59 protein-coding genes and 1 riboswitch (1 of these 60 running past the window's edge) are annotated in these 57,671 nt (G+C 40.3%); of the genes, 30 read left to right on the top strand and 29 right to left on the bottom strand.

Annotated features, from left to right (window positions below):
- Both aat and trxB read right to left on the bottom strand, forming a co-directional pair.
- Positions 1 to 432, bottom strand: partial view of a leucyl/phenylalanyl-tRNA--protein transferase gene (aat, locus tag ABWV72_RS04620; RefSeq protein WP_353368998.1) — the 5' portion only. The gene continues 267 nt to the left of window position 1, outside the view; 432 of the gene's 699 nt are visible here — the first part of the coding sequence; the start codon lies at positions 430 to 432; the stop codon falls past the left edge of the window.
- Positions 433 to 471: 39 nt separating this feature from the next.
- Positions 472 to 1,428, bottom strand: coding sequence for a thioredoxin-disulfide reductase (trxB, locus tag ABWV72_RS04615; RefSeq protein WP_342804488.1), 957 nt, complete (start codon positions 1,426 to 1,428; stop codon positions 472 to 474).
- A gap of 344 nt (positions 1,429 to 1,772) precedes the next feature.
- On the opposite strand from trxB, the gene yfbV reads away from it, so the two are divergent.
- Positions 1,773 to 2,219 carry a terminus macrodomain insulation protein YfbV gene (gene yfbV, locus ABWV72_RS04610; protein WP_216047489.1) on the top strand — a complete coding sequence of 149 codons (447 nt, stop codon included), beginning with the start codon at positions 1,773 to 1,775 and terminating at the stop codon, positions 2,217 to 2,219.
- Positions 2,220 to 2,249: 30 nt separating this feature from the next.
- On the opposite strand, the gene ABWV72_RS04605 is transcribed toward yfbV, so the two are convergent.
- Positions 2,250 to 2,738, bottom strand: coding sequence for a SprT family zinc-dependent metalloprotease (locus tag ABWV72_RS04605; RefSeq protein ID WP_216047488.1), 489 nt, complete (start codon positions 2,736 to 2,738; stop codon positions 2,250 to 2,252).
- A gap of 92 nt (positions 2,739 to 2,830) precedes the next feature.
- Positions 2,831 to 4,693, bottom strand: a complete 1,863-nt coding sequence (gene sppA / locus ABWV72_RS04600; RefSeq protein WP_353368995.1) for a signal peptide peptidase SppA — start codon at positions 4,691 to 4,693, stop codon at positions 2,831 to 2,833.
- Between the two features lie 257 nt (positions 4,694 to 4,950).
- Here sppA and ABWV72_RS04595 point away from each other — a divergent pair, with 257 nt between their 5' ends.
- Positions 4,951 to 5,502, top strand: coding sequence for an NAD(P)H nitroreductase (locus tag ABWV72_RS04595; RefSeq protein WP_353368993.1), 552 nt, complete (start codon positions 4,951 to 4,953; stop codon positions 5,500 to 5,502).
- 144 nt (positions 5,503 to 5,646) lie between these two features.
- On the opposite strand, the gene ABWV72_RS04590 is transcribed toward ABWV72_RS04595, so the two are convergent.
- The 3 genes from ABWV72_RS04590 to ABWV72_RS04580 form a co-directional block, all read right to left on the bottom strand.
- A complete protein-coding gene (locus tag ABWV72_RS04590) occupies positions 5,647 to 6,819 on the bottom strand; it encodes a saccharopine dehydrogenase family protein (RefSeq protein WP_353368991.1) in 1,173 nt (390 codons plus the stop codon).
- Between the two features lie 256 nt (positions 6,820 to 7,075).
- Positions 7,076 to 8,512 (bottom strand): pyruvate kinase, encoded by a 1,437-nt coding sequence (gene pyk / locus ABWV72_RS04585; protein ID WP_216047484.1) that lies wholly within the window; start codon positions 8,510 to 8,512, stop codon positions 7,076 to 7,078.
- A gap of 200 nt (positions 8,513 to 8,712) precedes the next feature.
- Positions 8,713 to 9,564, bottom strand: a complete 852-nt coding sequence (locus ABWV72_RS04580) for a MurR/RpiR family transcriptional regulator (protein ID WP_216047483.1) — start codon at positions 9,562 to 9,564, stop codon at positions 8,713 to 8,715.
- A gap of 287 nt (positions 9,565 to 9,851) precedes the next feature.
- On the opposite strand from ABWV72_RS04580, the gene zwf reads away from it, so the two are divergent.
- From zwf to ABWV72_RS04555, 5 genes are read left to right on the top strand one after another with little or no spacing between them, the layout of a single operon-like run.
- The gene (gene zwf, locus ABWV72_RS04575; RefSeq protein WP_216047482.1) at positions 9,852 to 11,345 is read left to right on the top strand and encodes a glucose-6-phosphate dehydrogenase; all 1,494 of its coding nucleotides are present in this window, start codon (positions 9,852 to 9,854) and stop codon (positions 11,343 to 11,345) included.
- Position 11,346: 1 nt separating this feature from the next.
- Positions 11,347 to 12,039, top strand: a complete 693-nt coding sequence (gene pgl / locus ABWV72_RS04570; RefSeq protein ID WP_216047481.1) for a 6-phosphogluconolactonase — start codon at positions 11,347 to 11,349, stop codon at positions 12,037 to 12,039.
- Positions 12,040 to 12,047: 8 nt separating this feature from the next.
- Entirely contained in the window at positions 12,048 to 13,883 is a 1,836-nt protein-coding gene (gene edd, locus ABWV72_RS04565) for a phosphogluconate dehydratase (RefSeq protein WP_342804483.1), read from the top strand.
- Positions 13,873 to 14,826 (top strand): glucokinase, encoded by a 954-nt coding sequence (locus ABWV72_RS04560; protein ID WP_216047479.1) that lies wholly within the window; start codon positions 13,873 to 13,875, stop codon positions 14,824 to 14,826. The genes edd and ABWV72_RS04560 overlap by 11 nt, the downstream gene beginning before the upstream one ends.
- A gap of 5 nt (positions 14,827 to 14,831) precedes the next feature.
- A complete protein-coding gene (locus ABWV72_RS04555; protein WP_342804482.1) occupies positions 14,832 to 15,485 on the top strand; it encodes a bifunctional 4-hydroxy-2-oxoglutarate aldolase/2-dehydro-3-deoxy-phosphogluconate aldolase in 654 nt (217 codons plus the stop codon).
- Between the two features lie 120 nt (positions 15,486 to 15,605).
- On the opposite strand, the gene ABWV72_RS04550 is transcribed toward ABWV72_RS04555, so the two are convergent.
- The 8 genes from ABWV72_RS04550 to ABWV72_RS04515 form a co-directional block, all read right to left on the bottom strand.
- Complete coding sequence (locus ABWV72_RS04550; RefSeq protein ID WP_216047477.1) at positions 15,606 to 16,973, bottom strand: MATE family efflux transporter; 1,368 nt, start codon at positions 16,971 to 16,973, stop codon at positions 15,606 to 15,608.
- Positions 16,970 to 18,196 (bottom strand): molybdopterin molybdotransferase MoeA, encoded by a 1,227-nt coding sequence (moeA, locus tag ABWV72_RS04545; protein WP_353368987.1) that lies wholly within the window; start codon positions 18,194 to 18,196, stop codon positions 16,970 to 16,972. The genes ABWV72_RS04550 and moeA overlap by 4 nt, the downstream gene beginning before the upstream one ends.
- Before the next feature lie 155 nt (positions 18,197 to 18,351).
- Positions 18,352 to 19,209 (bottom strand): TraB/GumN family protein, encoded by an 858-nt coding sequence (locus tag ABWV72_RS04540; RefSeq protein ID WP_353368985.1) that lies wholly within the window; start codon positions 19,207 to 19,209, stop codon positions 18,352 to 18,354.
- Positions 19,210 to 19,504: 295 nt separating this feature from the next.
- On the bottom strand, positions 19,505 to 19,714 hold the full coding sequence (locus ABWV72_RS04535; RefSeq protein WP_216047474.1) for an EF-hand domain-containing protein: 210 nt from the start codon (positions 19,712 to 19,714) through the stop codon (positions 19,505 to 19,507).
- Between the two features lie 334 nt (positions 19,715 to 20,048).
- Positions 20,049 to 21,809, bottom strand: a complete 1,761-nt coding sequence (locus ABWV72_RS04530; RefSeq protein WP_353368983.1) for a sugar phosphorylase — start codon at positions 21,807 to 21,809, stop codon at positions 20,049 to 20,051.
- A gap of 18 nt (positions 21,810 to 21,827) precedes the next feature.
- Positions 21,828 to 23,051 (bottom strand): glycosyltransferase family protein, encoded by a 1,224-nt coding sequence (locus ABWV72_RS04525; protein ID WP_342804478.1) that lies wholly within the window; start codon positions 23,049 to 23,051, stop codon positions 21,828 to 21,830.
- On the bottom strand, positions 23,044 to 23,886 hold the full coding sequence (locus ABWV72_RS04520) for an HAD-IIB family hydrolase (protein ID WP_216047471.1): 843 nt from the start codon (positions 23,884 to 23,886) through the stop codon (positions 23,044 to 23,046). The genes ABWV72_RS04525 and ABWV72_RS04520 overlap by 8 nt, the downstream gene beginning before the upstream one ends.
- Positions 23,883 to 24,797: a kinase gene (locus ABWV72_RS04515; protein ID WP_342804477.1), complete on the bottom strand. Its 915-nt coding sequence runs from the start codon at positions 24,795 to 24,797 to the stop codon at positions 23,883 to 23,885. Before ABWV72_RS04515 ends, ABWV72_RS04520 begins: the two co-directional genes overlap by 4 nt.
- Before the next feature lie 250 nt (positions 24,798 to 25,047).
- A riboswitch (molybdenum cofactor riboswitch) is annotated at positions 25,048 to 25,219 on the top strand.
- Between ABWV72_RS04515 and moaA the strand changes: the two genes are divergently transcribed.
- From moaA to ABWV72_RS04460, 11 genes are all read left to right on the top strand, one after another.
- The gene (gene moaA, locus ABWV72_RS04510) at positions 25,210 to 26,178 is read left to right on the top strand and encodes a GTP 3',8-cyclase MoaA (RefSeq protein WP_353368980.1); all 969 of its coding nucleotides are present in this window, start codon (positions 25,210 to 25,212) and stop codon (positions 26,176 to 26,178) included. Its footprint overlaps the riboswitch before it by 10 nt.
- A 2-nt stretch (positions 26,179 to 26,180) precedes the next feature.
- Positions 26,181 to 26,777 carry a molybdenum cofactor guanylyltransferase gene (gene mobA, locus ABWV72_RS04505; RefSeq protein ID WP_353368978.1) on the top strand — a complete coding sequence of 199 codons (597 nt, stop codon included), beginning with the start codon at positions 26,181 to 26,183 and terminating at the stop codon, positions 26,775 to 26,777.
- A 31-nt stretch (positions 26,778 to 26,808) separates the two neighbouring features.
- Positions 26,809 to 27,348: a molybdenum cofactor biosynthesis protein B gene (moaB, locus tag ABWV72_RS04500; protein ID WP_216047467.1), complete on the top strand. Its 540-nt coding sequence runs from the start codon at positions 26,809 to 26,811 to the stop codon at positions 27,346 to 27,348.
- Position 27,349: 1 nt separating this feature from the next.
- Positions 27,350 to 27,865: a cyclic pyranopterin monophosphate synthase MoaC gene (gene moaC / locus ABWV72_RS04495; RefSeq protein WP_353368976.1), complete on the top strand. Its 516-nt coding sequence runs from the start codon at positions 27,350 to 27,352 to the stop codon at positions 27,863 to 27,865.
- 7 nt (positions 27,866 to 27,872) lie between these two features.
- Positions 27,873 to 28,118, top strand: a complete 246-nt coding sequence (gene moaD / locus ABWV72_RS04490) for a molybdopterin converting factor subunit 1 (RefSeq protein ID WP_216047529.1) — start codon at positions 27,873 to 27,875, stop codon at positions 28,116 to 28,118.
- A 2-nt stretch (positions 28,119 to 28,120) separates the two neighbouring features.
- Complete coding sequence (gene moaE, locus ABWV72_RS04485) at positions 28,121 to 28,594, top strand: molybdopterin synthase catalytic subunit MoaE (RefSeq protein WP_353368973.1); 474 nt, start codon at positions 28,121 to 28,123, stop codon at positions 28,592 to 28,594.
- Between the two features lie 269 nt (positions 28,595 to 28,863).
- The gene (locus ABWV72_RS04480) at positions 28,864 to 31,119 is read left to right on the top strand and encodes a TonB-dependent receptor (RefSeq protein WP_216047464.1); all 2,256 of its coding nucleotides are present in this window, start codon (positions 28,864 to 28,866) and stop codon (positions 31,117 to 31,119) included.
- A gap of 10 nt (positions 31,120 to 31,129) precedes the next feature.
- A complete protein-coding gene (locus tag ABWV72_RS04475; RefSeq protein ID WP_353368971.1) occupies positions 31,130 to 32,203 on the top strand; it encodes a dienelactone hydrolase family protein in 1,074 nt (357 codons plus the stop codon).
- Positions 32,204 to 32,224: 21 nt separating this feature from the next.
- Positions 32,225 to 32,701, top strand: coding sequence for a Rid family detoxifying hydrolase (locus tag ABWV72_RS04470; RefSeq protein ID WP_216047462.1), 477 nt, complete (start codon positions 32,225 to 32,227; stop codon positions 32,699 to 32,701).
- Positions 32,702 to 32,796: 95 nt separating this feature from the next.
- Complete coding sequence (locus ABWV72_RS04465) at positions 32,797 to 33,147, top strand: RidA family protein (RefSeq protein ID WP_216047461.1); 351 nt, start codon at positions 32,797 to 32,799, stop codon at positions 33,145 to 33,147.
- Positions 33,148 to 33,222: 75 nt separating this feature from the next.
- Positions 33,223 to 33,621 carry a YkgJ family cysteine cluster protein gene (locus ABWV72_RS04460; protein ID WP_342804473.1) on the top strand — a complete coding sequence of 133 codons (399 nt, stop codon included), beginning with the start codon at positions 33,223 to 33,225 and terminating at the stop codon, positions 33,619 to 33,621.
- A gap of 123 nt (positions 33,622 to 33,744) precedes the next feature.
- Here the strand turns inward: ABWV72_RS04460 and cmoB are convergent, their stop codons facing one another.
- Positions 33,745 to 34,716 (bottom strand): tRNA 5-methoxyuridine(34)/uridine 5-oxyacetic acid(34) synthase CmoB, encoded by a 972-nt coding sequence (cmoB, locus tag ABWV72_RS04455; protein WP_216047459.1) that lies wholly within the window; start codon positions 34,714 to 34,716, stop codon positions 33,745 to 33,747.
- Positions 34,717 to 34,718: 2 nt separating this feature from the next.
- Entirely contained in the window at positions 34,719 to 35,447 is a 729-nt protein-coding gene (gene cmoA, locus ABWV72_RS04450; RefSeq protein WP_353368967.1) for a carboxy-S-adenosyl-L-methionine synthase CmoA, read from the bottom strand.
- Between the two features lie 197 nt (positions 35,448 to 35,644).
- Between cmoA and ABWV72_RS04445 the strand changes: the two genes are divergently transcribed.
- From ABWV72_RS04445 to ABWV72_RS04435, 3 genes are all read left to right on the top strand, one after another.
- The gene (locus tag ABWV72_RS04445; RefSeq protein ID WP_216047457.1) at positions 35,645 to 36,283 is read left to right on the top strand and encodes a response regulator transcription factor; all 639 of its coding nucleotides are present in this window, start codon (positions 35,645 to 35,647) and stop codon (positions 36,281 to 36,283) included.
- 45 nt (positions 36,284 to 36,328) lie between these two features.
- A complete protein-coding gene (gene add, locus ABWV72_RS04440) occupies positions 36,329 to 37,324 on the top strand; it encodes an adenosine deaminase (RefSeq protein ID WP_342804471.1) in 996 nt (331 codons plus the stop codon).
- Positions 37,325 to 37,466: 142 nt separating this feature from the next.
- Positions 37,467 to 38,213, top strand: coding sequence for a hypothetical protein (locus ABWV72_RS04435; protein ID WP_216047455.1), 747 nt, complete (start codon positions 37,467 to 37,469; stop codon positions 38,211 to 38,213).
- 216 nt (positions 38,214 to 38,429) lie between these two features.
- Here ABWV72_RS04435 and fadE read toward each other — a convergent pair whose 3' ends face one another.
- The 4 genes from fadE to purM form a co-directional block, all read right to left on the bottom strand.
- The gene (fadE, locus tag ABWV72_RS04430; protein ID WP_353368964.1) at positions 38,430 to 40,892 is read right to left on the bottom strand and encodes an acyl-CoA dehydrogenase FadE; all 2,463 of its coding nucleotides are present in this window, start codon (positions 40,890 to 40,892) and stop codon (positions 38,430 to 38,432) included.
- A gap of 219 nt (positions 40,893 to 41,111) precedes the next feature.
- On the bottom strand, positions 41,112 to 41,852 hold the full coding sequence (locus ABWV72_RS04425; RefSeq protein WP_353368962.1) for a DUF3108 domain-containing protein: 741 nt from the start codon (positions 41,850 to 41,852) through the stop codon (positions 41,112 to 41,114).
- A complete protein-coding gene (gene purN, locus ABWV72_RS04420) occupies positions 41,812 to 42,462 on the bottom strand; it encodes a phosphoribosylglycinamide formyltransferase (protein WP_342804469.1) in 651 nt (216 codons plus the stop codon). Before purN ends, ABWV72_RS04425 begins: the two co-directional genes overlap by 41 nt.
- A complete protein-coding gene (purM, locus tag ABWV72_RS04415; protein ID WP_342804468.1) occupies positions 42,463 to 43,503 on the bottom strand; it encodes a phosphoribosylformylglycinamidine cyclo-ligase in 1,041 nt (346 codons plus the stop codon).
- A gap of 245 nt (positions 43,504 to 43,748) precedes the next feature.
- On the opposite strand from purM, the gene ABWV72_RS04410 reads away from it, so the two are divergent.
- Both ABWV72_RS04410 and hda read left to right on the top strand, forming a co-directional pair.
- Positions 43,749 to 44,858 carry a DUF2066 domain-containing protein gene (locus ABWV72_RS04410; protein ID WP_342804467.1) on the top strand — a complete coding sequence of 370 codons (1,110 nt, stop codon included), beginning with the start codon at positions 43,749 to 43,751 and terminating at the stop codon, positions 44,856 to 44,858.
- A gap of 1 nt (position 44,859) precedes the next feature.
- The gene (gene hda, locus ABWV72_RS04405) at positions 44,860 to 45,582 is read left to right on the top strand and encodes a DnaA regulatory inactivator Hda (protein ID WP_216047450.1); all 723 of its coding nucleotides are present in this window, start codon (positions 44,860 to 44,862) and stop codon (positions 45,580 to 45,582) included.
- 92 nt (positions 45,583 to 45,674) lie between these two features.
- Here the strand turns inward: hda and ABWV72_RS04400 are convergent, their stop codons facing one another.
- From ABWV72_RS04400 to arsC, 3 genes are read right to left on the bottom strand one after another with little or no spacing between them, the layout of a single operon-like run.
- On the bottom strand, positions 45,675 to 46,097 hold the full coding sequence (locus ABWV72_RS04400) for a DUF2069 domain-containing protein (protein WP_216047449.1): 423 nt from the start codon (positions 46,095 to 46,097) through the stop codon (positions 45,675 to 45,677).
- Positions 46,094 to 46,684 carry an NAD(P)H:quinone oxidoreductase gene (gene wrbA / locus ABWV72_RS04395; RefSeq protein ID WP_216047448.1) on the bottom strand — a complete coding sequence of 197 codons (591 nt, stop codon included), beginning with the start codon at positions 46,682 to 46,684 and terminating at the stop codon, positions 46,094 to 46,096. The genes ABWV72_RS04400 and wrbA overlap by 4 nt, the downstream gene beginning before the upstream one ends.
- Complete coding sequence (arsC, locus tag ABWV72_RS04390) at positions 46,684 to 47,037, bottom strand: arsenate reductase (glutaredoxin) (RefSeq protein ID WP_353368958.1); 354 nt, start codon at positions 47,035 to 47,037, stop codon at positions 46,684 to 46,686. Before arsC ends, wrbA begins: the two co-directional genes overlap by 1 nt.
- Positions 47,038 to 47,172: 135 nt before the next feature.
- Between arsC and ABWV72_RS04385 the strand changes: the two genes are divergently transcribed.
- The gene (locus tag ABWV72_RS04385; RefSeq protein WP_216047446.1) at positions 47,173 to 47,667 is read left to right on the top strand and encodes a TlpA family protein disulfide reductase; all 495 of its coding nucleotides are present in this window, start codon (positions 47,173 to 47,175) and stop codon (positions 47,665 to 47,667) included.
- Here ABWV72_RS04385 and bepA read toward each other — a convergent pair.
- Positions 47,664 to 49,124: a beta-barrel assembly-enhancing protease gene (gene bepA / locus ABWV72_RS04380; protein WP_216047527.1), complete on the bottom strand. Its 1,461-nt coding sequence runs from the start codon at positions 49,122 to 49,124 to the stop codon at positions 47,664 to 47,666. The two genes, ABWV72_RS04385 and bepA, sit on opposite strands and share 4 nt — an antisense overlap.
- Before the next feature lie 319 nt (positions 49,125 to 49,443).
- Between bepA and ABWV72_RS04375 the strand changes: the two genes are divergently transcribed.
- On the top strand, positions 49,444 to 50,517 hold the full coding sequence (locus ABWV72_RS04375) for an AI-2E family transporter (RefSeq protein ID WP_216047445.1): 1,074 nt from the start codon (positions 49,444 to 49,446) through the stop codon (positions 50,515 to 50,517).
- A gap of 66 nt (positions 50,518 to 50,583) precedes the next feature.
- Here the strand turns inward: ABWV72_RS04375 and bcp are convergent, their stop codons facing one another.
- Positions 50,584 to 51,051 carry a thioredoxin-dependent thiol peroxidase gene (bcp, locus tag ABWV72_RS04370; protein ID WP_216047444.1) on the bottom strand — a complete coding sequence of 156 codons (468 nt, stop codon included), beginning with the start codon at positions 51,049 to 51,051 and terminating at the stop codon, positions 50,584 to 50,586.
- A gap of 71 nt (positions 51,052 to 51,122) precedes the next feature.
- On the bottom strand, positions 51,123 to 51,650 hold the full coding sequence (locus tag ABWV72_RS04365; RefSeq protein ID WP_216047443.1) for a glycine cleavage system transcriptional repressor: 528 nt from the start codon (positions 51,648 to 51,650) through the stop codon (positions 51,123 to 51,125).
- Positions 51,651 to 51,880: 230 nt separating this feature from the next.
- On the opposite strand from ABWV72_RS04365, the gene dapA reads away from it, so the two are divergent.
- The 4 genes from dapA to ABWV72_RS04345 all read left to right on the top strand — a co-directional run bounded on the left by dapA (position 51,881) and on the right by ABWV72_RS04345 (position 55,743).
- Positions 51,881 to 52,768, top strand: a complete 888-nt coding sequence (gene dapA, locus ABWV72_RS04360) for a 4-hydroxy-tetrahydrodipicolinate synthase (RefSeq protein WP_353368955.1) — start codon at positions 51,881 to 51,883, stop codon at positions 52,766 to 52,768.
- Between the two features lie 22 nt (positions 52,769 to 52,790).
- Positions 52,791 to 53,897, top strand: coding sequence for an NlpB/DapX family lipoprotein (gene bamC / locus ABWV72_RS04355; RefSeq protein WP_303500934.1), 1,107 nt, complete (start codon positions 52,791 to 52,793; stop codon positions 53,895 to 53,897).
- A gap of 36 nt (positions 53,898 to 53,933) precedes the next feature.
- Entirely contained in the window at positions 53,934 to 55,037 is a 1,104-nt protein-coding gene (locus ABWV72_RS04350) for a phosphoribosylaminoimidazolesuccinocarboxamide synthase (protein ID WP_303500933.1), read from the top strand.
- A 91-nt stretch (positions 55,038 to 55,128) separates the two neighbouring features.
- Positions 55,129 to 55,743, top strand: coding sequence for a flavin reductase family protein (locus tag ABWV72_RS04345; protein ID WP_216047439.1), 615 nt, complete (start codon positions 55,129 to 55,131; stop codon positions 55,741 to 55,743).
- 17 nt (positions 55,744 to 55,760) lie between these two features.
- On the opposite strand, the gene ABWV72_RS04340 is transcribed toward ABWV72_RS04345, so the two are convergent.
- Together ABWV72_RS04340 and ABWV72_RS04335 are read right to left on the bottom strand one after the other, a co-directional pair.
- Positions 55,761 to 56,159 (bottom strand): hypothetical protein, encoded by a 399-nt coding sequence (locus ABWV72_RS04340; RefSeq protein WP_216047438.1) that lies wholly within the window; start codon positions 56,157 to 56,159, stop codon positions 55,761 to 55,763.
- Positions 56,160 to 56,429: 270 nt separating this feature from the next.
- The gene (locus ABWV72_RS04335) at positions 56,430 to 56,810 is read right to left on the bottom strand and encodes a hypothetical protein (protein ID WP_216047437.1); all 381 of its coding nucleotides are present in this window, start codon (positions 56,808 to 56,810) and stop codon (positions 56,430 to 56,432) included.
- Between the two features lie 439 nt (positions 56,811 to 57,249).
- On the opposite strand from ABWV72_RS04335, the gene ABWV72_RS04330 reads away from it, so the two are divergent.
- On the top strand, positions 57,250 to 57,603 hold the full coding sequence (locus tag ABWV72_RS04330; protein WP_353368951.1) for a hypothetical protein: 354 nt from the start codon (positions 57,250 to 57,252) through the stop codon (positions 57,601 to 57,603).
- Positions 57,604 to 57,671: the final 68 nt, after the last annotated feature.

Here is a 57,671-nt window from a genome sequence, read left to right as displayed (position 1 = left end):
ACCAATGAGTTGTTTATCATTCCACACCTCAATAGAGTGGGCGTAACCGGCCTTATGCAGCGCTTTGTATGCGTTTATCATATGCGCTGTTATCCACGTACCACTGTCTTTACGAGGCGCATTGGAGCAAGCATCGATAACATCATTGAAGCGTTCATTAACTGTTACCTTTGGATTGGTCTTGCGGATATGTTTGAGTAAGCTTTTGCTGCTTTTGTATTTTTCAGTGAAAACAACCCCTCTAGGATCTGGGCTCCACCAAAGAATAGGTTCTCCTTCAGAGAACCACGGGAAAATTCCGTGCTGATATGCGCTGACTAAACGTGCAACACTCAGATCCCCTCCAAATGCCAGTAATCCATTAGGATCAGCTAGTGCCCCGTGAGGGGAAGGAAAGGTTACGGAAGCGTCAAGCTTATGCAGCGAAATCATTTACTATATATTCTCATACACAAGCTTGACGTGTTTTCCTTAATTTTCTAATGCATCCAAGAATTTTTCTGCATCTAACGCGGCCATACATCCTGTACCGGCAGATGTAATTGCTTGACGGTAAACATGGTCGCATACGTCTCCAGCGGCAAATACACCTTCAACGCTAGTCTGCGTTGCATTACCTTCAAGACCGCTCTTAATCTTAATGTAGCCATCTTTCATATCCAATTCACCTTCGAATATGTCGGTGTTAGGTTTGTGTCCAATGGCAACGAACAAGCCCATAATATCAATTTCTTCAGTCGCACCAGAATTGACATCTTTGATACGCACGCCGGTTACGCCCATTTCATCACCTAGCACTTCATCAAGGGTTTTGTCGAGATGCATTACTACGTTGCCGTTTTTCGCTTTTTCAAACAAACGATCAGACAATATCTTTTCACTTCTAAATGAATCACGTCTGTGAATAACATGAACTTCTGACGCAATATTAGATAAATATAAAGCTTCTTCAACGGCAGTATTACCACCGCCGATAACCGCTACTTTCTGGTTACGATAAAAGAAACCATCACAAGTAGCACAGGCTGAAACCCCTTTACCCATAAATGCCGTTTCAGATTCCATACCCAAATATTTGGCTGATGCGCCAGTTGCAATAATCAGAGCGTCACAAGTATAAGTGCCGTTATCACCTTGAAGTGTGTAAGGGCGTTTAGACAGGTCAGTTTTATTAATGTGATCGAAAATGATTTCAGTATCAAATTTTTCAGCATGTTTTTGCATTCTAACCATGAGATCAGGACCGGTTAATCCCTCAGGATCGCCGGGCCAGTTTTCAACTTCTGTTGTAGTGGTAAGTTGTCCGCCTTGCTGAATCCCTGTAAGTAGTACCGGATTTAAGTTTGCTCGTGCAGCATAAACCGCAGCAGAATAACCTGCTGGTCCAGATCCCAAAATCAAAAGACGTACGTGTCTAACATCAGACATATTTAGTTCTCCAAAAGTAGTCAGGATTGAACCAATCCATCTGACCAAAAAATTAAATAAAAAGTGTTTCTAAACATATGGATTTTTTAACTAGATTCAACGGTCAAAAAATTATTTAGATCAAATATTTTAAGTTTTAAGCAAACCTTAATAAAAAGTTCTGATTAATATTCACTTAATGGGCAAATAAATAATCATCGTTTTTATATTATTTATCTATTTTACGTGGTTTTGCCCGTTGTTTTATCCTGAATTCTACTATTTCGTTAATTTATTTTGGTAAAATTAGCGATTAAAGATTATTCTTATAGTTACCAGTAGTTAATCAATCTGCAAGGATTCAAATGTCCCAGAGCATGACCGGAATTTTCAAAGATGGTCAAGAGTATATGAAAACTTGGCCGATGGAAAAGCAGCTGAATGCACTTTTTCCAGAGTATCGTGTGATTAGCGCTACTAAATTGTCGATTACAATTATGCCCCCCATCGCTGTATTGAGTGCGTTTTCTATTATTAATTTTTATGGTGATATTTTCATACCTCAGGGAATCGCCATTGGTGCATTTTTTCTTAGTCTTCCTCTGCAAGGATTAATGTGGCTTGGTCATCGTTCTAACCAAACTCTTCCTCCTGCCTTACGGGCGTGGTATCAAGAAATTCATCATAAGATGCAATTACAAGGGGTGACCGTTAGCCAACAACGGGCTAAACCTCGTTATAAAGAACTGGCGAAATTATTAAAAACTGCCTTTAAAGAACTTGATAAAGTGTTTACAAAGCAGTGGTTTTAGTAGCTTTTGGATTATTAATTTAATTGAAAATCAGGTTATTTCTAGCAACTCTTGTTGGCACTTCCGGCAACAATAAATCTGTTGTTTGTTAACCACCTTGTTATGCCTTCTCAACGTCAGCTTAACTGTCCCGCACTGACACTTATAGTCAAACATTTTACCTTGGGTCTTGGTTGTGTCCATTTTATGTCTTACCGTTGCGGGTAAGTTGAACACATTATTCATAATTGATTGCCATTCAATACCATGGGGTTTCACACGTTTGAATAACTGGAATGTAATGATGTGAGCAACTTCGTGAGGAATCACAGTAACAAGAAACTCGTCAAAATTATCCATCAATAAAGTGCTATTGAGCTTTATCAGGTTTTTTTGTAAGTGAGCCGTTCCTGCTATATTTCCCCGTTGATTAAACATCAGAGTAGGGGCTACAAACTTTCGATGAAAATAAACTTCAGCCATTTGAATACAGTCTAATACTCGCTGCTGAATTATTTTTTGTTGTGCAAAACTGATCATTTAATTGAAATTGTTTTTAGGTGCTTATTTGAGTGTAGAGGTGATGATTAATGGCCTAACTAGACCATTAATCATCGAGAGGATAATAGAGGTTAGTTTATTTCACAAGCTAAACAATGAGCATAAACACCATTAGGATCATTCAATTTTGTGACGGCATCTACCTCTTCAACTAGTTGTTTAACAAAGCCAGCTAGCGCAGAATCTTTTTTGGCGAAGCTGCCATGTCCAATTGTTTGAGAAGCTTGCCCTAAGAATTCTTTCCAGAATTTTTCACTAGGGCTTAAATCTCGTTCGACATATTTGGTTTCGTAGTTTTCCAGTTTCGCTAAATCTGCCGCAGCGGAAACGGCATCATCTAAAAACCCTAGGTTATCAACTAAACCCAATTCTTTCGCCGTTGCCCCAATCCAAACTCTACCTTGGGCAATTTTATCGACAGCTTCCACCGTCATGTTTCTTTCCTTGGCAACTAAGTTAAGAAATTCTTGATAACCATGATTTATGCTCATTTGAATAACTCGGCCAACTCTTGGGTCAAGCGCTCTTGTCACGTTCAATCCAGAGAAGTCCGTTGTACCCACACCATCAGAGTGAATGCCCAGATAATCAAGGGTGTTTTCAAAGGTCATAAACATGCCATAGATCCCAATAGAGCCAGTAACGGTGCTAGGCGCTGCCCAAATCTCATCCGCAGCGGCTGAAATCCAATAGCCACCTGAGGCACCGTAAGTGCTCATTAAAGCTACCACGGGTTTATTTGCTGCTTTTAGGTTTTCAATTTCTTGGCGTATGATTTCAGAGGCAAATGCGCTGCCCCCAGGAGAGTCTACATACAATACTACAGCTTTGACCGAGTCATCTAATCGGGCTTTGCGAAGCAACTCAGCAGTACTGTCACCGCCGATGTCACCGGCTTTTTGTGTGCCGTTTAAAATCGAACCTTTGGCGACCACGATTGCAACATGGTGAACATCAACCTTTGGAAGGTGATAAATGGGTTTAATCACTTTTAGATAATTGTTTAGGCTTATTTGACTAAAACTCTTATGGTTTTTGTCTTCGCCCACAATATCAATTATTTCTTGTCTTATAGCTTCGCGAGTAGGCAATCCATCTACCCAACCGTTTTCCAGTGCGTAGGCTGCAAAATCACCATCAACTTGTTCAAATTTGAGTAAAAATTGATCTAGATTTTCATCAAAAGCACTAGTTGATAGGTTACGTGCTGCAGCAACATCTGCTTTGTATTGATTCCAAAGCACTGTTAACCAAGCTTTATTTGCCTCTTTTGCAGATTCAGACATGTCATCGCGAATGTAAGGTTCAACAGCTGATTTATATGTGCCTACCTTAAACACATGAGTTGTCACTTTTAATTTTTCTAAGGCCGCTTTGTAATAGGTTGGGTAACGTCCATAACCCTCAAACATCATCGCGCCCATAGGGTTCATGTAAACTTTGTCGGCTTTACTGGCTAGGTAGTACTGACTTTGAGTATAGAAATCTGCAATGGCATAAACAGGCTTTCCACTTTCTTTAAAGTCATCAATGGCCATTGCCACTTGCTTCATTTTATCCATGCCTACATTGCCCATACCTTGAAGTTGCAGAATCAAGGTTTTAACGCGATTATCATGTTTGGCATTTTCTAACGCGAACAGCACATCCTTTAATAACACTTCTGGATTTTCTGGCTCTTGACCAAAAGCCTCTTCCAAAAATTTGTTCATTGGATCAACATAGCGTTTCTCAATCACAATATCGCCTTCAATATTGAGAACTAATGCTGTACTTTTAGGAACCAACACTTTGCCATCATCTTTCATTAGCATCGCAATGAAACCGATAGCCAAAATAATAAAGATAATATTAAAAAATGCTTTTCGACAGAAATTTAAAACTGTCCAGATTCCAACAAAAAAAGATTTAGTCCAACTACTACCATTTGCCATATAGAAATTCACCTGAAATTGTACAATTTGCTTATCCTAACGAATTTTAATAATTAAGCGACAATACAAATGTAATTTTTTATGAATGAAATGACTTTTGTGGTCATTGTGCTCAATTAAACGGCAAAAGATTCGAAACCTCGGGCGCTTAAGCTTTAACGATAATTTAATTCACAAGGAAATTCAGTTTGCAGTTGCAGTAAAACAGTGAAGTTTGCATACTAATATATCAATTCTGATTTAGTCACTGGGTTAATATGCAAGCTATTGAATTATTGTTAAACAGACGCTCTCAACCAAGATTGAAAGGGCCAGCCCCTCAAGGTCAGCAGCTTGAAATAATTATGCAGGCAGCATTGCGCGCGCCTGATCATGCCGGTTTAACACCGTGGAAGTTTGTTGTTTGTCAGGGAAGGGGCCTAATTAAGTTAGGTGAGATTTTCGAAGAAGCGGCAATTAATGAAGATCTAGATGAAAACCAGATTAAACGGGCACCACAAATGCCGCTTCGAGCTCCTATGGTTATTGTCGCTATCGCCAAATACTCAGAGCATGAGAAGGTGCCATGGATTGAACAAGTTGCTTCCGCTTCGTGTACCGTCCATGCAATGCAAATGGCTGCGGTAGCACAAGGTTTTGGCGGTGTATGGAGAACAGGAACATTCGCTCAAAATGAAGATGTTAAATGTGCATTTTTCTTAGAAGAAAAAGATGAAATTGTCGGTTTTCTCTATTTAGGTACGCCTACAACAGAAGCGATGCCAGCCCCGCAGCGCAGCAGCAGTGATTATTTTGAGTTTTGGAATTAGTTACTCAGACCATAATTTTGCCTAAGCGCTAAACGACTGAAAGAAAAAACGCCCCATTTTGAGGTGGCCCTCAGTAATTGGATTGTCCAACTATTGAGGCCTCGTTAGATTTGGGGCGTTTTAGATGGCTAGATAAAAAGCTATTTATTCGACATTAAATGTCATGCCTGCTTTGTCAATTAATCGGCTGATCAATTTATCTCCCATTGCTGGCGCCGTAGTCCAAATACCACCTTTCACCGTTAGCTCATCCTTAGCAAGGCAAACGGCAGACTCCGAAATCATTTTAGAGGTCGTGCCATAGCCCGGGTCCATGTTGCCTTTTACTGAAACAGTTAACTGATTTTGGTTTTCTTGAGCTGAGAAAATAACATCAAAAAAGCCTGCTTCACGTTCCTCTTTACTTGGCCCTTCACCAGGTTTTGGTCCTTCGTCACTGGCCATGCTTTTGTCTGCAGCAACGTGATCTGCAATTGCTTTGCCTTTTTCACCAGGGCCGGTAAACATCATTTCGTCGTATACAAAATCCTCGCCATACTGATGGGATAATAAATAATTTGAACGATGTATATTCCGAGTATTGATTGCCGCCATAATAAAAGGAGCAGACCAACTATTAAACTCTTCTTCATATATAGGTTTATTACCCAAAGGCTGTTCAGGGCCGTTAAACGTCGGCGTTAGTGCAAATGGATTTAATAATACCTGCATTACCGATTTATCTTTTCTCGCGGCCGCCATGGTAGCTTGTAGACTGGCTTTAGTGCCACCAGAAAACGTACCTTTCATACCTCTTACGCGACCTTTAACTCGGCTAAAGGTATGGGAGAATTTTTCTTTTGCTTTTTGCTGAAGAAAATACACACCCAAGTCAAAGGGGATTGAATCGAAACCGCATGAAAATACGATTCTAGCGCCACTTTTTTCCGCGCTATCTTGGTGTGCGGCTATCATGTCATGCATCCATGTAGGCTCACCACACAGATCCACATAGTCGGTACCAGTTTGTGCACACAATGCGACTAAATCATTGCCATATAGCTGATATGGCCCGACAGTCGTTAACACTACTTTGGTGCTTTGTACAAGAGATTTCAGGCTGTCTACGTCGTTTGAATCAGCGATTATGCAATCTACATCGGAACTTAGGTTTAAGTTCGATTTTATTTCGTTTAGTTTGCTTAAGTTTCTGCCCGCGATAGCCCAGTTTAGATCTTGTTTGCTTGGGTAAGTTTTTGCTAAATATTCTGCAACGAGTTGACCGGTAAAACCTGTTGCGCCATATACAATCACATCATAAGTTGGTTTCGACATCATAATAGCTACTAATCATTTTCTAATTATAGGAAGCATGATAGTAAACAAAATAGATACAAATTAAGAGTTGATATGATTTATTAGCGACTATTGATATGGAGAATAGTTGATTTAAATAAGGGCTGATTGAAAAAGCCTTGCGGCTAGAAAAAGCAGAACAAAAGATTGGGGAAGGGCAGATTTAGGAATTAAAAAAGCACCATTGCTAAGGCTAGCAATGGTGCTCATTAAATTAAAACTGAAATTGAAACTTTATTTAGGGAACAGTAACAATCTTAAATGCGTTAGTAGAGCCTATGGTTTCCATTTCATCACCATAAGTCATAACAAAACAATCACCACTTTCAACGATACCTTTGCTTTTTAAAACATCAATAACGTCTTGTTTCAATTTACCCGGCTCACTGCCTCGAGAATCGAAATAAACCTGTTTGACGCCTCTGAACAGGGCCATAGTATTTAACGTTGATTCGTGTCTTGATAAGGCATAGATAGGCAACGAAGTAGTAATGCGAGACATGATTTTAGATGTGTTACCACTTTCGGTTAACGCTATCAAAGCTTTGATGCTAGCCAAGTGGTTGGCCGCATACACTGCTGAAAGCGCAACAGTCTCACTCACTGATGTGAATTTTTCATCGACGCGGTGTTTAGATATTTTAACGCTTGGGTGAGTTTCTGCACCTTCACATACTCGCGCCATAGCGGCAACGGTTTCAATGGGGAATTCACCGGCTGCGGTTTCGGCAGAAAGCATCACTGCATCTGTGCCATCTAATACCGCATTTGCCACGTCCATTACTTCGGCTCGAGTTGGCATAGGGCTGCTGATCATCGACTCCATCATTTGCGTAGCAGTGATCACTACCTTGTTCATTTGTCTGGAGCGGGAAATCAATTTTTTCTGTACACCAACTAACTCTGCATCACCAATTTCAACACCTAAATCACCACGGGCAACCATTACCGCATCTGATGCTTGGATAATGTCATCTATTGCTTCATCACTGGCGACTGTCTCAGCTCTTTCGACTTTGGCGCAAATAAGCGCTCTACAACCTGCTTCTACCGCAAGTTTACGAGCATAATCTAAATCAGCACCACATCTAGGAAAAGACACGGCAAGATAATCAACGTCCATTTGTGCGGCCGTTTTAATGTCTTGTTTGTCTTTTTCAGTTAACGCTTCTGCAGATAACCCGCCGCCGAGACGGTTGATGCCTTTATTGTTAGACAGCTTTCCACCTACGGTTACTTTGGTGAATACTTTTCTACCTACTACTTTTTCAACTAGCAGTTGAATTCTGCCATCGTCTAATAACAACAAATCATCAGGGTGCACATCATCTGGTAGGGCTTTGTAGTCAATTCCTACAGATTTTTGGTCGCCATCTTCTTTGCCCATTTCCGCGTCAAGAATGAACTCATCCCCGATGTTTAATTTAATTGGACCATCTTTGAATCGAGACACTCGAATTTTTGGACCTTGAAGATCACCAAGGATAGCAATGTATTTCCCCAATTTTTTGGCCACATCTCTTACAATTTTGGCTCTATTAATATGGTCTTCTGCAGTTCCGTGAGAGAAATTCATACGCACGACATTTGCGCCTGCCTTGATAATACCTTCTATCATTTCAGGGGTGTCTGTTGCGGGTCCAAGAGTAGCGAGAATTTTAGTACGTCTTAACATAGAGTTTAGTGTCCGACTTGGTTTGTTAAAAAATAACCTGAATTGGCGAATAAAAAGCCGATTTGTGCTTTTTCGGCAAATAATCTGACAGCAAACTCAGGTTTTTGTAATTTTATTACAAAATAGTAGTGCAAAGTTGCGTAAATGTGAATTAATTTAAGTAAATACTTTGATGAATATTAAATGACAGTCACTGTAAGCTACTCGTCTCGCTTTTCAAATCTAGACCCTCTGAGTGTATCTTTTACACGTTTTAGGTTTTCTCTAAACTTACCACCGCGTCTTAAAGTAAAGCCGGTAGCGAGAATATCAATTAGAATTAATTGCGCGATTCTGGATGCCATTGGCATGTACATGTCAGTATCTTCAGGCACCTCGAGTGATAAAACTAAATTACACTCTTTGGCTAACGGGCTATTTTTAGATGTTATCCCAACTACAGTTGCATCGTTTGCTCTGGCAATATGTGCGATCTCCACTAGGCTTTTTGTTCTGCCAGTGTGTGAGATCAATACGACTACGTCATCTTCAGTGCTGTTCATGCAACTCATACGTTGCATCAAAATATCTTCAAAATAGACAACGGGAACGTTGAATCTAAAAAATTTATTAAGGGCATCGTGGGCAACAGAAGCACTTGCCCCTAAACCAAAAAACGATATTTTTTGAGCTTGGGTAAGCAAATCAACGGCACGATTGATTGTATTGATATCAACTGATTGCCTTGCAACTTCTAATGACGCCATGGTTGATTCGAATATTTTTTTAGTATATTCCTCTGGCCCGTCATTTTCCTCTACATGTCGATTGACATAGGGCGTTCCGTTGGCAAGACTTTGGGCAAGATGCAGTTTGAAATCTGGAAATCCCTTAGTGTCTAGGCGACGACAAAACCGATTAACGGTTGGTTCGCTGACATCTGACATTTTAGCAAGTGTAGCTATACTTGAATGTATTGCTGTTTGAGGATTATCTAAAATTATATCCGCTACTTTTCTTTCAGATTTACTAAAAACGGATTTATTTTGTGTTATTTTTTCAAGAATATTCATCGGTGCATAAATCTTATTGTTTTGTTGCGACTTAGTTTAAACGACATTTAACACTACTTTTGTCGGTTTGTTACAGTAATTGTTGTAAGTTTTTACCAAATTAGCCAGCATTTTTTATAAGTTTTGTTAAAATAACCATATTATTTGTAATTAAACAAGAGACGTAATATGTTGTAATATTACAACATATAATGTTAAATTTTAGCTCAATTGTCATAATAAAACGTAATTCATTTGTTGTAATTACATTTTATTAGAGTTCATTCTTCTATATATAGGTCATTAAAATGGTGTTGGAAAATTCTATTGAACCGTGCGACTTTGTCCTTTTTGGTACTAAAGGGGATCTGGCCCGCCGTAAATTATTGCCGGCTTTATATCAGTTAGAAAAAGCAAATTTAGTCCACGCCGATTCACGTATCATCGGTGCGGCTCGTCAAGATATCAGCAACGAAGAATATGTTGAGGATGTTAAAGATAGTATCGTTGAATTTAGTGGCGAAGCCCTATGTGAAGATACTTGGAATCGTTTTTCAGAAAAATTAGATTATGTTTGTGTCGACATGAAAGACATAAACAGTTACCCATCGTTTAAACAGCATGTAGATAGATCGCGGACCATGGTTTGCTACTTAGCAACGCCACCTTCTATCTTTGGTGACATTTGTAAAGGCTTGCACAATGCAGGTGTTATCGATTCGAGTGTACGTGTTGTACTTGAAAAACCACTTGGTCATGATTTGAAGTCGTCAAAAGTCATCAACGATCAAGTTGCTGAGTTCTTCGACGAAAAACAAATTTATCGAATTGATCACTATTTAGGTAAAGAAACTGTTTTAAACCTTGTTTCATTACGCTTTGCCAATTCAATTTTTGCAACCAATTGGGATCATAACTGTATCGACCATGTGCAAATTTCTGTGGCTGAATCAGTTGGGATTGAAGGCCGTTGGGGATATTTTGATGAAGCTGGTCAAATGCGCGATATGGTGCAAAACCACTTGTTGCAAATCCTAACGTTGATTGCCATGGAACCGCCCGCAGTTTTAGATGCAGACAGTATTCGTGACGAAAAGTTAAAAGTGTTGAAAGCGCTTAGACCTATTACCGCTGCCAATGTACAAACAGATACTGTACGTGGTCAGTATGTAGGTGGTTTTGTAAAAGGCAAAGAAGTACCTGGCTATTTGGATGAAGAAGGCGCTAATACCAAGTCTGAAACAGAAACCTTTGTATCACTCAAAGTTCATCTAGATAACTGGCGTTGGGCAGGGGTTCCGTTTTACCTGCGTACTGGTAAACGTTTGCCAAGCAAAACCAGTGAAGTCGTTATTTACTTTAAACGCCAACCTCACAATTTATTTGGGGAAAGTTTTGCGCAATTACCACCTAATAAATTAACCATTCGTCTGCAACCTGATGAAGGTGTTGAAATTACCGTAATGAACAAAGTACCTGGGCTAACTAGTAGTGGTTCCATGGACTTGCAAAAATCGCGCTTGAACCTAAGTTTTTCTGAAGAGTTCAAAGATGACCGTATTGCCGATGCTTACGAAAAATTACTGTTAGAAGTGATGATCGGTAATCAGGCATTGTTCGTGCGTCGTGATGAAGTTGAACAAGCTTGGACTTGGGTTGACGGAATATTCCGCGCTTGGGGTGCCAACAATGATTTACCTGAACCTTATCAGGCTGGTACTTGGGGTCCAGTAGCATCAATAGCGCTGCTAGCTCGAGATAATCGTGCATGGTATGAATCGCGAATTGGGAAGAAAAAGTAATATGGCGCTAATTGAAACTAAATATTCTTCAGTTGAGCTTTTGAATCAAGATTTTTCAAGTCAAATCGCAGATATCTTGAAACAAGGAATAGCAAAAAACGGTCGAGCTAGTTTAGCCGTTTCAGGTGGACGTACTCCGGCTGCGATGTTTAATCAGCTTTCTAAGCAAGACTTAGAATGGGAAAAGGTAGACGTAACCTTAGTTGATGAACGCTGGGTGGACGAAAGCGATCCGGCGAGCAATGCTGCAATGGTGAAGCGTGAACTATTGATCAATAAAGCCGCAGTGGCGAATTTTTTTGGATTAAAAACATCAGAGGCCGATGCCTGTGATGCCGTGTCTTCTTTGAATACGAATTTAAGCAAGATAAAAACGCCTTTTGATGCGTTAATTCTTGGCATGGGTGAAGATGGTCACACCGCTTCACTTTTTCCCTGTTCTGAACAATTGGAACAAGGCTTAAATACCAATTTAGATAGCGATTATATTGCGGTTACTCCTACCACTGCGCCAAATCAAAGAATGTCACTAACATTAAAAAGTATACTCAACAGTGAAAATATCTTTTTACATTTAGTGGGTGAATCTAAAAAACGTATTATCGACATTGCTCAGCAAAGTGATGACGCCTTGGAAATGCCTATTCGAGCCGTCTTTAATAATACCGATGTAAAACTTATTTGGGCTGCTTAGGAGAACATATGAATTCTGTGATTCAAGAAGTAACCGAGCGGATTATCGAACGAAGTCGACAATCCAGACAAAATTATCTAGACAAAATTGAAAGCGCACGCTTGCAAGGGCCACATCGTGGTGTTTTATCTTGTGGCAACTTAGCCCATGGTTTTGCTGCCTGTAATACAGAAGATAAAGCTGATTTAACTAGCTTAACTAAATCAAATATTGCCATTGTATCGTCATACAATGACATGCTTTCTGCACACCAACCTTATGAAGCTTATCCGCAAATACTAAAAGATGCTATTCGTGATATCGGTAGTGTTGCCCAGTTTGCCGGTGGTGTTCCGGCTATGTGTGATGGGGTTACTCAAGGTAATCCTGGCATGGATCTGAGCTTGATGAGTCGTGATGTCATTGCTCTTTCTACCGCAGTCGGGCTGTCGCATAATATGTTCGATGGCGCATTGATGCTGGGCATTTGTGACAAAATCGTCCCAGGATTATTAATGGGCGCTTTGAGTTTCGGACATTTACCAACAGTTTTTGTACCTGCGGGTCCAATGCCTTCTGGTTTACCTAATAAAGAAAAAGCGCGCGTACGCCAAATGTTCGCTCAAGGTAAAGTAGGGCGCAAAGAGTTACTTGAATCAGAATCGAAAAGTTATCACTCAGCGGGTACGTGTACCTTTTATGGTACCGCTAACAGTAACCAATTAGTGGTTGAGGTGATGGGACTGCATTTGCCAGGCTCTTCTTTTGTTAATCCAGGTACGGATTTACGGGATGAATTAACTAAAGCCGCTGCCCGTCAAGTGACTCGATTGACCGATTTAGGTGATAATTATACGCCTATTGGTCATATTGTGGATGCCAAAGCATTAGTCAATGGCTTAGTCGCATTACTTGCAACAGGTGGCTCAACTAACCACACCATGCATTTAGTTGCAGTCGCACGCTCTGCGGGATATGAGATAAATTGGGATGACTTTTCTGACATTTCCAATGCAGTACCTTTGTTAACACGGATTTATCCGAACGGTTCTGCTGATATTAACCACTTTACTGCCGCTGGCGGTATGGCAGTTTTGTTTAAAGAATTGCTAAGCGCCGGTTTATTGCATAACGATGTGAAAACCATTTGTGGCGAAGGGTTAGAACAATATACCAAAGAACCTACATTGAAAGATGGTGAGTTGACTTGGCAAGATGGTCCGGCTGAGTCATTTGATCCTGAAGTGATCTCATCTGTTGCCAAACCATTTAAACCCGATGGCGGTTTATCTGTTTTGCATGGCAATTTGGGCCGTGCGGTGATGAAAACTTCGGCATTACGTGAACCTCATTGCAAAATTAAAGCTCCGGCAGTGGTATTTGAAGACCAGTTCGAATTGGCCGATGCCTTCAAGGCCGGTGATTTAGATAAAGATTGTATTGTTGTCGTTCGTTTCCAAGGTCCGGCAGCGATTGGTATGCCTGAACTGCATAGTTTAACGCCGCCTCTTGGTGTGTTGCAGGACAAAGGCTTTAAAGTTGCTTTAGTCACCGATGGTCGTATGTCTGGTGCATCTGGAAAAGTACCAGCTGCTATCCATGTGACCCCTGAAGCCTATCACGGTGGTTTGTTAGCCAAAGTCGAAAGTGGCGATTTAATCGAGCTCAACACTGAGACCGGTGAGATGTGTTTATTGGTTAGCACTGAAGAATTGGCGAAACGAAAAACTAAAGTGGCACAAACTGACAAACACCAAATTGGTATGGGCCGTGAAATGTTTGCTTCTATGCGCAACTCTCTAACGGGTGCAGAGCAGGGCGCATGTTCTCTATTTGCTGGATCAGGTAATCAACATGACCTCTAAATTCGTAGCCGATGTCGGTGGGACAAATATTCGTATTTGCCAAGTTGAAGGACATAACTTAATCAATATCAAAAAATATTTATGTGTTGATTTTCCTACGATTGAAGATGCGATTAAACATTACTTTAGCGAATTTCCAGAGGTTAAGTTTAGTTTTGGGTGTATCGCAATAGCGTGCCCGGTAATCGGTGATTGGGTAAAAATGACCAATCACACATGGGAGTTTTCCATTGACCAGCTAACCAAAGGTTTATCTTTGGATTGGCTGGGGGTTATTAATGACTTCACTTCTGTGGCGCATTCATTGCCAGTGTTAAAGGATGATCAAAAAGTTCAAATTGGCGCTGGTGCGCCAAAATTGAATGCCAATATTGCTGTTTTTGGACCAGGTACGGGTTTAGGTGTAGAACACCTCACTTTTACGGATAAAGGTTGGAAAGCACTAGATGGCGAAGGCGGACATGTTGATTTTGCCGCAAATGACGAGAATGAATTCGCTATTTGGCGCTACCTTAAAAAGAAATTAGGGCATGTGTCTGCTGAAGAGGTTTTATCAGGCCGTGGCATCGTACATATCTATGAAGGGTTGGCAGAGAAACATCAGCAAGCAGCTATTTTTGCTGATCCAGCCCAAATTACTGAAAAAGCGCTATCTGAAGAATGTGAAATCTGCGTAGAAACATTGCAGCAGTTTTGCAAAATTATGGGTAGTTTTGCAGGTAACTTAGCGCTTAATTTAGCAACCTATGGCGGCGTATATATCGGTGGTGGTATTGCTTCACGTTTTGTTGACTTTATTAAAAGTAGTAAGTTTCGTGCTCGTTTTGAAGACAAGGGACGATTTAGACATTATGTCTCTAACATCCCAACCTACATCATTACAGAACCTGATCATGGTTTACTGGGCGCAGCTGCCTATTTACAACAGAATCATAAGGAGTAAGCAATATGTCATTTAATTGGAAAATGAGTTCGCAAGAAGTTTTTAGTCAGGGGCCAGTCGTACCTGTATTAGTTATCAAAAATATTGAACATGCAGTACCTGTTGCAAAAGCTTTAATAAAAGGCGGCATTAAAGTACTTGAAGTGACATTACGCACTGAAATCGCTCTTGATGTGATCAAAAAAATCGCCACTGAAGTTCCTGAAGCTATTATTGGTGCTGGTACAGTGACTAACGAAGCGCAGTTAAAGCAAGTTGAAGAAGCAGGCGCTATTTTTGCAATTAGCCCAGGGATGACTACCAGCTTATTGGAAGCAGGCAAACGTTGTTCAATATCTCTAATCCCAGGTATAGCTTCAATATCTGAGCTGATGACTGGATTGGATATCGGTTACACACACTTTAAGTTTTTCCCTGCAGAAGCTTCAGGTGGTATAAAAGCGCTGAAATCTATTGGCGGTCCTTTCCCTGATATCACGTTTTGTCCAACAGGTGGAATCGGTCCGAATAATTATTTAGATTACTTGGCTTTGCCAAACGTTCAGTGTGCAGGCGGTTCTTGGTTGGTGCCAGACGATGCGGTTGAAGCGGGTGATTGGGATCGTATCACTGAGCTTGCTAAAGCGGCGGTTGAAGGTGCTAAAACACTTTCTAAGTAGTTTTTTTAGCCGCTGAAATAAAAAAGCTTGTATTTATTACAAGCTTTTTTTGTTGGTGAGACAGATGTGTTTAAACCTTTTTTTGAAAGCTCTATTGTCACCGGTTTAGTCTAAAAAACCTTAAGCATTGTCAAATATTTCAGGGTGTAATCTCAATCGTTTTTGAATAACACTCAATCTGAACCCCAACATAATAGCGGCACTTGTTAACCCGCAAATAAAACCGATCCAGAATCCAGATGCACCTAAAGCAGGTACAATAAAATCGGTTAGCGCTAGAATTATTCCGGTTGGCAAACCCACGCCCCAATATGCAAAAAAGCAAATAATGAACATCGCAGTTGTATCTTTGTATCCCCGTAATGCACCTGCGGATATTGCTTGAACAGAATCGGAAAGCTGAAACATTGCAGCTAGGGTCATTAGGCTCATGGCCAGCTCAATCACTTGCCGATTTTCAGTGTAAAGCATGGAAATTTGTTGTTTAGCGACTATGGTTATGATTGCTGTAAAACACGCAATAAAAAGGCCTAAAAGGATTGCCGTTTTGGTTGCCAATGCTGCGCCAACCTGATCTTGTTTACCCCAAAAATGACCTACACGTATAGTTGTTGCCATCCCTAAACTCAGTGGAAACATAAACATGGTCGCTGAAAAGTTGAGGGCGATCTGGTGCGATGCAACGGTTAATGGTCCAAGTGGTGACAATAGCAGTGCAACCACACCAAATAAGGTCACTTCAAAAAGTAAGGTCAACGCAATCGGAAGTCCCAACTTTAAAGTAATGTAAATTTGTCTAATATCGGGTTTTGACCAGTTCTGAAATAAATTGCTGTTAATACGCTTAGACAAATGGATATAGAGTGCGGTACCAATAAACATCGCAAAAAATACTAAGCTTGTTGCCAAACCACATCCAACACCACCCATAGCCGGCAAACCAAATTTACCGTATATCAATATATAGTTTGCTGGAATATTGATGATTAACCCTAATCCCATGATTAACATAGTCGGTTTAGTAAATGACAAACCTTCGCAATAATTACGCAAAATTTGATATCCAGCAAACGCTGGGGCTGATACAACAATGTACTTCATGTAATCAGTAGTGATATCGCGTAATTTGTCTTCGATGTCCATCAACGAAAACCAGTATTCAATAAAAAATACTGAGAGAGCGATACAGATCGATACTGGAATAATCAAATAAAACGCTTGGTGAACCTTTTGCGCTGCTTTTTCCGATTCGCCAGCTCCGTGCAGTTTCGAGACGATTGGCGGAATGGCCATCGCTAGACCTTGTACAAAGCACAAGATGGGAATGGTAATGCTGAACCCAATTGCCACTGCTGCCATATCGGTTGCTGAATAGCGGCCTGCCATGATGGTATCGGACACACCCATTAAGGTTTGGGTAATTTGAGCAATAAGCAGCGGCCAAGCAAGGTTTACTAGCTGCTTTAATTCGGTTTTTAAATTAGTCAAAATAATTCAATCTTAATTTTTGCGCCTGTCGGCAAGTTAGTCTGTTCTTTTTCCAGGAGAATATAACAATTTGCGGATGCTATGGATGACATGATGCCAGAGCCTTGACTACCATTAGGTTTTACCCAATATTCTCCGTGTTCGTCTTGGTATGCTATGCCTCTTTGAAAATCAGCACGCCCAGCTCGCTTAAAAATAGGAGCAGCGCAGGTAGCGTTAATCGTAAACTGGTTAACGCTTTTGCGTCCCATAAGTTTATGTAATAGGGGCGTTACTAGTTTTTCAAAGGTGACATAAGAGGAAACGGGATTTCCAGGTAAACCACAAAATATGGCATCATTAACCATACCAAACGCAAAAGGTTTTCCTGGTTTAATCGCGACTTTCCAAAAATCGATGCGTCCTACTTTTTCTAATACTTGCTTAACATAATCAGCATCGCCTACGGAAACCCCGCCACAGGATAAAATTAGATCCGCCTTACGACTGGCATCTAATAAAACGTCTGCAATTTTATCGGGATCATCTTCTATGATGCCATAATGAATGATATCTACATTCATTTGCTGCAATAAACCCTGTAATGCGAATCTATTACTTTCGTATATTTGACCATTTTTCAACTTATCGCCAGGCACCACTAATTCATCCCCCGTTGCGATAATTGCCACTCTAGGTTTGCGCAATACAGTTACTGAAGGTTCTCCAATCGAGGCTAATAATGCCATATGTGCAGGCGTGAGTTTTTCTCCCGCTGCGATAACTTGCTGTCCTAATTGGATGTCTTCACCGGCAAGGCGAACACTGTTACCTGCCTTTGTAGCTTGATTCAAAACGATGTTATTTTCGTGTATCGCTACGTTTTCTTGCATCATGACGGTATTAGTACCGGCGGGCAGGATTGCGCCTGTGGTTATTCTGATGCAGTGTCCCGCTTTTACCTCATCATCAAAGGGCTGCCCAGCTAAAGCTTGTCCTTGAATGGTTAATGTGGTGCCTTGGGGTAAATCGTGGTCAACCTGAAACGCAAACCCATCCATTGCTGAGTTATTTTTTGGCGGCACTTGCAGTTTTGCAAAAACAGCCTCTGCGGTGATTCGGTTCAATGCACCTATGATTGAAATAGTTTCCTGCTCTACTAAGGTATCGCATTGCTGCAACATTTTATCTAGTGCATTTTCAATTGGCATTAAGTTCGGCATGGTGGAGTCACTATTTTTCATTCAAATTAACACTAAAGCTGGAAGTAAAGGAGGGCGCTAATATAACGTGATTTTAATGGGTTACCAAATCAAAATAATCAAAACTTTGACTATGATTGTATATAGAAAAGAGGTAGTTAGCGCATTGTGATTATACTAACTACCTAGAAACGAAATTAGTATTTTTCGATGCTGTAGCCTTTTTCTTGCATTAATTTAAGTACGCTTTGCTCACCCGCTAAATGTAATGCCCCAACTAAAATTAATTCGTTTTGTTGGTTGTCAAAAAGTTGTTCAATCTTAGGTAGCCAGTTTTTATTACGCTGAACTAATAATTGATCATATATTTCTGGATAATCACGCTGCATTTCATCAATACCTATTTCTGCTAATTTGTCTAAATCACCGGCACGCCAGGCATTAATCAGTTTTGGCATCATTTCTTTTATTTTTGCTACATCTTTAAGGCTATAGGCAATCATGGCGTCTTCTTCCCCTTTACCCATGTCTGCCAGCATAGCCATTTGTTCTTCAGGTTCTTCAAACCATTTTGCTTGTTTTTGATCGCCCATACCCTTGGTAGAGTAATATACATCTACGCCAGCACTGCTTACCCCCATCATTTGCAGTTCAATCATCGACAAAGTGACGGATAAAAAGCTTGGTTTTAGCATAGAAAATTGTTGCAAAGAGAGATTACGTTGTTGTAAATGAGTTTCAAGATCTTGGTAGGTTTGCTCTGACAAAAAGTCTTTAATGGTCTTACCATCTTGCAATAAAATATACTGTAATGATTGCTGTTGGAATTCGGGACTATTCATTCTGACGATATCGGATTCAAATACTAGCGTATCTGAAGCTTGATAAGCTTTTTCAAACTCTTCAGGCAAAGGATAATCTGTTGCACTTAATACATGGATTGTGCCACCGATAATTACAAAGTCATCTCCTTTACTTATTTTCCATACGGGTGCGGCTTGCGCATAAAAAGATTGCAAAACCATAAATAATGAAATGAATAAAATTTTGTACATGCTGTAAATTCCTTGACGTATTGCTTACTAATTATCCAAATAAAAGAGGGAGTACTTTAGGTTAATCGTGACAGAACAATTGATGTTGTTTACTTGACCATTTCGTTCAATTAAACGTCGATAATACTTTTATATGATGTCTGAACCTATTGATAACATATTTTAATTATTAAAAATATGCCTAATTAGGTTATGGGTGGGGAAATAATATAGGCAATTGCGTTAGCGGGAAAAACAAAAAACAACACCCACTCAATGTAGGTGTTGTTTGAATGTTGAACGACTATTCGAAACCTTAGTGTTCGGCTAACTCACTAGGGGTTAGGTAACCATCTTTGTTCATATCTAATTCTGCAAAAACGGCTGACAACGCTGGATCGCTTGCCGCTTCTTCTACACTTATACGACCATCTGCATCTGTATCTAAAATTGATATTTTGTCTTCTTGTGCATAAACAGAACTACTGGCTAAAACGAACGCGCTGATAAGGATAGCTTTTTTCATCTTCATATCTCCACTTGATTTAGATTTTCGTGTTTCGGATTAATACAGGCACTACTCAAATTGCCTCTTAACAAAACAACAATAACGTTTGTTGTATAAGTGGGGTATTACACTTACCGTGCCAGAATGGAGATGTCTTTTAATATCATATGGTTATGATTAATTTTTGTGGGGAGGGTTGAAATGCTGTGAGAAAAGCATGTAAATAACATGTTAATGTGTGTATGTTCGGTCACACTAATCGAAGGGGTAAAATATTTATCAAATAAATCATGGAGATAGGGTGGTGCAAAAAAGTGACAGCAAACTATCCCCATGACTTATAACATAGACTTTACATACTGCGAGTGTTACTTATCCAAACCGTTTGATACGGTGATAAAATAAAATCAGAATGATCTAAAATGATTTCATTTCCAGTGATGAGATCCCACCAACAGTCTGTTCCAATTAAGTTAATATCCGACATAACAACAGTTTGCTGTGTATCTGTGATATTGCTTATACAGAATATGCTTTGTCTTCTATCGATACTTTGTCGCCAAAAGCCAAATAATTTAGTCCCTAACTGCAAGGTAAATTGTGTGGCGTTGGGATGAAATGCCTTTTGATTAATTCGAATTGACAGTAAATGATTCATCCGTTGAAGTGCTATGGCATGCTGGCTGTCTTTATTACTCAGTTGATCTTCAAGTTCCGACATATCCCAGCGCCTACGGTTAATGGAGCGATTCTGGCTGGTATTAGTGACCCTTTCATAATCATTCCCGGTGGCCAGTAAACTATGCACATACAACCCAGGTATGCCTTCAAGTGCAAACATAATTTCGTGAGCACAAATGAATCTTTCCATACCTAAATTATCAGGTCCTTTAGTGGTTCCTTTTAACGCATCGAATAAAGCGATATTAATTTCGTAGGGTTTTTGCTTGCCACCGGGTAGGGTACGCCAAGACACCATCCCGCCAAAACTCTGCATAGTGTTAACCAAGGTATTGATTTCTTTTTCATCGAGTAAACCCTCTGCTGGGCGCAGACCTATGCCGTCATGGGAGGCAATAAAGTTAAAATAGGTCGTCCCGTTTTGTGCAGGGGGCATGCTCATTTGCCAGTTCTTTAAATAAGTACAGTCTCCGGTAACCAATGTGTTGACCAACAGCGGTGGCAATGAAAAGTTGTACACCGCATGGGCTTCGTTAGCATTACCAAAATATGTGAGGTTTTCACGATTAGGAATGTTAGTTTCGGTAATAATAATACTGTCGTTTTGCGCATATTCGATTAATGTTCGAAGTAAGCGAATAACTTCATGGGTTTTTTCCAAATTGATGCAGGTAGTGCCTGATTTCTTCCAAAGAAAAGCAACCGCATCTAACCTGAAAATTCTGACACCATGATCCAAGTATTGACGGATTATTGAAACAAAGGCCTCCAAAACCTTAGGATTTTGAAAGTCAAAGTCCACCTGATCATGACTAAAAGTGCACCACACTTTTTTAATTCCGTTCTCGGTTTTGGTTTCCCGTAACAATTCCGATGTGCGCGGTCTTACCACGTTAGAGATATCGTAATCGTCATCAACAGTGAAGAAAAAATCACTGCCAGTGCCTTCACATTTAATAAAATTATCAAACCATACGCTGCGCGAAGAGCAGTGATTAATGACCAAGTCGGACATTAAGCGATAATTGCTGGAAATTGACTTAACGTCTAACCAATTACCCAGAGATTCATTCACACTCGAGTAGTCAATCACCGCGAAGCCATCATCTGAACTATAAGGAAAAAATGGCAATATATGCACCGCATTAATTGTATCTTTCACATATTTGTTCAAAAACTGGTGTAACGTTACCAATGGATTCTGCGTTTCTGACTCTATGCTATCCCCATAGGTAATTAATATAATGTCCTGTTCGTTCCAATGATTTTGATGAGGCACTGGAACCTGTCTATCGCTTACCTCATCTAATCTCATTGTAGTGATAAGAGACTTTGCGATTTCCTCACTACTTTGAGGAATATCAACCCCTTGATAAATGACATCTAAGTGATGTTGTACTTTTTCACACAGCCAGGTATAAGCTTCAGACATTTATGTATCCCCTTACTGTTAATATCGAAACTCTTCGTAGTCCATTTCAACTGCATCTTTGATGCGCTCAAGTATATCTGGAACAGCACTAATAACTCGGTTCCAACTCGGTATGAAGGGGGTTTCCATTGGGTTTTCAAGGAAACTTTGACCTGCTTTCATAATGTTTTCAGCAAACATTTCTACCGCTTTTTCTTCTCTATGGATGTCTAGTTCTAAACCATTCATTACCGCATCGTTGTGGTATGTTTCAACAAAATCTAAAGCAATACGAAAATAGGTCGCTTTGAGTGTACGGAAGGACTCATTGGTGAATGTAAACCCTTGCGTTGCCAACTTACGAAATAGTGCTTTGGTAATGTCTATGGACATTTTAGACAAGCCACCTTGATCGTTATGTAAGGATAGATCTTGGTGTTTGTGGTCATAAGTTTCAGCAATGTCTACCTGACACAAACGATTATGGGAGTAGTTTCGGTGCATTTCGGACAACACGCCTATTTCTAATCCCCAATCGCTAGGAATACGAATATCATTTAACACATCACGTCTGAATGAAAATTCGCCCGCCAATGGATATCTAAAACTGTCCATGAATTCTAAGTATTCGTTATTACCTACGGTGCGTTTTAACGCTCGTAACAACGGAGTCACTAATAAGCGGGAAACACGACCGTTAATTTTCCCATCTGCTACACGGGCATAATAACCTTTACAAAATTCATAATTGAACTGTGGATGAGCAACCGGATAAATCAATTTGGCAAGTAAGCTTCGATCATAGGTTAAAATGTCACAATCGTGCAGCGCGATGGATTCTGCCCGTCCTGTGGCAAGAATATAGCCCATGCAATACCAAACATTGCGGCCTTTACCCATTTCTTTTGGCGCTAAGCCCATGTCGGCTAATTCTTTATCAATGGCTTTTAAACGCGGGCCATCATTCCACAAAATACGATGGTGTTGCGGAAGTTTGTCAAAAAACTTAATAGCGTGCTGATATTGTTCTTTTGAAGCTCTGTCCAAACCAATTACAATTTCATTTAAATAAGGAACTTTGCAAATATGATTGATGATTTCAGGCATTGCTTCGCCCTCAAGTTCAGAAAACAAACTTGGCAATAGCAGCCCTAAAGGACGTTTTTTAGAAAAGGCCAACAATTCAGATTCCATTTCATCAATGGGACGTTTTGAAAGTTGGTGTAATGTTGTGGTTATTCCGTTTTGGTAAAAATCAGCCATTTTCTGGCTCCTTTAACGTTAAATTTAATATTTTTTGAAGACATTCAGTCCAACCCTCAGGTCCTTCGAGTTGGCTATCAAACACATTTTCTGTACGTTGTAATTGCGGGTAGTCGTTAACGGGAGACTTGATGCGCACTGCAATGTCTGCAGCATCAAGCATAGCAGCATCATTTTGACCGTCTCCTAATGCAATTGAAACCCAGTTTATCTCTGGATATTGGCGTTGTAATTCACCGACAAACCAATTTAACGCTGCACCTTTATCTGTTTCTCCTGAAATATGAATAAAGCGTCCGCCTATCAGGGTTTTAGCCCCCAATTGTGTGACGCACTTGATAAATTCTTTCTTTTGTTGTTCGCTTCCAAGCCATAATACTGGTTCACCGTATAACCTATTTGCAGCCCGTTTTGCTTGTTCCGGTTCTAATCCAGTAGCATCACATATCTCGGAAAGTGTCATTTTTGAAAAGTGGGTAAATTGACCGGCAAAATCACTTTCAATTTTCTTTAGTAAACTTAACCAATAACTTTTCTTGGAGGTGAAATTGCGAACCCAATTTTTACCAACCCATTGGGTATGTGCGGGTTTTTTCTTGAAGAAACCATGTGGGATATGGATTGCCGCGCCATTTTCCACAATGAACGGACCTTGTAAGTCTAATTGCTCGGTCAATTCCTGCATTTCATCATAGGTTTTACTGGTATTCGGAATAACTGGAATATTATTTTTTTTCAAAAAAGCGAGCATCTTTTTTGCGGCTTCGTGGCTGTAAGAATGATGATCCAGTAATGTGCCATCCATATCGGTAAAAATGACAAACTGGTCGCTCATTTTATCCCCTTTACGTTGATAATTTTTCGATGTTTATCTAATTCAAATACGACATCACAGGTTTCACTAAGAGTAGCCAAACTCTGATCCGTTAGTCTTTGATAGTGCTGAATAAATCGTTTAATTTCGTTTGCTGACATAATCCCACTGTTAGCTTCAGAATTCGAAGCAGTTGCCAATTTTTGGATAAGTTTTTGTTCTTGCTGCAAGCGCCAATCAAATACACATTCAAAAGAAGGTGCTTTTAACATTACCCAAAAATCCATTAATTGATATAAGTTTTGATATTCAGTTTGCAGTTGTTGATTAACAAAAGTGCGCCAAACGCTATTGCTGTCTTCTTCAGACTCTAAGGTGTTTACCGGAACTGACAGCTGCTCGTTGGTTTGCGCAGTGACTCCCCAGCACCAACCTTCCATCAATATAATATCCACAGGCTCTTCGATGATAGGCCAATCTTCCGTTGGGAAAGGGTCGTCTGTTGCTTTATTAAACCGTGGAATGGCAAACCCAGTTTTGCGTTCCTTTAAACTGAGCAATACTTGTTTTAATAACGCTGTATCGTGGGTCCCTGGTACGCCACGGGTCGCTAATAAAGGATGTATATTTTGCGCTAACTGTTGTCGATAATCTTTTGAAAAATAAAAGTCATCGAGTGAAAGGTTTATCACGCGCAGTTGTTTTATTTCTACTAAATAGGTGAGTACCAGTTCTGTTAGGGTGGATTTACCAGAACCTTGGCAACCATTAATACCAACAAAAATCGGCCCTTCTGCACCGTCATGGTGCATTTTTAGTTTTTCAGCTAAAGGGATGAACCATGTTAGCGCAACGTCGCCAAAGTTCGCATCGAGTTGGTGTTTTTCGATAAAGGCTTCAAGTAGCCTTTTAGATTCTGGGGTTACCTTCAAAATTAGCCTTTATAGAGTAAATAATTAATTGGAATTTTCATTATCATCAAATAGAACTTACAACAAACGTGCCAATATGGTGCTAATTTTATTTATACAATTGTGCAAAATAAGATTCATTGATTTCAAATAAGCTCGATTATCTTCATCAACAATAAACAATTTGCGTTGCACCTCAATAGTGAGGTTAAATGCCATTATCAACAATGCTATACTAACGCTCAGTAAGATCTTAATATAGTAAGTGATAGTAAAAATGAAACTCCGAGCCTCTATTACTAAGTATTGAAATACAATATAGGTAGTTTTGGCCGCAACTATAATGGGTTGCCAGGGTAAATTGGGAAACTAGTTTGCCTCCCGCTACATGTTCAACAATTTGGTTGTTCGTGACTTTGGAAAGGTGTTTAACGTGTTAAAAGATAAATATGGACGTCGCTTCCATTACTTGCGGCTGTCCGTCACAGATGTTTGTAACTTCAGTTGCGACTATTGCCTTCCTGATGGTTACCAATGCGACTCCGATCGTAATTTTTTAAGTTTGTCTGAAATTCGCCAAATATGTGCTGGTTTTGCAGAGCTAGGAACTAAGAAAATTAGGATAACCGGAGGTGAGCCCTCATTACGCAAAGATCTCCCTGAGATTATACAAATTGCCGCCTCAACACCTGGTATTGAACAGGTTGCAATTACCACCAATGGTTATCGTTTAGAACAGCAAATCGACTCTTGGGTAGATGCGGGTCTGAATTCGCTGAATGTCAGCATAGATAGCCTTGATCCTCGCATGTTCGAAAGTATCACCGGACACGATAAACTCGAAACGATTTTGGCAGGTATCAGTCGTGGTATTGAACGTGGCTTAAAAGTCAAAGTAAATGGCGTGCTAATGCGCCAATATAACGGTAACGAACTCAGTGTATTTTTAAACTGGTTAAAACATACACCTATTACCTTTAGACTTATTGAATTGATGGAGACGGGTGAAAACAAAGATTTTTTCAAATTTAATCATTTGTCTGGTGAGCCAATTCAGCAGTATCTAACTGAAAACGGTTGGAGCCCAGTGATCCAAAATAACACCGCCGGGCCCGCTCAAGAATTTTGGCACCCTGATTATCAGGGTAAAATTGGCCTTATCATGCCTTACAGTAAAGACTTTTGCGCGACCTGTAATCGACTTAGAATAAGTGCAACTGGTAAGTTACACCTATGTCTTTTTGCTGATAAAGGTTTGGATATTCGAGAATATTTACAACAACAAGATACACAGCAATTACAGCGACAATTGCAAAAATTGTTAGGTGATAAAGATGCAACGCATTGGTTAGATCAAGGTTTCACGGGTGCCACTAAACACTTGGCAATGTTAGGCGGTTAAAGATGTTGGCTGAACCAGACTGCTTAAGCAAAACCTTGGGACTGATTTTAGCCGGAGGGCGGTCTAGTCGAATGGGGGTTGATAAGTCCACATTGAATCTGGCTGGCGTGTCTTTTTTACAACTTGCCATCAATCGTTTTGAATCCATCGGGATCAAAAATCAGGTGATTAGTTCTAACACCTTAAAAGGTGCGCTTACCGACAGATTGATTGATAAGGGGCCTTTAGCTGCACTGGATGCGGTATTAAGTCTTCCTGAACATCGATTAGCCAATGTCGACAGCTTATTAGTTGTTCCCATTGATATGCCGGTATTCCCAGCAGATAGTCTAAAGCAACTTGCTTTACAGGGGCGAGAACAGCATTCAGCTTGTTATTTCCAATCTCATCCTATGCCGTTTTTTATCATCTTAGATGATAATTTTAAGCAAACACTCAATGGGCAAATTCAATCCAATGATCGATCTATATTTTCGTTGCTGAAAAAACTCGCCGCAACTGAAATTGAATTGTCTGAAGACCAAATTTCACAACATGCTTTTTATAATGTAAATACGCCCGAACAAATGCAAAAAGTGAAACAAATGTTTCCATGCTAGATGGGGTTTAGAACAGTTTTATGGAGGACAAATGCCTGCTACCAGTAAGTTTATAGCACTGAATATCGCAGTGTTAACTGTGTCGGATACCCGAGATGAGGAAACTGACACATCGGGACGTTACCTAGTTGAGGCGGCAAGCAATGCTGGGCATCAAGTGGTGGAGAAGCGAATTTGTAAAGATGATAAATATCAACTGCGTAGTATCGTTTCTAATTGGATCTTAGCGGAAAATGTTCAGGTAGTGATCACCACTGGCGGCACAGGCTTTACACCAAGGGATATGACTCCAGAAGCATTAGAAGTACTATTTGATAAGCAAATCGAAGGGTTCGGCGAGCTATTTCGACATATTTCTTATCAACAAATTGGTACTTCTACTGTGCAATCCAGAGCGCTGGCAGGAATGGCAAACGGCACAGCTATATTTTGTTTACCTGGTTCAACTGGTGCATGTAAAACCGGCTGGCAAGATATATTACTGGAACAATTAGATAGTCGTCATAAACCTTGTAATTTTGTGGTTCACCTAAAAAACCTCAATATTGAGCAATGCGAAAGTAGGGGATAAGGTGAGTAATCAGTCAACAGAAAGTGGAAAAAGCCTAAGCCATATCGATCACAAAGGTCGGGCAAATATGGTGGATGTAACCGACAAAGCCGTCACACAAAGAACAGCCAGTGCGTCTGGATTTGTGCAAATGCAGGCTGATACATTAACTATGATCGCAAATGGACAACACGCAAAAGGTGATGTTTTTGCGGTGGCTCGCATTGCAGGTATACAAGCCGCGAAAAAATGCGCTGATCTAATTCCGCTGTGCCACCCATTAATGCTATCTAAAGTACAAGTGGATTTTAATGTTGATACAACAACAAATCGCGTAAATATTTTGGCTACCTGCAAACTGGCGGGGCAAACTGGCGTTGAAATGGAAGCGCTGACGGCTGTTTCTGTCGCTGCATTGACGCTTTTTGATATGTGCAAAGCGGTTGATCCGCATATGTTAATTGGCGATATTAAAGTTGAGCAAAAAAGTGGTGGAAAGACAGGCAATTGGCACCGCAGCGAATCTCAATCGTGTTAAAGAGGGTTTGATGAAAATACTGTTTTTTGGTCAACTGAGAGAACAACTGGGTGTTGCAGAATTATTGTTAAGCGAAACCCCCGATACTGTGCATGCTTTGCGTGATGTTTTGGCTTCTAAGGGCGAACTTTGGCAACAGTATCTATCAAGCGGTAATATTTTGGTTGCGGTTAACCAGACCATAAGTGACTTTGATACTGTTTTACAAGCAGATGACGAAGTGGCGTTTTTCCCTCCGGTCACTGGAGGCTAATAATGTTTAAAGCAAGCCAGTTAATTAACATTCTCGTACAGCTGCAAGATTTTGAGCATGCTGAAGAATATCAACGACTAAAAAATCATGGTACTCAATATGGTGCCATTGTTACCTTCACTGGTTTAGTTCGGGATATGAATTTAGGTGCAAATGTCAAGGGATTATTCCTCGAACATTATCCTGGAATGACGGAGAAAGTACTCGAAGATTTGGTTCTACAAGCGACCCAAAAGTGGTCATTAGGCGCAATCACTATCATTCATCGAATTGGGCAGTTAGATGTCAATCAACAGATTGTGTTTGTCGGAGTGAGTGCTAAACATAGAAAAGAGGCGTTTGAGGCTTGCCAGTTTTTAATGGATTTTTTAAAAACCCAAGCGCCCTTTTGGAAAAAGGAACTTAGGGACGATGCTGAGTATTGGATTGAAAAAAGACAATCTGATGATCTTGCTGTAAAAAAATGGAGCAAGTGATAGGCTTCGACTTTCACTATCCCATAAACTCTTCCTAGACCTAAATAACCGCTAATTTGGCCTTAATTGTAGCCTCATTGGCTATTTATATTGCCGTTTATAGGCGCGTTTTATCCGCAACAAATCATGTGTAAATTAACAAATTTTCTAATTTCATTAACAACTTAGCTTGCCAAGTTAAGAAAATACTATCAACATGGTACAACTGAACAAAATAGTTAATCTAATTAAATGATTTGTTTTATAAAAAAGAGTAAAAGGAACCTCTAATGAAAAGTCTAGTTACTGATTTACCCAGCAAATTTTCCATTTGTCAAAAAGGCCTGATTACCAGTATCGCATTAGCTTTGTCTTCCAACAGTATCGCTCAACAAACACCGCAAGCGGATACTGACAATGAAGAAGAATATGAAGTCGTTGTTGTTACCGCCCAAAAAAGAACCCAACAATTATCTGAAGTCCCCATCGCAATTTCGTCTTTCAGTGCGTCCAGTATTGAGCAAACTGGGATTACCCAATTAACTGAACTTGCTGATTTCATTCCTAATTTATCCATTACTCGCACCACTGACTTTACCTCGGCCATTACGATTCGTGGGGTAGGGGCGAACAGCCGAAATATCGGTTTTGACACGCGAGTAGGGGTTTATTTGGACGGCGTATATCTTGGTCAGTCTCCAGCTCTAAACCAAGAGTTACTTGATTTAGAACGAGTAGAAGTATTACGCGGACCACAAGGTACCCTGTTTGGTAAAAACACGGTAGCTGGTGCAATTAATTTAATATCCAAAAAGCCGTCTGACGAGCTCGAAGGAAAATTGAGTGCTTCTATAGGTAACATGGGCGCTCGGGAAATTCAGGGCCAGATTAACGTACCCATTTCGGATACCAGTGCGGCTAAATTTTCGGTTACTAAGTTGGATCGTGATGGGTATATCAAAAACCTTACGACAGGCAACGATTTAAACGAGCGTGATGCCTTAGCTTATCGCGGTCAGTTTCGCTCACAACTATCTGACAAGTTAGAGCTTAACTTTAGCGTAGATGGACTGAACACCGAACGCCTATCATTTTTAGGGGAAGCGATTTCCGATACCCTAAGCACTATGCTGGATTTGGCTGCTCCTGAGAAAGATGAAGTCGCCACCACTATAGATACCTTTGAGAAGCGCGATATAGTCGGCGGATCATTAGACTTGTCTTATTCTATGGACAATGGCTACGACATAAAATCAATTACAGCATATCGTGATACCGATATTTTTTATCGTAATGATTCGGATTATGCAGCGGCTGATTTATTGGTGATTGAATATTCTGATCAATATGAGCAGTGGTCTCAAGAATTTCAATTCATCTCTCCACAAAATGATTCCGGCCTTGATTACGTCGCTGGATTGTATTTATACCGTCAAGACGCAGATACTCGACGAGATGCAATCAATGGTGTCCATTCATTCTTGTTTGGGAACGTACCAGGTTCAGTAGTAACCAATACTGGCTTTGTGACAACCGACAGTTATGCCGCTTATTTTAACGGTGGTTATGACCTGAGCGAAGACAGCTCGCTAGCTTTGGGATTGCGCTATACGGATGAGACAAAAGATCTTGATTGGTTGCTAGACGGTTCTGCTTCAGGGATTTTTGGTATTGGTAGTACTGACGGTCAACTGGTCGACTCACGTAGCGACAACTATGTATCTTATGCACTGAGCTTTAACCATGCTTTTAATAAAAACCTAAACGGTTATGCTAAATATTCAACTGGCTTTAAAAGCGGTGGTTATAATCTCGACTTCATCACCAATGCCGACCTCGCAGCGGGTATTCAATTTGATAAAGAAACCGTTGGTAGTGCAGAGTTGGGTTTAAAAGGTAACTTTTACCGTAACAGCTTAATTTTAAACTTCGCAGCATTTAGTTCTGAATTTAAAAACTATCAAGTTAATCAATTTATAGACTTGGGTAATGGTGCTTCCTCAATTTCAATCCGTAATGCTGCCAAGGCGAATACCCAAGGTATAGAGCTTGAAATGACTTATAGACCTATTAGCAACCTAGAAATTCAAGCAAGTATGGGATTACTGGACACTGAATTTGATAGCTTTCCCGGTGGCCTAACTGGTGGCGGTAATGCCGAAGGAAAAGATCTAATCAATGCACCAGACAGTAATTTTTCGATTGGTGCTCAGTATATAACTGAAATTAGTTCACTTAACGCTGATTTAACGTTGCGCTTTGATGTTACTCACAGTAGTGGATTTTTTACCACAGTTGATAATGTCAAAACTGCAACGTTGGCCGATGGCACTGTTGTCGATTTTGGCCATGTGAACAGCATCACTCTAGTTAACGCGCGCATAGGTCTACTCGGCACTAACAATGGTTGGGAAGCGTACCTTTGGGGCCGTAACTTAGCTGACGTTCGTGATCCGACTGATAATCGTAAAGACTTTTTCGGTACGGTTACTTCAAATTATCAAGAGCCTCGCACTTACGGTGTAGAAGTGGTTTATAGCTTCTAAGGAGAAAACAATGCGAGTATTTTTGTTGTGTTTAGCATTTGTCACATTTGCTAGTTTATCTCAGGAAAAGAGGCAGCCACCAGCGTTGCCTGATTTTCCAGATTATCCGCCAGTAAGTGAAGTAACGGCGCAGACCAATGGCGATGTTTACTTTTCTTCAGTTACCCCTGGAGATTACAAATGGCTTGTCTTAGCGGAACAAAATCTCGCTGAAACTACCGTAAAAGCGCAATTGTTCTTGCCCGAAGGGGCAAGTGCCAGCAATCCAGTTCCTGCAATGGTAATTATTCACGGCAGTGGGGGAATTCTGCCTAGCCGTGAAATTGCCTATGGTCAATGGATGGCTGATCACGGTATTGCTGGTTTAGTGGTTAATTCCTATGGAGCTCGGGGCGTAACTGACGAAACGCCCTATGGGCTGCGAGTGGCCATTGTCAGCGATGCAGATGAAACTGCAGACGCTTACGGTGCGCTAAAATTTCTAAACCAACATCCGGCAATTAATCCCGAAAAAATTGGCTTAATGGGCTTTTCCTATGGCGGAATGGCGACCCGTGCCGCTTTGGACAGTCGAATTCATCAAAATATGGCCGCGAAGGTTTTGCCTTTCGCCTTACATCTAGATTATTACGGCCCATGTCATTTTGATTTACAAACCGCTAAAACTACGGGGGCGCCATTATTTAGCTTACGTGGGGCAGAAGACAAATCAAATGACTTGGAGGCCTGTGCACGTCTTGAGAATCGTTTAAGAGACGCAGGTTCCGCAATTGGCAGTACTATCTTTCCAAGTGCTGGACATGGCTGGGAAATGGCTACACCAAGACAATTCATCGCCACCTTAAATCCAGCACCCTGTAATCAAGTTTTGTTGGAAAACGGTGATTGGCAAATAGAAGGTAAAACAATTACTGTGCCTGATGAACTAAGTCGCCAAGAAAAGTATCTTTTCCGACTCGGCTTATTAGGACAAATGAAACAGTCTTGTATGTCTGAGGGATATATCATGGGACAAGATAAACAAACCCATGGATTATCTAATTTGCTACTTTCCCAATATACCTCAGCCTATTTATTAAATTAATCTCAGCACAATGGAGTTGCTATGAAATCGTTTTCGACTGTAATCTTTGTTTTATGTAGTTTGCTATTGTTGTTTCCAATTAGCAGTCACGCCAATCCACAATCTAGCAACAGCATAAAACGTCTTAGTTCTGAGCAATTTAAACAGTTAAATTTGCCCTTTTCCCAAGCAGTAGAAGCGAATGGGATCTTATATTTATCAGGCGAGTTAGGTGTGATCCCCGGCCAACTTAAACTAGTGGAAGGGGGCGTGGTAGCCGAAACACATCAAGCTCTGCAAAATATTAAGGCAACCTTAGAGAGATTTGGTTCAGGCATGGACAAAGTGATCAAATGCACCTTGTTCTTAGCTGATATTAACGAATGGGGGGATGTCAACAAAGTCTATATTGAGTATTTCAAAGAGTCTCTACCTGCTCGCAGTGCCGTTGCTGGTAGCGGTCTAGGTTTAGGCGGTAGGGTTGAAATTGAATGTATGGCTTTGGCCGCAGACGCATAAAAATCGGAACCGGCGGCTGGTTATTTGACATTTAAGTTTAGCCAGTCGTTGTGTTATTCTCGCCCGCATTCAAACCTGCCAAACAAACATACACTATGATAGAAAGAATCGAAAGCACCCCGCGGATGAGCCGCATTGTTAAACATAACGGCACCATTTACTTATGTGGGCAAGTCTGCAAAGACGCTGAAAAAGATATTACTGAACAAACAACTACTATGTTGGAAAAAGTCGACGAGCTTTTACATAAAGCAGGAAGCGATAAAAATCACATATTGTCAGCAACCATTTATGTCAAAGATATGAGTTACTTTTCTGCGATGAATGCCGTATGGGATGCATGGGTTCCAGAAGGCCACGCACCGGCTCGTGCCTGTGTTGCAGCAAAAATGGCAAGAGAAGCGCTGTTAGTCGAAATATCAGTGGTTGCAGCAGAAAAAAGTTAAGCACAAGTTTTACGCCGCGCGTAATCTATATTTTTGTTAGACTAGCGCGCTATATCGATTATAAATTAGTAAATAATGAAAGATTGTAATCAATGCGGAAAGTGCTGTATTAAATACGGCGGTGGCGATCTTAGCGCGAGTAAAGAAGAAATTGATTTGTGGGAAATATTTAACCCCGAGATATTTGAATACGTTAAGAATAATCAAATATGGTTCGATCCTGAGTCGGGAAACAGATTGAAAACCTGCCCATTCTTGGAAATCGAGCCTCAACAAAACCCGCTTTCCAGCAAAAAGTATAGCTGTAGCATTTACCAAAATAGACCAGAAGATTGTCGCCATTATCCCAGTCTTATTTCAGAAATGATAAGGGATGAATGTGAAATGATTGAAGTTAAAGATTTAACAAATCAAAAGCAGGCGCAAAAGAAACTTGATGTTCTGATGCAAGATAGTCGCCCTGCAAACGGTTAATAAGCTGGCAATCACAAATAGGTGATTGCGCTTAATGAATTCACTCGCTATGTTTGCGCAGAACATGTGTTGCAGTGGCGTTAAGCCTAGCGTTTGTATCTGCAGTTATCCCTAATTACATGCTTAAACCGTTGCCGTGAGCACTGCTCGAATGGGTGCAGGGTAGCCCTCAATCGTTTTTGTATGATCGTTGGGGTCGAGAAAATCAGCTAATGATTGACTGTCCATCCACTCTGTTTTGCGTTGTTCATCTAAACTTGTAGGTCCTACATCAACCACTTTTACATGTTTAAAGCCAACTCGTTGCAACCACACAGTTAGCGCCTTTGTACTGGGCAAAAACCACACATTACGCATTTGCGCATAACGTTCACCGGCCATTAATACGCTGTGCTCATCCCCCTCAACTACCAGCGTTTCTAGGACCAATTGTCCACCAGGTCGCAGTTGCTGTTTCAGTTGTTGTAAAAAATCAATGGGGCTACGTCTATGATATAAAACACCCATAGAGAAAACCGTATCGAAGGCTTTTAAATCAGGGAGTTGTTCTACGCCAATGGGTAACAAATGAATGTTAGGGTTAGGATTAAAATGTTTAATGACCTGAAATTGCATTAAAAACAATTGCGTTGGGTCTATGCCTACAACAAAGTTTGCATCTTCCCCAAGCATCCGCCACATATGGTATCCACTGCCGCAACCAATATCTAATACTGTCCTGCCTGCGAGGGGGGCAATATGGGGCAGCACACGGTCCCACTTCCAGTCTGAACGCCATTCTGTATCAATAAAAATATCATGAATATAAAATGGACCTTTGCGCCAAGGTTTAAACTGTTTTAACAAACCGGTTATTTGGCGTTTGGTGTATTCATCAATATCGTCTGCAGTACCCATTCTAACCGCTTCTTTCAAATCGGTCTGTGACACATTAGTTTGCGGAAGTTTGCTTAGCAATTTTTGCCATTTGGCATAATCACCATGTAACTGCTGCTTTTCCCAAGCCGAAATTTGCGCGGGCAATACTTCTAGCCAATCACTTAATTGAGTCTGTGCAATAAGCGCATAAAATTGTTTAAACCAGTCATGAGCCATACTTATTTAACCACCAACATTGAAGTGAAATTGAAGCAACAAAACCACATCACAAAATTCTTAAAGCCCGCATTGGCCAACCTATTTTGATGGGTAGGTATGGAATCAATTAGCATGACGTTTTCAATTGCAGAGCGTTTTTGACTTATTTCCAATTCGCTGTATCCGTTATTTCGTTTAAATTCGTGATGTAAATCAATCACTAGTTCATTGGCTAAGCTGTTTTCATGACTAATTTTTTCAGACAGCACAAGAACCCCGCCAGGTTTCATCCCAGAGTAGATTTTTTGGATAAGAAAATCTCGTTGATTCGGAGGGATAAACTGCATAGTGAAATTCAGCACAACTACCGAGGCGTTGCTAATCTCAAAATCAAGAATATCATCACAGTATACATTTACAGATATGTCAGATTTAAATGCGTTAAGGTGCAGTAGGCATTTATCTACCATTGCCTGAGAGTTATCAACGGCTATGATTTTACAGTCCGATTGTTTAACACTGCGACGCATGGCTAAACTCGCAGCACCTAACGAACAGCCTAAGTCGTATAGATTACTGTCTTGCTGAGCAAAGCGATTGGCAATTAAACCTATATTATCGATAATGGTGCTGTAACCCGGTACCGAACGTTGGATCATATCTGGAAATACTTGCGCAACTGCTTCATCAAAACAGAAATCGTTTACTTTTGATTTTGGTTGCGAGTATATCGCGTCTTTTTGGCTCATCGTTTTTAACTCACAAACACGATTAAAGAAAATTTTCGGCAATTCTACCTGTGGCGATCGGTGTAAGCAAATCGAGCTAAAACTTTGAATATTTGAATACAACTGTAAAAACTTAGTTTAAACTTATCAAAATATAGACTAAAGTCTAAGCGTAATTTTGACGATATATTAATAATTAAAAATACAAGGGAAGTTTCATGCCAAAATTTCTAATAGCGGATGACCATCCGTTATTCAGAGAAGCATTAAAAGGTGCTTTGACTCCTTTATATGAGGAAGTGCAATTCGTTGAATCAGATGGGCTTGAAACAACGTTAGAGTCAATCCAAGCTTGTTCGGATATTGATATCATACTGCTTGATTTAAGCATGCCAGGCTGTGAAAAATTTTATGGGGTTATTCGTGTTTGTGGAGATTTCCCTGACATCCCTGTGATTGTTATTTCTGCTAGCGATCATCCCAAGATAATCTCTCAGGCCCTTGGTTACGGCGCAAAGGGCTTTGTTTCAAAATCAGCTGCTGTTGCATCCATTGCAGAGGCAATAGATACCGTTCTTGAAGGTGGTACTTGGGTACCTGAAGATTTGAAAAGTAGTATCGATAGCATATCTGGTGAGCAGCAAGAGATCGCATTGATGGTTGCCGAGTTAACCCCAAAGCAGTTTCAGGTGCTGAATTATTTGCAAGAAGGCTTGCTTAACAAACAAATCGCTTATGATATGGATGTGACTGAAGCAACTGTTAAAGCGCACACTAGTGCCATATTTAAGAAGTTGAAAGTTAACACCAGAACGCAAGCTGTATTGTTAGTTGAAAAGTTGCAGTCTAATATTTAGATATTCCGAAAACTCAAATTTAACTAATTTTTCAAGGTCTTTTTGATGATAGATTATGCTTTGCCATTAGTTGATTTGCATCGGCATTTAGATGGTAATATTCAACCCCATACAATATGGGAACTTGCCCAAAAACATCATATTCAATTACCTGCTAACACGTTGCAAGAAGTGGAACAGTTAACCCAGATTAATGATAAAACCAGTGATCTGTTGGCTTTTCTGGCAAAACTTGATGTGGGTGTGTCAGTTTTGGCTGACTATGATGCTTGTTATAAAGTGGCATATGAGAATATGCGAGATGCTAAGAATAGTCGCTTAGATTACGTTGAATTGCGCTTTTCTCCTTACTACATGGCTAAATCTCACGATTTGAATATGGTTGAGCTGATTGCCGCTGTTATTGATGGGGTCAGAGCCGGCGAAAAAGACTTTGCTGTGAAAGCCAATTTAATTGGCATATTGAGTCGCACCTTTGGTGCACAAACTTGTATGCAAGAACTTGATGCTTTATTGGCTTACCAAGACGACCTAGTTGCACTAGATTTAGCTGGCGATGAATTGGGTTATCCTGCTGAATTATTTATGGATCATTTTGTAAAGGCCAGAGATGCAGACTGGCACATTACCGTCCACGCCGGAGAAGCAGATGGTCCACAAAGTATTTGGAATGCGATATACAAGCTAGGCGCTTCTCGGATTGGTCATGGTGTTACTGCTGTGCAAGATGAAAAGCTGTTGGCGTATATGGCAGATAATAAAATTGCGATTGAGTCTTGCCCAACATCGAACTATCAAACCGCTACTGTAAAAAATTTAAAAAAACATCCGATGGCGACATTTTTAAAGCACAATGTTTTAGTCACTTTAAACACTGATGATCCTGCCGTTTCAAATATTGATATTGCCCATGAATACCAGATTGCGCATGAAGTTTTAGGGATATCAGAGCAGCAATTAAAAACCATCCAACTGAATGGGGTTAAAGCTGCTTTTTTAAGTGACGATGAGAAAAAAGCATTGTTAAATAAAGGCGTATAAGGGGCAGAGCATTCCGCTTAGCGTTAGCTTAAACCCAAGGTTGCGAATAACACAATTCAACAGTAGTAAAATCCCTAAGGTTTGGCATCTGCTAAAACAATCCTAGTTTTATGGCAACTAATGATAGGTTGCCCATGAAAATTTGCATGTAAAATATGACAGGTCCAAGCCTTCTATGAAATCAATTCTATTGTTAAACATCCTCGTTTTTATTGGGTTAATCAGCGGGTGCGCGTCGCAACCAAAGGTTTATATTTACGGCAAATACCTCGATAAACAACAAACTAATGAACTCAATGAAGCGTTAACGGCACGCAATTTTTTAGTTGAGTTTAATGATTTCGATTTTCCCACCTCGATTACCCAAAATACCATCTTGTATTCATTATTATTAGAGGATGCTGAAACATTAACGGTTGCACAAAACATATTTGAACAATTAGATATAGCTGTCGATAATGTGCAAGGTTTGACGAAAGGGAACCATTGGTACACGAAAAACTCGCTAGCTTTATTTGTATTTCCAGCTGAAACAAATCTTCATAGCGGTGTATTTAAGCAAGATCTTGCACAAACTTATCAGCTTGAAGTAAACGAAGATTGCCAATTGAAGGCTGATTTAGAATTGAAGCCCAATGGCAAATACCGTTTTATTATCGATAATCCCGCTACACAGCTTAACAAATATTTACAGGGCGATTGGCTTTATCGGCAATATCCATATTTAGAACTTCGTCCTGATAAGGAACCTTATAGTTCAGGGTATTTTCAGATTTCTAAAATCTCAGAGCAGGATCAGATCAGTAAAATTGATTTTATCCGTTTAACGGCTATTGAGTCTAAAGTTGTTCCTGCTGGTTGCACGCTAGAATTCGGCCTCCGCTATTAACCATTAGCAATGGGGGAGTTTTAATCTGGTTAATTTGTTAGCGCGAGGATGAACGCAGGTTTGTAGGTTTTAAGCTGACAAAAAAAATCCCACTTAGTAAGTAGGATTTTTAGTTCTAGGCATATTTTCTAGTTCTAGACGGTCTATCCCTATTCAGTTCTAGACAGTCTATTCCTTTTCAGTTCTAGACAGTTTTTCTAGTTGCTAAAAAGTGCTTTAGCTTGCCTTGCTGCGGGGCTTTCTTTTAGGTTTGAGTAGGGTTTTATCAGCCATTAGCTCTTCAGGTGCAAAATCGTCAACGTTGATAGTATCTAATCTGCCTTGTTCAGCCCGTGCCATTAATTCAGACTCTTCTTCGGTTAGCACGCCCAATTCCAATCCTTTTTTGCCTACTTCATTTAGCTGCGTAAATGGATAGCGCTCATCTGCAGCTTTACACACTTTGTCATACAGTGGTTCAGCGGCTAAAATGTCATCTAAAATTTGCTCCAATTTACCCATAGGATTGCCTTCGTCACGACCGAGGTATTGGCCTTCAGCTAGACGATTACGGGCCTCACCTGGGGTTTGTAAAAGGGTGGCAATTTTATGATCCAATTCATCACCAGGTTTGGTGAAACTCTTACCAAACGGCATAATAATCGCCCGCAAGAAATAACCTAAAACTTTATTGGGGAAATTATGCAATAACTCATCAATAGCCGTTTCCAATGAATAAAGGCTGTCTTGCATTGCGCGGTGTAACAGCACTAAGTCTTCTTTTTGACGACCTTGGTCATCAAACTTTTTAAGGGTAGCTGATGCTAAGTAAAGATAGCTTAGAATATCCCCTAAGCGCGCTGAAAGCCTTTCTTTGCGTTTTAACTCACCGCCAAGAACAGCCATTGCAACATCTGATAATAATGCCATATTGGCACTGTAGCGCTTCATTGCTTTGTAGTATTTACTGGTTTCATCATCAAAAGGCGCATCGGCTGTGATTGCTCCTGTTAACGAATACCACCAACTTCTGAAGAAGTTACTCATTGCAAAACCAATATGACCAAACACTGCATGATCAAATTCTGCTAAGGCTTCACTTTCATCTTCTTTACCTGCGGCATACATTTCTTTTAACACAAATGGATGACAGCGTATTGCGCCTTGCCCATAAATCATCATGTTACGGGTCAAAATGTTTGCACCTTCAACGGTAATTGAAATAGGTGTTCCTTGATAAGCTCTACCCAAATAATTATTTGGACCAAGCATTATGCCTTTGCCGCCGTGAACATCCATGGAATCGTTTACTACTGAACGGATATTTTCGGTTAAGTGATACTTACAAATCGCTGAAATGACAGAGGGTTTTTCGCCTAAATCGACACCTTTTGTGGATAGAGTTGTTACAGCATCCATCATATATGCGTTTGAGCCGATACGACCAAGCATTTCTTCGATGCCCTCCATTTTACCCACAGGAATTTTGAATTGGCGACGAATTCGCGCGTAAGCGCCCGTTGCTAGGGCAATTGATTTTGTAGCACCGGCAGCTGTTGAGGGCAGGGTGATACAACGTCCCACCGATAAACACTCAACCAACATACGCCAGCCTTGGCCAGCCATTTCTGCACCACCAATTATATAGTCTAGTGGAACGAAGATGTCGGTGCCTTTCAAAGGCCCATTTTGGAATGGGATATTTAAAGGAAAGTGTCGATTACCAATTTCTAACCCCTTTGTATCGCGCGGGATTAAGGCACAGGTAATTCCTAAATCTGACTCACCACCCAACAGACCTTCTGGATCTGTCATCTTGAAAGCTAAGCCAATTACGGTGGCGACGGGAGCTAAGGTAATATAGCGTTTATCAAAGGTAAGCTTCATACCAATGATTTCTTCGCCTTGCCAAGTGCCTTTGCACACTACACCAGTATCTGGAATAGCGCCTGCATCTGAGCCTGCTTCTCTACCGGTTAACGCAAAACAAGGTATTTCTTCCCCAGTAGCGAGACGCGGTAAGTAGTGATCTTGTTGTTCAGTGGTACCATAGTGTTGTAACAGTTCGCCAGGACCTAAAGAGTTGGGTACACCAACGGTAGTAGCCAAAACCGCATTACAACCTGATAACTTTTGTAATACTCTGGATTGCGCATAGGCGGAAAATTCCAAACCACCGTATTTCTTTTTGATGATCATGGCGAAGAATTTGTTGTCTTTAAGAAACTGCCAAGTTTCAGGCGATAAATCGGCCCGAGTATGGTGCACTTCCCAGTCATCAACCATACGACAGGCTTCTTCAACAGGCCCATCTAAAAATGCTTGCTCTTCCGCACTTAAAACTGCTTTTGGAATGGCATGCAATTTTCTCCAATCAGGATTACCACTGAAGATTTCACCGTCCCACCAAACAGTACCGGCATCAATTGCTTCTTTTTCAGTAGTGGACATTTCCGGCATGATTTTACGATACATATCGAGCATTGGCTGTGTCATGTATTGCTTTCTAACAGATTCCATATTCAACGGAATCGCAATGCCTAAAAACACTAACCAAGTGAAAAAGCCAACATATCCAAAGGTAGTTGCAAGTAGCAACACTAAGCCAACAATTACACAGGCGTTAAGTAACCTCAATCGGAGAAAACTGACTACGCCTACAGCACCGATAACGGTGACTAACCACAATATAATATTCATTCTAAAGACCTTTTTCTGACCAAGAAGTAAAAATATGCCTGTTTTTGATGGAGATCAAATGCATTCATCTTATAGCTAATTATAAGCATGGCTATATTACTGATGTTTTCAAGGCTAATTTGCTATTTAGAGGGTTTCCTTGAGTGAAAAATAAGCATTCAAAAGTAATTGAATGCTATTTATCACGTTTCTTGTACGTTATTGCTAAGGAAATGGATGTTAGTTACTTGCCGCAGCTGTTATAAAAGCAGAAAGCTGGATGTCGCCTTGTTCTTCGCCATCCTTAAATTGCTTCAATCTCACTAATTGATAGCCGAGTGATGGCGCAAACCATGCGTAGGTTTCGCGAGTGGAATTAGGACGGACTATTTTAACTTTAACACCTTCTAGTAAACCATAAGGAAGAGAAAGCTGCTCAGTTGACATCACAACTAAATTGTATTGTTTTAATTCGCCGCGATAGTTCAGCAGATTGTACTGTAATTCTTTTTTACCGGCAGCAAGCTGCAGTTGTATGTCTAACCGGTAAAGTTGGTTATCGAATTCATCATGCCACTGTACGCTGGATTCATTATTGATTTTGATGGAGTTTTTTTGCCGATCAAATTGAGCGACTAAACTTTTGTCAGAACCGAAACCGGTGCGTTCGTAACTGTATTTGAAGGGAATAATGTTATCGTCATTAAAGCTAAATAAACTCACTTCTGTGCGTTTATCGGATAAAAAGAACATTGAAACCTTAGACTGATAAGATAAACGAAAACGTTGACGACCAAGAGACTCAAGTTTTAAGTTTGCGGTACCTAGTTCTTTACCAAAACGAAATGCTTTGTAATGGGCATCAAATTCGGTTAATTCGGCAGCGTGTACGCTAGCACCCAAGTTGAGGCAGAATAATACTATTCCCCATAACAAGCATTTAATCAGTCGCATATCCGTTTTGTGGAAGTTCCTGTCCATCTAATACTGCCTTATTGTTGATCATCAGTAATCGCTGCTTACAAAACCAGTCTACAACAAGTGGATATATATTTCGCTCTTGTTGCTGGACCCTTTCGGCTAATTCAGCAGCTGTATCATGCTCAAAAACTGGTACTTTGGATTGAATAATCACAGGACCACCATCAAGTTCTGGTGTCACGAAGTGCACGGATGCACCATGTTCCAAGTCTTTTGCATCAATGGCTTTTTGATGGGTATTTAAACCTTTGTATTTAGGTAACAAAGAAGGGTGGATATTGATCATCCTGCCACTGAAGCTAGTTACAAATTGTTCGGTTAAAATACGCATAAAGCCAGCGAGTACCACTAAGTCAGGTGAGTATTTATCTATTGCTGCTTTTAAAGCTTGGTCATATTCAACACGGCTGTCAAACTCTCGGTGATTAACACAAAGTGCATCGATTCCGGCATTTTCTGCTCGTTGTAAGCCAAACGCAGAGGGTTCATTGGAAATAACCGCTGTGACTTTTGCTAAATCAGTTTTGTCACTGAAATAGTCGATAATGGCCTGTAAATTAGAACCATTACCGGAGACTAATACAACGATTGATTTTGCTGAACGACTCAATTAAACAATCTCAACTTGTTCTTGTTGCTCACCGCATTCAGCGATTTCACCTAGTACCCAAGCATTTTCGCCCAGTTCATTTAGGTAATTTACCGCTGCTTGCGCTTCTGCTTGTGGTAATACAATCATCAGACCAACACCACAGTTAAAAGTTCGGAACATTTCGTGGTCGGTGATATTTCCATTTTCTTGAAGCCAATCAAAAATGGCAGGTCTTGTCCAACTGTTGCGCTGAACTACTGCTTTTGCATTGTCGGGTAATACCCGAGGAATGTTTTCCCAGAAACCACCACCGGTGATATGAGAAATAGCATGAACACTGTGCTTTTCTAACAAAGCTAAGACAGATTTAACGTAAATCCGTGTGGGTTCGAGCAAGTGATCAGCAATAGTACTGTCTGCAAAGGGGGTTTCTGGATCTGTACCACTGACTTCCAGTACTTTTCTGACTAAAGAATAGCCATTTGAATGAGGACCTGAAGAGGCAAGGGCAATGATTGCATCGCCAGGAGCAACTTTACTACCGTCGATTACTTCATCGGCTTCAACAACACCTACACAAAAGCCAGCCACATCGTAATCGTTACCGTGGTACATGCCAGGCATTTCAGCGGTTTCGCCACCAATCAGTGCACAGCCAGATAATTCGCAACCTGCACCTATGCCGCTGACCACTTCGGTAGCCGTATCTACATCAAGCTTACCGGTTGCGTAATAGTCTAAAAAGAATAATGGCTCTGCACCTTGAACAATCAAATCGTTAACGCACATAGCAACCAAATCGATGCCGATACCAAAATGACGTTTAAGATCCATCGCTAGTCTTAATTTGGTACCTACACCATCGGTGCCTGATACGAGTAAAGGAGAACGATACTTTTGAGGAATTGAGCACAATGCACCGAAACCTCCCAAGCCGCCTTTCACTTCTGGGCGGTGAGTTTTTTTGGTCACGGACTTGATTCGTTCTACCAGTTGATTTCCTGCATCAATATCGACGCCTGCGTCTTTATAGCTCAGAGATGGGTTAGAATCGCTCACAATATTCCTCAGTAAAAAATTTTTGCGGATTTTATCAGTATGACAAAAGAAAAGGTACTGTAAATCGAGGTATTTTCTATCTAGACAGTAAACATCGTCAATCAAGAGGTTATTTTTATCTGATAAATATTGCCAAATCGCTTGAAAAACGTACGGTAAAGGCAAACAAGCTTTAAACAAATGGTGAAATTTTAATTTAGATCTATGACAATACCGCTTTGAATTTTCAAGAGTGTTTAATACTAATGCGTTGTCTGCTGTTTTTAACATTGTTAATGGTCGCCCAACTTAATTGGGTAAACGCCGCTGTTGTCGAGGGTTTGTACAATGCGTCTGTTGTGGTTTCAGACCAATCTACGAATGCGCAGAAAAAGGCGGTTAAGCAGGCCCTAGCAGAAGTATTGGTTAAAGTTAGCGGCAATCGCGCGTTATTAAATGATCAAGAAATTAAATCGTATTTAAACAATGCACAAAATATTTTGTTGTCGTACGCTTATGAATCAACACCTGAAGGTTTACTTTATAAAGCTGAATTTGATGTCAATAAAGTGGAAAGTGTTCTACGTTCAACAGGATTTTCCATTTGGGGTAAGCATCGACCGCAAACACTTGCATGGATAGCGATTGAAGAAAAAGGCACGAATTCCCGTAAATTATTGACAGACAGCATTCATCAAAACTTGATAGAGATGGCAAAAGAAACAGCTCAACGTCGGGGAATAGAAGTTGCTTTTCCGGTGATGGATTTAACGGATATCCAACAGGTAAGTGTTTACGATGTTTGGTCGAGCTATACCCAAAATTTAGTCCAAGCCAGTGAGCGTTATGACACCGAATATGTGATGTCAGGGCGTTTATTCTATCGCGATGAGCAGCCCGTTGTTAATCAGTTTGAAGGTGATCCTGAAATACAACCAGAACCTAAAAAACTCGACGTTTGGGTTCTCGAATGGATAATAACTCGGCGGGGAGCATTTGATTCTGGTGAAGTGGAAGCTAGTTCCCCTGAACTTGCAATGCAAAAAGCGATTGATATGGTGGCCGATGAGCTAGCTGCTAAATATGCTATTGAAGCTGTGGCTGGGAACTCGGTTGAAAACAAAACGGAAATTGTAATCGGCAATATTTCATCTCTAACTACTTATATGGAAGTTCTCAACTTTTTAAACAACTTATCAGTGGTTATCGACGTTAGATTGATTGAACAGCAAGGTAGTTTCTCTACTTTTGAGTTAGAGTTATTTGGTGCCAAAGAAAATCTTGACGAAGCGTTTAGGTTAGACAACAGAATGCAAAGTCCAATGGATGATTTTAGCCAACCTGTAGTCAATAAACCCTATTTTTGGAGACCTTAATTTGGTTGGCGATCAGTTACCAAAACAAATTTCTTTAGATGTTGATTTGCCTGACGAACAGACATTCGACTCTTTGGTCGTTGGCAGTAATTCGTTAATTTATCAACATTGCGGTTTGCTTGTTGAACAAAACGACTCCACTGAATTGCCTTTTCTGACCTATATTTCAGGGGCTGCGGGTACGGGGAAAAGTCATTTGTTAGTGGCGATGTCACACAATGCAGCACAACAACAAAAATCCCACTTTTATTTGGCATTAGATGCCTCTCTTCGCTATCCCCATACTATTTTAGATGGAATGGAAAACATTCAGTTGTTGTGCATAGATAACATTCAACATATTCAGCACAGTGAAGATTGGCAAAGAGCGTTGTTCGATTTAATTAATCGTATTCGTGAAACCCAACACTGTAAACTTGTGGTGAGCTGTGATCGTGGACCTAAACAACTGCAATTTGAGTTAGCTGATTTGGTCTCACGTTTGGCTTGGGGAATTAGCTTTAGTTTAGCGCCACTAGACGACCAAGATGCGTGCGAAGCCTTAAATATTAAGGCCAAGCAGCGCGGGATCAGTATCTCCCGTGAATCACTGCAATTTCTGATCAGTCATGCTAAACGAGATATGCATAGCCTTGTCGCTGCCCTAGATGAATTGCAGTTTCAAGGCATTCAAGAAAAACGTAAAATTAGTATTCCCTTCATTAAACAAGTGCTTGAACTTTAATTGTTCAGTTTATCTTGGCCAATTAGCAACTAAATCATTAATCACTTTTAAACCACTAACCACTTCTCTGTAAACATCAAATGCTAAGCGGTTTATTTTCCGAATGTGGCTTTTTCTTTAGCCATTTCATCTTTCAATTTTGGAATGCTTAATCCTAATTCTTTACCTCTAAGACGTGCATAAAAGCTGCAACCAATAAACATTCCAACACTTAAAACAATCTCGATTAACGCATAATAACGTTCATTTTCTACTGCGTAAAAGCTGGTGAGGCCATGCATGATATAAAACATGACAATAAAATTGGCCCACGCATGGGTATAAGGTTTGCCCCTTAAAATCCCCGACATTGGTAACAACAATGGGATGGTCCAAACAAAGGTTAGAAAAATTTCAAATTGTTCACTTCTGCCTGTGGGGTTCGCCAACAGGAGGTGCCAGATTGGAACCCATATTAACAACAATAGGTAACTTACTAAGGCTAATTTTCGATAAATACTGGTTGGAATTTTCATTTTTGTCCTAGTTTTTGCGCTAACATGGCAAGTCGTTTTCCCTGTGCAATGCACAGTGATTGTTCGTCTTGACTTAATATCGATTTGTTTTGCAAACTAACGTGGGTCACGCCATAGGGGGTTCCGCCGGTTACGGTGGAATGTAACTCGGGTTCAGAATAGGGCAGACCACTTATTAGCATGCCGTGATGCAATAACGGGATCATCATGGTTAATAATGTAGACTCTTGCCCACCGTGCATACTGCTAGAGGAGGTGAACACACATCCTGGCTTACCATTTAGATTGGCTGACAACCACAATGAAGAGGTTGAGTCCCAAAAGTGTTTCATCGCACTACTCATATTGCCAAAACGAGTCGGGCTGCCGAGAGCTAAACCACTGCAGTTCGCAAGTTCGTCCAAGCTCACATAAGGATCACCTGATTCAGGGACGGCCTGCTGGCTAAAATCTATGCCTGTGGCTACCTTAGGCACAGTGCGCACTATCACATCAGCGCCTTGCATCTGAGCACCTAAGGCTATTTTATTGGCTAAATTTCGGGTAGCGCCATGCAGGCTATAATACAAAACTAAAATGGGACCCACTAGAGAATTTCCAGCACAGCTTCTGGTGGGCGTCCGATTTTAGCTTGTGTGTTATTCACTACAATAGGACGCTCAATAAGCTTAGGGTAGGTGGCCATTGCCGCGATTAACTGGGCTTTGGTAACACTGTCTTCACCGAGATTATTATCCGTGTAGTCTTTTTCTTTCACGCGCATCATTTTTCGTGGATCATCGATATTCAATTGCTCCATGAGTTGTTCGATTTGCGAAACCGTTAATGGCGTCTTTAAATATTCAATTATTTCCGGCTGAAAACCTTTTTCGGTTAACAACTCTAATGTTTGACGACTCTTGCTACAGCGAGGATTATGATAAATTCGTAAGTTTTGCATAATATGATTACTTTTCATTGCCAATTAAATTGCAGTATTCTAAAGGTTAATGCACAACGGCAACAAATGTTATTTGGATTTGTTCGAATAATTTCATGTTGAGACGAATTAGAAGTATAGGGTAGCGCAAAGTTTATGTTTAAAAAGTTAATCTTCGTGAGTTGCGGTTTAGCTGCGGCTATAGCTGGTTTTTACTTGTCGTTGAGCCTCAAATCTGATTTTACTACTGTGGAAGGGCAAAGTTACCAATGGCAAGATTTTAAAGGACAGTATTTAGTCGTGAATTATTTTGCAGAATGGTGCGCCCCTTGCCTGAAAGAGCTCCCTGAATTAAATCAGTTTGAATCTTTTGCGAAGGAGCAACCCGATGTGTCGTTGCTGGCGGTTAACTTTGATAATTTAGGTGATCCTGAGTTACAAGAGTTAAAACAGAAGTATCAAATTGATTTTAGGGTTATATCCGGATTGCCAGAAAATGCCGTTTTTCATAAGCCGAATTCCCTACCTACTACCTTTATTATTGGCCCTGACGGTGCACTAATTAAGCAGCTACAAGGTGAACAAAATAATGCTAGTTTACAGAATATTATCACTCAACTGCGTCAGCGACACAGCTTAGCGTCAAGTTAAAGGGCTTTAATCTTGTCTATTTGCTCTCTAATTTGATCGATTCTGGCTCTAATTCGTTGTTTCTCTAATTGTCGGTCACCGGCAAAATTATATGCACTGTGCAGCTCATCTATGGCTCTAGGATAAGCTCCAACTAATGCAAATACTTCCGCTTTACTTTGATGCATCTCTAGCATCTGACGATTTTCAAGGTAAGCATCTGTGAGTAACTGCAGGGCCAACAGATTATTCGGATTAACCAATAAGAAGTCTTTTAATAAGCTAGTAGCTCGTTTGATATCACCTTTTTTAACCAGTATATTGGCTAAATTCAATGCAATCACACTGTTATGAGGGGTGTGTTTTGCCTGTTCTGATAGCATCGCAATAGCAGGTTCATAATCCTTTTGCGCGATAGATAAGTCGGCGGCAATATCCAAGTAGAAAAGATTATCTGGATCGCTCTGAATCAGTTGCTGCACGATATTCTGCGCTTCGGCATATTGTTCATTTTCAAAATACGACAATGCTAATCCATACAAGGCGGATTGTTTGAACACATACTTTTGCTTATCAATGATGTCTTTGAAACCAGTAATATTGTCTTTCGGATTTCCATAATAGCGAGCCACGATTCTGGCTTTGGCTAAATGAAAACTGAGTCTTTCGGGAACCTGTCTAACGTTATATGAACTGGCTCTACTGCGGGCATCTGCAATACGAGATTGAGGCAATGGGTGAGTCATCAAATAAGCGAATGGAGTGGATTGAAGGCGATACTTTTCCGCTAACTTTCCAAAAAATGTGGCTGCCGCATTGGGATCGTAACCACTTTGTGCGAGCACTTGAATGCCAATTCGGTCAGCTTCGCGCTCGTTAGAACGTGTATAGTTAATCGACGCTTGTTGGGCAGCGGCGTTGGTTGCACTTAATGCTGCCATGCCCGCTTCAGGGTTTGCTAAGGCCAACAATACACTACCAAATATTGAGGCTAACTGAAGGGGAGAGGATTTTTGTTGAGACTGCATCTTACGAGCAATATGACGTTGGGTAACGTGGGCAATTTCGTGGGCTAGTACTGATGCCAATTCACTTTCGTTGTCTGAATTGAAAATTAACCCAGTGTGTACACCTATGTGACCACCAAAAAATGCAAATGCATTGATATCGGCACTATTAATTAGAAAAAATTTGAACGGAAATTTTACGTTATCAGCTTGCACAACCAAACGGTTTCCCAAATCTTGCAGGTATTCGTCTAATAAGGGATCGCTCAACAGCGGAGCTTGACCTCGAAGTTGGCGCATTAATATGTCACCAATTTGGATTTCTTTGTCAATGCTGATGGCATCCGACGCCACCACACCTATTTCAGGTAAAGCGTTACGTTGGTGTTGGTCGCTTACCTGCGCTATCGCTGAAGTTGATGAAAAAGCGAAGACTGCAGAAGCTACTGCTATAAAAAGACTCTTGGTCATATTTTTCAAACTAACTTCTCTCAAATTTTTCTATCCACTCTAAATGTATGGGTTAATGCGTCTGTTTGAAACAGCTATAGGCAAATAAGTTCAGTTTTTTACGTCAATATTGTGTAAATCTATCGGTAATATATCATTACACTATGTATATAGGAGCAGATATCTTAAATTCTAATTTCACTTAAATTTAATTATTAATCGTGCAAATATAGTGTAAATTATTATGCAGTTATAAAACGAACCTCACAGCAAGTTGCATTACAGTCATTGTAGTGTTCAGGAAACAACCCCACAGAAGTAAAAATAGGCAGGAAATCACATGTTTGAGATGTTAGATCGCTGGTATAAGCGTAAGTTTTCGGATCCGGATTCTCTTATGCTGTTAATGCTATTGATCTTTGTATCGGTATTGTTCGCAATTTGGGGCGATATTTTGATGCCAGTCATTGTTGCAGCTGTTATTGCATATTTACTTGATTGGCCTTTGATGCAGTTAATGAAGTTGGGATTAAGCCGGGTCTATGCCACCGTGATTATTGTGTTGGTGTTTATTGCGGTTTGTATTTTAACCTTTATTGGTTTAGTGCCCGTTATTACTCAACAAAGTGTGAATTTGATTAAGGAAACCCCGCAAATCTGGAATAAAGGTCAAGAGTGGCTGTTAACTTTGCCGGATCTGTACCCCAATTTCATCCAAATTTATCATATTCAAAATGTGTTGCAGGAGATCAATCAAAAGATTGTACAAGTTGGTGAAACACTTATTTCAGCTTCATTTAGCTCGTTGGCAGATTTAGGCGCAATTTTAATCTATTTGATTTTGGTGCCGTTGATGTTGTTCTTTATGCTCAAAGATAAGGACGTATTGATTGCGAATCTGCTGCGGATATTGCCAAACGAGCGACGTTTGATCAAACAAGTGAGCTCAGAAATGAACTTGCAAATTGCCAATTATATTCGTGGAAAAGTAATTGAAATTATCATTGTTGGTGCGGTTTCATCGGTGACATTTGCGTTTATGGATTTACGCTATGCTGTGCTGTTAGGGGTGTTAGTTGGATTTTCTGTGTTAATCCCATACATAGGTGCGGCAGTGGTTACTTTGCCCATCGCCATAGTGGCGTTATTTCAATGGGGTATTACTCCCGACTTTTGGTATCTAATGATTGCCTATGGCATCATTCAAGCGTTAGATGGCAATGTGTTAGTGCCGATCTTATTTTCAGAAGCGGTCAGTTTACATCCTATATATATTATCGTTGCCGTACTGTTTTTCGGTGGTCTGTGGGGCTTTTGGGGCGTGTTTTTTGCGATTCCCTTGGCAACACTGGTTAAAGCGGTGATAAATGCGTGGTCACCCAGTGTAACCTATACCCCTGAAAGCGGAACTTAAGGTAGGCTTTAAACACACAAAAGGGAGCTAATATGCTCCCTTTTTCGTGTTTAGTGTTTGTGCGTATTAGTTGTTGCTTAAATAGTCTAAAACGACTTGGTGGTGGTCTTTGGTTTTGAATTTATCAAATACATGGGAGACAACACCTTGGGGGTCGATCAAAAACGAGATGCGGTGGATACCGTCGTATTCTTTACCCATAAACTTTTTTGGTCCCCACACGCCAAACTGATCTGCCACAGCATGATCTTCGTCTGACAATAATGTGAAGTTTAGTTGTTCTTTGTCGGCAAATTTAGGCAAACGTTTTTGTGCATCTGGGCTAATGCCTAAGGTAACCACATTAAGTTTGTCTAATTGTGCTTTTGAATCTCGTAAACCTTGTGCTTGCACAGTGCAGCCTGGGGTCATTGCTTTCGGGTAAAAATACACTAAAACATTTTTACCTTTAAAATCGGCTAATGAGACGGGGTTATCATTTTGGTCTTGTAAGGTAAATAGCGGGGCTTTGTCGCCAGCTTTAAGTCGATTCATGGAAAAATCCTAATCAGTTGAGTTATGTTTAACAATCTATTGGCATCTACGAATTTATCAATTTGTCCAAATTAATGGTTTTCGCTGATTTTGCCTTGCAAATTTAAGCTATCCAGTAGCTCATTGAATTGTTTAGTGAGCCCGACCATATCACCTTCAAGAGGCATACTAGCTACAAATTTAACTTTCATCTTTTCTTTTTGGCTATCTTGGTCGGTAAAAGTGTGTTGACGCAATGCACTAATAGCAGCATCGAAACTGGTTAACAGGGTTGAAACCTTATGAATCACGCCAGGTATATCGTCGCCGCTGATTTGCACGTCGATGAGATGCTCCAAGTTTTGCTTACTGTGGCGCTTTGTACGTTTCATCATAGACAGGAGATCATGGCTCTGGCAGGTTTGTGGTATTTTCAGCTCAGCCTTGGTGATTTCTAATTGCGAACCTTCCAGAATCATAGTTAAGGAAAAGTCTTCGCCATAAATAGCTTGCCGACTATCCAATATATTGCAACCTGTGGCGCTAACGGTATTGGAAATTTCACTTAAAATTCCCACATTATTGCCGCCCATAATGGTAACGATGAGTTGTTGTTTCATTAATTAAAATTAATTCAAAGTAAAAACGATGGGCGCATTATAAAGGAATTTTTAAGCTATTAAAAAACAACTATTTAAGTTTATTGATAAGGAACTAATTTAGCAGCAGAAAATCCAACCCTGCGAATCTTGTCGGTAAACAAAATAGGGCATTACTATTTTATTGATTATGTGCTTGTTTTTAGCGGGCTTGATCATTACCATTAGGCGCTCATTTTTGTGGAGAAAACATGTTTAAAGGTAGTTTTGTAGCGCTTGTGACCCCGATGGACCAAAACGGGGACGTAGATTATGTTGGCCTTAAAAAGCTAGTTGAGTTTCATATTGAAAATGGTACTCATGGTTTAGTGTCTGTAGGCACAACTGGCGAATCAGCAACTTTACCCTTTGAAGAACACATCGAAGTGGTGAAAAAGACGGTTGAATATGCAAATAATGCTATCCCAGTAATTGCGGGCAGTGGTGCGAATTCTACCTCTGAGGCTATTTTCTTAAGTAAACAGTTGGCCAATACCGGTATCGCCGGTTTTTTGAGTGTGGTGCCTTATTACAATAAACCACAACAAAAAGGCATGGTTGCGCATTTCGAAGCTATAGCGGATGCCACCGATTTACCGGTTCTGCTATATAATGTGCCGGGCAGGACGGTCGCGGATATGCTTCCTGAAACGGTTGCGATATTAGCAAAACACAAAAATATCGTAGGTTTAAAAGATGCGACTGGCGATATGCAACGTTTAAAAGAAACCCAAGCTGTAGTACCTGAAGACTTTTTGTTACTTAGCGGTGACGACTTAAGTAGTTGTGAATTTTTATGCAACGGTGGTCACGGTGTGATTTCAGTAACGGCCAATATAGTGCCGGCGGAAATGGCTAAAATGTGTGAATCTGCGGCAGCTCAAGATTTTGAACAAGCAAAAAGAATTAATCAATCGGTTGCAGCCTTACACGAGGCGTTATTCATAGAGCCCAACCCAGTGTTGCCTAAGTGGGCTTTATACAAAATGGGCTTGATAGACAGTGCTTTTTTACGATTACCATTAATTCTTCCGGAACTCCAATCCAAAAAAGATATCGAAGAAGTCATGCGTGCAACAGGCATTCACATTAATGGTTAGAAAATACACTAAGGAAAAAAGCATGGCTCGATTGACAATGTTAGCAGTATGTCTAGGTGTAGGCGCGTTAAGCGGTTGCACTAGCCTTGAGGAAAGGCAACGTGCCAATGGTAATTATGACTACGTAGAAGCTGAAGAAAAAGTACCGTATAAAGTACCCAGTGACGTAGATACGCCCTATTTAAAGAGTGATTATGACATACCTCCAATAGGAGAAAATGCCCCTAAAGAGTTGGTTGGAGATAAAGTTACGGTGACATCACCTTCTTTGGTTTTGCCTCTAGTGTCTGGCTCACATGTAGAAGAAGGTTTAAAAGAAGCGACGGTTTGGTTTGATCAAATTGATGATTCAGAAGCCTTAGATACTACGATTTGGAATTCGGTTATCAGCTTTTTAGATGATCGGGATATCGGTGTCGTGAATTTTGACAAAGAAGCACAAATATTAGTAACCGATTGGATGATTATTGAGCCTGATAAAGATAATGGCTGGTTTAATTGGACGACGACAGAGCGGAGTATTGGTCGACGCTTTGAATTCAACCTTGATATTAAACCTCATGGTCGAACGGCAAAACTGAAAGTACAATTACGTGATTACCTAGAAACCATTGGTGATGATGTTATTGCCGATATCAATTTCGAACAATCTCGCCGTAACGAAGTAGAAATATTAAACCAAGTTATTAGTCATTACGAAAAGCAAGTGCGCTTGGAAGATGTAAAGAGAATTCGTCAAATTCGTAGTGGGTTTGGTCTGGAAATGGGATTCAACCCAGATGGCAATCCTGCTTATGTAGTTGATGGTCAATATGATTTGGTTTGGCCCCGTCTATTGTTAGTGCTCCGTAAACTGGGCTTTAACGTGAAAGATTTAGATAAATCGACTGGGTTGCTGTTTGTAAATTACGGTGGAGCTGAGAGTTCTTGGTGGGATAACTTATTCTCTAAGAGTGATGGTCAGCTTGATTTAGAAAAAACCGACTACCGTATCCAAGTTAAGAAACAAGGTCCGAAAACGTCATTTACCTTATTGAGTGAAGAAAGCGAACCCTTTGAAGTCAAAAAAGTGACTGATTTGTTCCCTGCGTTTAAAGAAGCGATGGGCACAGAGAACTTAGATATTTAATCGAAACAACTAGCATTTAATTGGAATTTGCAACAAATGAGTTTAGCCAACACGGTTTTAGCGGTAAATGATGACTTACCGATTCGAACCCATGCTCCCGTTCATAGCGGAAAGGTTCGCTCGGTATATTGGTTAACTGAACAAGACAGTCGTCGGCTGATTCAGCAACACAATTATGATGTGGCAGAAGACACGCCTTTAGCAGTGATGGTTATCAGTGACCGTATTTCTGCGTTTGATTGTGTCTGGCGCGCTGAAGGTGGTTTAGACGGGGTACCTGGCAAAGGTGCAGCGTTAAATGCGATATCTAATCATTGGTTTGATTTATTTAAACAACAGGGTCTAGCAGACAGCCACATTCTTGATGTTCCTCATCCACTGGTTTGGATAGTACAGAAAGCCAAACCAGTTCTAATTGAAGCAATTGGACGACAGTACATCACCGGCTCTATGTGGCGAGCATATAGTAAAGGTGACCGTGACTTTTGTGGTATCAAATTACCTGAAGGTCTTGAAAAAGATAGTAAATTACCTGAATTGCTTATCACGCCGTCAACGAAAGGTGTTCTCAAAGGGATACCAGGTGTACAAGAAGCAGATGATGCCAACATAACAAGGCAGTCTATTGTTGAGCATTTTACACGTTTTAATTTTAAACAATTAAGCGATGTGGATTTGTACGAAAAGCTGTTAAAGCAAGGTTTTGATGTTATCTCTTCGGCGTTGGCTGAAATTGATCAAATATTTGTTGATACAAAATTCGAGTTTGGTTATGTCAAAGACAGACAAGGTAACGACAAGCTAATATACATGGATGAAGTGGGGACTCCCGATTCGTCACGTATTTGGGATGGTCCTGCATATCGCAATTCACAGGTAATTGAGAATTCTAAAGAGGGCTTTAGACAAATGCTATTGCAGTATTTTCCTGAGCCTGACATTTTGCTTAACAAAGACAGAATGACCGAGCGGTTCGCGTTAGCGCAAAATAATCTACTTCCGCAACAAGCGCTTATGGATTTATCTCAAACCTACGTGAATATAGCTGAAAAAATTACCGGTAAGCAATTACACCTTAGCGATAATCCTAAACAAGAAATTATTGACGTGCTCAAAGACAACTACGGGTTGGTTGATTAATTTAACCAGTCCGATAGCTCAACTCAAAAAAAGTTAGTAGCGCAAAACAAGCATTAACGTGAGTCAAGTTTAGGCTTTTGCAGGGGGGAATATGTCGAATAACTATCATTTTTATCAGCCCAAAGATGGTCATCCGTTAAAACATGATCCATTCAATGCCATTATCGCTCCAAGACCAATTGGTTGGATATCTACAGTCAATCAAGATGGTTCTGCTAACCTAGCGCCATATAGCTTTTTTAACGCATTTAATTACACACCACCGATTATCGGTTTTTCTAGCATCGGTTATAAAGACAGTGCAAGAAATGCGCAACGCAGCGGTGAATTTTGTTGGAATTTGGTTAGCGCTACGTTAGCCGAAGAAATGAACCAAACGAGTGCTATGGTTGATGGCGATGAGTTTGAATTGGCAGGTTTACAAAAGCGAAAATCAACTATTATCAGCCCCCCACACGTAGCCAAATCACCAGTGGTTATGGAATGTAAAACGACACAGGTTATTCAATTAAAAACCGCAGATAACAGCCTCTGTGAGACCTTTTTAGTTTTAGGGGAAGTCGTTGCGGTGCATATTGAAAAGTCGGCAATTGTCGATGGTGTTTACCAAACCGCCTTTAATCAACCCATTATGCGCGGCGGTGGGGTAGGAGACTATTTTTCAGTAGATGAAGCACAAAAATTTGAAATGTTAAGACCTAAATAACTCATTCGAATAAAATGCTAACTCGCTATTTGTTGTTTTTGGATTTCCTCAAACCACATTAACGCTTCATCTTTATTGCTGAAATATTGAATATTTTGATGTTTGAAAGATTTGACTCTGTGCCTAGCGATTTGTGCGATAATCTTGTTTTCTATGAGTAAGGCTTTGCCTATCATATTACGGGTATTTAACCACTGATTAAACTCATCAATAATAGTGTAAGCCTCAGGAGTTGCACCTTCTAACTGCAGCATATCTGCAAAGATTAGAAAATCTTTATTGCCAAACTGTTCAAGCAACTCTCGCGCCTCCTGTGCAAGATGGGTTGTAGTTGCAGCATTAAACATTCCCACGAAACGCATAAATGCAATGTTGCCGTCGATATACAGGTTGTAAGAACCATAAGGCGTTTTCATAATCATTTTCCTCTTGATTAAGTTTGCATAGCCCAGGTTGCAAACGGGTTAAATTATTCCTTGAATAGGTGAATAATAGTCAAGTTGACGATAAAATAAACATAAATAATGCCAATTTAGCCTAAAGTATAAGGCGCATAAAATGCTGTTTTTGCTGGTTTGGTGCGCTTGAAAGTAAGCTGAATCTGAAGTAAATCGGTTTAGTGTTTATAAGCGTGTTTTTTGATAGAGAGAGGTTGCTTAGGTTTGCAATTATCTAATTTGGAATGTCTATTTTATCTGTTTAATCCACTTCACAGCTTCGTTAAAATCATGGAAATATCTTAAGTTCTGTTTTTTTAATTCAGGTACTCTTTCAGACACTATTTTTCCCACAACGTCGTTTGAAACTACGATCGCTTTGGCTGCCAAATTTTGGGTATTCACCCATTGATTAAATTTATCGATCATTTCATATCCCTCAGGAGTAAGGCCCTCCATAGCGCGAATATCGATAAGATTACAAAAGGGTTTACCATCAAATTGGCTAATCATTTTTCTCGTTTCACTCAAATATGCCTGAGCTGTACTGCCACTAAACATACCGGTAAACGTTTGATAAACAACGTTGCCTTCAACACGAAATTGATAAGATCCAAGAGGCGTTTTCATTGAAGCCGTTCACCACCCAATTAATTAATATGACTCGTTTTTAGAGGGGACTCACTATCACCTGATCTAAATATGACATAAGCGTTTAATTTGAGAAAGTATAAAGGGAATTATTTTTCACTGCGAAGAAAAATCATTGTATTGCTTTGCCGAAGCATCAATTTTACTTATTAAGTGAAAACAACGTTAAAAATCATCCTCAACTGGAAAACAATCCATCTCAATAATGGATTAATTACAAAATAGTGCTTTTTCCAGATAACAGCGGATTTCAAGAAAATTTCCAGATTCCAATCAAATATCATTATTTAGTTTGCCTATATTTTTATACTGTACAGGGAGTTACCTACTATGCTAAAAAAGTAACAATAAATAATTAAGGAAAATTTCGGTGTTATTTCAAGGAATTTTTCTAACTAAGAATATTGTTAGGTAACCAATGAGATTTTTGTGTTTTACATTAGTGTTAAGTGCATCTTCATGGGCTGTAGATTTTAGGCCAATCGAGTCGGCTGGGCTGGGACACTCAAGTTGTAAGATGTATGAAGAAAACAAAAACAACCCTGAGTTTCAATTTGCCTATAAAAATTGGTGGGCTGGGTATTTGACTGGGTTAGATATTGAGTTTGCTGATGGCAAGTCTCCTGAGTTAGTTGGTGAAGAGGCGACCAATTTTATCCTATCTATTTCATCTTATTGTTTTCATAAACCTCAAAACACAATGAAGGAAGCAGTTGACGCTTATATAAACGAACAGACAGCGGCTGGTTATGCAAGGTTACCTAACAAGTGAATAATGTCGTTCGTAAACTCACTGGGACAAATACTCGCTGGCCTGCGGCCAAAGCACTCGCATTTGCC

The sequence above is a fragment of the Aliiglaciecola sp. NS0011-25 genome (genome assembly GCF_040370605.1).
Classification (GTDB): Bacteria; Pseudomonadota; Gammaproteobacteria; order Enterobacterales; family Alteromonadaceae; genus Aliiglaciecola; species Aliiglaciecola lipolytica_A.
Note: the sequence above shows the minus strand (reverse complement) of the source record. Positions and strands in the feature narration are given on the sequence as shown.

Bases quoted from the DNA above. Each gene is read 5' to 3' on its own strand.
- trxB (WP_342804488.1), bottom strand. From the start codon at position 1,428: ATGTCTGATGTTAGACACGTACGTCTTTTGATTTTGGGATCTGGACCA.
- yfbV (WP_216047489.1), top strand. From the start codon at position 1,773: ATGTCCCAGAGCATGACCGGAATTTTCAAAGATGGTCAAGAGTATATG.
- ABWV72_RS04605 (WP_216047488.1), bottom strand. From the start codon at position 2,738: ATGATCAGTTTTGCACAACAAAAAATAATTCAGCAGCGAGTATTAGAC.
- sppA (WP_353368995.1), bottom strand. From the start codon at position 4,693: ATGGCAAATGGTAGTAGTTGGACTAAATCTTTTTTTGTTGGAATCTGG.
- ABWV72_RS04595 (WP_353368993.1), top strand. From the start codon at position 4,951: ATGCAAGCTATTGAATTATTGTTAAACAGACGCTCTCAACCAAGATTG.
- ABWV72_RS04590 (WP_353368991.1), bottom strand. From the start codon at position 6,819: ATGATGTCGAAACCAACTTATGATGTGATTGTATATGGCGCAACAGGT.
- pyk (WP_216047484.1), bottom strand. From the start codon at position 8,512: ATGTTAAGACGTACTAAAATTCTCGCTACTCTTGGACCCGCAACAGAC.
- ABWV72_RS04580 (WP_216047483.1), bottom strand. From the start codon at position 9,564: ATGAATATTCTTGAAAAAATAACACAAAATAAATCCGTTTTTAGTAAA.
- zwf (WP_216047482.1), top strand. From the start codon at position 9,852: ATGGTGTTGGAAAATTCTATTGAACCGTGCGACTTTGTCCTTTTTGGT.
- pgl (WP_216047481.1), top strand. From the start codon at position 11,347: ATGGCGCTAATTGAAACTAAATATTCTTCAGTTGAGCTTTTGAATCAA.
- edd (WP_342804483.1), top strand. From the start codon at position 12,048: ATGAATTCTGTGATTCAAGAAGTAACCGAGCGGATTATCGAACGAAGT.
- ABWV72_RS04560 (WP_216047479.1), top strand. From the start codon at position 13,873: ATGACCTCTAAATTCGTAGCCGATGTCGGTGGGACAAATATTCGTATT.
- ABWV72_RS04555 (WP_342804482.1), top strand. From the start codon at position 14,832: ATGTCATTTAATTGGAAAATGAGTTCGCAAGAAGTTTTTAGTCAGGGG.
- moeA (WP_353368987.1), bottom strand. From the start codon at position 18,196: ATGAAAAATAGTGACTCCACCATGCCGAACTTAATGCCAATTGAAAAT.
- ABWV72_RS04540 (WP_353368985.1), bottom strand. From the start codon at position 19,209: ATGTACAAAATTTTATTCATTTCATTATTTATGGTTTTGCAATCTTTT.
- ABWV72_RS04535 (WP_216047474.1), bottom strand. From the start codon at position 19,714: ATGAAAAAAGCTATCCTTATCAGCGCGTTCGTTTTAGCCAGTAGTTCT.
- ABWV72_RS04530 (WP_353368983.1), bottom strand. From the start codon at position 21,809: ATGTCTGAAGCTTATACCTGGCTGTGTGAAAAAGTACAACATCACTTA.
- ABWV72_RS04525 (WP_342804478.1), bottom strand. From the start codon at position 23,051: ATGGCTGATTTTTACCAAAACGGAATAACCACAACATTACACCAACTT.
- ABWV72_RS04520 (WP_216047471.1), bottom strand. From the start codon at position 23,886: ATGAGCGACCAGTTTGTCATTTTTACCGATATGGATGGCACATTACTG.
- mobA (WP_353368978.1), top strand. From the start codon at position 26,181: ATGTTGGCTGAACCAGACTGCTTAAGCAAAACCTTGGGACTGATTTTA.
- moaB (WP_216047467.1), top strand. From the start codon at position 26,809: ATGCCTGCTACCAGTAAGTTTATAGCACTGAATATCGCAGTGTTAACT.
- moaE (WP_353368973.1), top strand. From the start codon at position 28,121: ATGTTTAAAGCAAGCCAGTTAATTAACATTCTCGTACAGCTGCAAGAT.
- ABWV72_RS04480 (WP_216047464.1), top strand. From the start codon at position 28,864: ATGAAAAGTCTAGTTACTGATTTACCCAGCAAATTTTCCATTTGTCAA.
- ABWV72_RS04475 (WP_353368971.1), top strand. From the start codon at position 31,130: ATGCGAGTATTTTTGTTGTGTTTAGCATTTGTCACATTTGCTAGTTTA.
- ABWV72_RS04470 (WP_216047462.1), top strand. From the start codon at position 32,225: ATGAAATCGTTTTCGACTGTAATCTTTGTTTTATGTAGTTTGCTATTG.
- ABWV72_RS04465 (WP_216047461.1), top strand. From the start codon at position 32,797: ATGATAGAAAGAATCGAAAGCACCCCGCGGATGAGCCGCATTGTTAAA.
- ABWV72_RS04460 (WP_342804473.1), top strand. From the start codon at position 33,223: ATGAAAGATTGTAATCAATGCGGAAAGTGCTGTATTAAATACGGCGGT.
- cmoB (WP_216047459.1), bottom strand. From the start codon at position 34,716: ATGGCTCATGACTGGTTTAAACAATTTTATGCGCTTATTGCACAGACT.
- cmoA (WP_353368967.1), bottom strand. From the start codon at position 35,447: ATGAGCCAAAAAGACGCGATATACTCGCAACCAAAATCAAAAGTAAAC.
- ABWV72_RS04445 (WP_216047457.1), top strand. From the start codon at position 35,645: ATGCCAAAATTTCTAATAGCGGATGACCATCCGTTATTCAGAGAAGCA.
- add (WP_342804471.1), top strand. From the start codon at position 36,329: ATGATAGATTATGCTTTGCCATTAGTTGATTTGCATCGGCATTTAGAT.
- fadE (WP_353368964.1), bottom strand. From the start codon at position 40,892: ATGAATATTATATTGTGGTTAGTCACCGTTATCGGTGCTGTAGGCGTA.
- ABWV72_RS04425 (WP_353368962.1), bottom strand. From the start codon at position 41,852: ATGGACAGGAACTTCCACAAAACGGATATGCGACTGATTAAATGCTTG.
- ABWV72_RS04410 (WP_342804467.1), top strand. From the start codon at position 43,749: ATGCGTTGTCTGCTGTTTTTAACATTGTTAATGGTCGCCCAACTTAAT.
- ABWV72_RS04400 (WP_216047449.1), bottom strand. From the start codon at position 46,097: ATGAAAATTCCAACCAGTATTTATCGAAAATTAGCCTTAGTAAGTTAC.
- arsC (WP_353368958.1), bottom strand. From the start codon at position 47,037: ATGCAAAACTTACGAATTTATCATAATCCTCGCTGTAGCAAGAGTCGT.
- ABWV72_RS04385 (WP_216047446.1), top strand. From the start codon at position 47,173: ATGTTTAAAAAGTTAATCTTCGTGAGTTGCGGTTTAGCTGCGGCTATA.
- bepA (WP_216047527.1), bottom strand. From the start codon at position 49,124: ATGACCAAGAGTCTTTTTATAGCAGTAGCTTCTGCAGTCTTCGCTTTT.
- ABWV72_RS04375 (WP_216047445.1), top strand. From the start codon at position 49,444: ATGTTTGAGATGTTAGATCGCTGGTATAAGCGTAAGTTTTCGGATCCG.
- bcp (WP_216047444.1), bottom strand. From the start codon at position 51,051: ATGAATCGACTTAAAGCTGGCGACAAAGCCCCGCTATTTACCTTACAA.
- ABWV72_RS04365 (WP_216047443.1), bottom strand. From the start codon at position 51,650: ATGAAACAACAACTCATCGTTACCATTATGGGCGGCAATAATGTGGGA.
- dapA (WP_353368955.1), top strand. From the start codon at position 51,881: ATGTTTAAAGGTAGTTTTGTAGCGCTTGTGACCCCGATGGACCAAAAC.
- bamC (WP_303500934.1), top strand. From the start codon at position 52,791: ATGGCTCGATTGACAATGTTAGCAGTATGTCTAGGTGTAGGCGCGTTA.
- ABWV72_RS04350 (WP_303500933.1), top strand. From the start codon at position 53,934: ATGAGTTTAGCCAACACGGTTTTAGCGGTAAATGATGACTTACCGATT.
- ABWV72_RS04345 (WP_216047439.1), top strand. From the start codon at position 55,129: ATGTCGAATAACTATCATTTTTATCAGCCCAAAGATGGTCATCCGTTA.
- ABWV72_RS04340 (WP_216047438.1), bottom strand. From the start codon at position 56,159: ATGAAAACGCCTTATGGTTCTTACAACCTGTATATCGACGGCAACATT.
- ABWV72_RS04335 (WP_216047437.1), bottom strand. From the start codon at position 56,810: ATGAAAACGCCTCTTGGATCTTATCAATTTCGTGTTGAAGGCAACGTT.
- ABWV72_RS04330 (WP_353368951.1), top strand. From the start codon at position 57,250: ATGAGATTTTTGTGTTTTACATTAGTGTTAAGTGCATCTTCATGGGCT.